The following is a 55,675-nucleotide window of genomic DNA, read 5'->3' as shown; positions in this document are numbered from 1 at the left end:
CGATGCTGAAATACGGCATTCCTGATCTGCGGGCGTTCTTTGATTCCGACCTGCGGTGGCTGAGGCATTACGGGTTCGCAGCGCTGGATATGCCGAACCTGCATGGTGGCTTGTCGCGGTGAACCAAAACTCGTTGAGTTATGCCGCTCAACTGATTTTCGGGCTTGTTCTTGGTACAATCCCAAGTCTGTCCACAGCAGAGCAAGTCAAAAAAGACCACCTATGTTTCGAGCTTTGGCAGGGCCAGGTTGCGAAGATCCGAAGTGCGTTCCCCGGTGGGTTTTCATCGAACCAGATTGTCTATTTTGCTGGGAGCGATGGCCGGACTTTTGACTGCCTAAATGTCAATGCTCCCTCTGGCGTTCTTGAAGAATCAGAGTTTTGGTCGCAGCAAATCGCGCCGCACGCTGATGAAATAGCGAAAGAGTCAGGTGAAATTTCTGTCAACTTCTGCAACCTGAGTCACCAAAATATCGGCGGGTTTCGAGTCGTTGTAGTACATTTGCCTTATGAGAAAGGGGAACTGAGTTCTTCAACATGCCAGAAGAGAATCCGTGACCTCGCGGACCGAACTAAAGACAGCTTCAAGTAAGTAGGACGTGGTGCCCGTCGAAGCTATGGGCTCATTGTTTGCAGGCGCGGAGCAAAGGCCGGTAGACCGCCGCGCTATCGCCAGACCGCCCGCACGGGCTGGCGATTTGTCTCCGCCACCGCAACGCTCGAACCGCGCACGGATTTGGCAGGCATAAACCGCTCAACACTCCCCGAGGATCGCCATCCCGCGGTCTGGCGACAGCGCGGCTTGTACGTCGACCAAACGGTGTGGCCAAAACACAGCTTGTCACACAGTCCCACGGGGTTGTGACGTGACACGGGCCTCTGGCCGGTTAGGGTCGGGCGCATGATTTATCGACTGCTCGCCCTCTTTCTGATGACCGCCTCTGTCGCCTATGCCATGGGACCATGGAAGGACGAATGCCATGGTGATACTGCCTGTCAGGTGGGCGACCGATCCTACCATGTGCTGGAGCCCGAGGGATGGGACGGAAAAACGCCCTTGCCTGTGCTGATGCATTTCCACGGCTGGGCGCGGCAGGGGACGGTTGTGGTCAACCACGAGCGAATTGCCGGTGCCACGAAACTGCGCGGTGTGCTGCTGGTGGCTCCGAACGGGTTGAGAAAGACTTGGGATTTCTGGACCTCGGATACGGGCGACGTACCCTTTGCCGACCGGGTGTTGGAGGATGTGGCCAAGCGGTACCCGATTGACCCCGACCGCATCTATGTCTCGGGCTATTCCTACGGCGGGGCGATGGCGTGGCGCTATGTTTGCCAGTCGGGCAATGATACGGCGGCCTTGCTGGGGATTGCAGGCAGTATCCGCCAGACCGAGGATTGCCCGCAGGCCCCGGCTGAGGTGCGTCATGTCCACGGGACCAGCGATACCGTGATGGATTTCCCTTTCGGCCCGGGTGGGGATACGACCTATCCGGTGGCGCTGTGGCGGCAGAAGTTCGGCTGTGAAACCGCCACGCCGCGTGGCGATTGGAGTGTTGTGCCGATCCTGACGCTCAGCCGGGTCGAGTGGACCGACTGTGCGCAGGGACGGGTCGCGCTGGATACGCATCCGGGCGGGCATTTCATCCCCCATGGCTGGGTCGGGCGGCAACTGGACGAGTTGTTGGGACGCGAACCCACATACCCCTGAACCGGAAAACGACCCGACCTTTTCGCGAACAGGTTTGCCGTCGCTGATGCCACCCGTTTATCCAAGTGAAAACGGGGAAATCATGACCACAATTCTGATCGTCGAAGGCAATACACCAGACATGGTTGCCGTAGGGCATGCGGGGGCCAACGGCTTCATTCGCACCTTTTCGGCCGTGGCGCCTGAAGTGCGAATACATCTGGCCAACCCTTATGCCGCGCCTTTACGCCCCGAAGAGTTGCACGGCATCGACGGCGTCGTTCTGACCGGGTCCGGCGTCCGCTGGTCCGTGGATGCGCCCGAGGCAGCCCCCCAACGTGCGGCCGCCGAGGTCGTGCTGGCCTCGGGCACACCGGTTTGGGGATCGTGCAACGGGCTGCAGCTTGCGATGCTGATGCTGGGCGGATCTGTCGGCGCCTCGCCGATCGGGATGGAGGTGGGCATGGCGCAAAACAACGCCTTGACCCGCGAGGGCGTCGAACATCCGATGATGGCCGGGCGCAGGTCTGGTTTTGGCGTGCCGTGCATCCACCGGGATGAGGTTCAGGTGCTGCCCGAAGGCGCAACGCTGTTGGCGGGCAATGGCCATTCCCCGGTGCAGGCTGCCGTTTACGAAAAGGGCAATCTGCGATTCTGGGGCACTCAGTATCATCCGGAACTGAGCCTTGCTGACATCGGCGTCTATGTTCGTGCCCGAGGTATCTTCGCAGATCACGCCAATCTGGCCGACGATCTTGAGCTAGCCGAAACAGACAGCACTGCGGCCACCCGTTTGGGAACGCATCCCGACGCCCTTGTGTTGCCCCAGCGCAGCCGTGAGCTGTCCAATTGGCTGCAATTCGTCTCTGGCGGCTAAGCGGCCCTTCCACCTGCGGGGAATATCCGCTACATGCGATCCGACCCGAAAATTCTGGCGGATAGCGACCGATGAAATTCACTCTTTCCTGGCTGAAAGACCACCTCGACACCGATGAGTCGGTTGATGAGATTGCTGAGGCGTTGACCGATCTTGGACTGGAAGTCGAAGAGATCGTGAACCCTGCGGACCGGCTGGCGGGCTTTACGCTGGGCTATGTGAAACATGCCGAGAAACATCCGGATGCGGATAAGCTGCGCGTGTGTACGGTTGCCACCGATGAGGGCGATCTGCAAATCATCTGTGGTGCGCCGAACGCGCGTGAGGGTATCACGGTCGTGGTCTGTAAACCCGGCATGTACATCCCCGGTCTGGACCTGACGATCAGCGTCGGCAAGATCCGTGGCGTCGAAAGCTTTGGCATGATGGCATCCGAGCGCGAGCTGGAGCTGTCGGACGAGCATGACGGCATCATCGAGCTGCCCTCGGGCGAGGTCGGTGACCGCTTTGTCGATTGGCTGGCCGAGAACGAACCCTCGAAAGTCGACCCGATGATCGAGATCGCGATCACTCCGAACCGCCCCGATGCGCTGGGCGTCGCGGGCATTGCGCGCGATCTGGCTGCGCGCGGCGTCGGTACGCTGAAAGAGCGTGACTACACGCCGGTTCCGGGTGATTTCGAAAGCCCGATCAAGGTGACGATTGATGAGGATACTCTGGACGGCGCGCCGCATTTCACCGGCCGTCTGATCAAGGGCGTCAAGAACGGCCCCAGCCCGCAATGGCTGCAGGATCAACTGAAGGCCATCGGTCTGCGCCCGATCTCGGCACTGGTGGATATCACCAACTACATGACCTTCGACCAGAACCGCCCGCTGCACGTGTTCGATGCGGACAAGGTACAGGGCAACCTGCGGGTGCACCGTGCCATGGGTGGTGAAACGCTGACCGCGCTGGACGAGAAAGAATACACACTGCAGCCCGGTATGATGGTGATTTCGGATGACAAGGGTCCCGAATCCATCGCTGGCATCATGGGCGGTGAGGAAACCGGCTGTACCGAGGAAACCGTCAACGTGTTCCTTGAAAGTGCATTCTGGGATCACGTGCAGATCGCTCTGACCGGTCGTGCATTGAAGATCAATTCGGATGCGCGTTACCGGTTCGAGCGTGGCGTTGATCCTGAATACACACTGGAAGGCCTGGAACACGCGACGCAGATGATTCTGGACATCTGCGGCGGTGAAGTCTCGAAGGTGGTTGAGGCTGGCAAGGCGCCGGATCATTCACGCGCTTACAAACTGGATGCTGAGCGTGTTCAGTCACTGGTCGGTATGGACATCCCCGAAAGCGAACAACGCCAAACCTTGACGCGTCTGGGCTTCCGACTGGAAGGCGAGATGGCACACGTTCCCAGCTGGCGTCCCGATGTCATGGGTGAAGCTGATCTGGTGGAAGAGGTCGCGCGGATTGCGTCTTTGACCAAGTTGCAGGGCAAGCCGTTGCCTCGTGTGACCGATGGCATCCCCAAGCCGGTGATGACCCCGACACAACGCCGTCAGTCGATGGCGCGCCGCACCTGTGCGGCGCTCGGGTACAACGAGTGCGTTTCCTACACCTTCATTGATCAGGCCTCGGCGGCACTGTTCGGTGGCGGCGATGAGGCCACCCAGCTGGAAAACCCGATCTCGTCCGAGATGAGCCATATGCGTCCCGATCTGCTGCCCGGTCTGCTGCAGGCCGCCGCCCGCAATCAGGCGCGTGGTTATACCGACGTGGCCCTGTTCGAAGTTGGCCCGGTGTTCCATGACGGCGAGCCTGGCGATCAGAAAACCCAGATCACTGGCCTGTTGGTCGGTCGTAATGGTCCCAAGGACGTCCACGGCGCCTCGCGCCCGGTTGACGTGTTCGACGCCAAAGCGGATGCCGAGGCTGTACTGGCCGCAATTGGTGCACCCGCGAAGGTTCAGATCCTGCGCGATGGCGATGCGTGGTGGCACCCGGGGCGTCACGGCAAGATCTGTCTGGGCCCGAAAAAGGTGCTGGGCGTCTTTGGCGAACTGCACCCGCGCATCCTGCAGGCAATGGACATCAAAGGCCCGGCGATGGCATTCACCATCTGGCCGGACGAGGTGCCTCTGCCCCGTAAATCCGGTGCCACTCGCGCCGCTCTGGAGCTGCGTGATCTGCAGGCGGTCGAGCGGGACTTTGCCTTTGTTGTCGACGAAGGCGTCGAGGCGCTGACGCTGGTTAATGCCGCGGCCGGTGCCGACAAGGCGCTGATCGAGGACGTCCGCGTCTTTGACGAATTCATCGGCGGCAGCCTGGGTGAGGGCAAGAAATCGCTGGCCATCACCGTGCGCCTGCAGCCGACGGATGCGACGCTGAAGGAAAAAGATATCGAAGCGGTGGCCGAGAAGATCATCGCCAAGGTCACCAACGCGACTGGCGGCACTCTGCGCGGCTAAGCCGACTGTTCTTGACAAAGCAAGGCGCGCCATCAGGCGCGCTTTTTGCGTTCAGAGGCCGCTGTTGCCTTGCGGCAACATCTGAAATGACCTGAATTCAGGGGCTTGAGTGGAATCACGTTCGGCCCCTAAACCCGGCCCCCTAAAGCAATCAAACCTCGGAGTCTGCCAGATGCCAGATCCCAGCCGCGCCCACGCGCTATCCCAAATCTGATTGCCCGCCAGCGACCCGGCGGGCCTGTTTCCCGTTGGAGAGCTGTCATGAAACGTCAAGACATCTCGATGATCCGGCAGATTCTGCCGAATGAGATGACATTCCACTACTACCCGGACCGGCAAAGCCCGTGGTTGCTGTGCCAGTCCATGGACGAGGAAACCTCGGTTTCCGACCTGAAACAAACGGACCTGTCCCGCTTACTGTCTCGCCCTTTGTTGCAACCCATGGTCGCGCAGTGCGGCGGGGTTCTGCGGCGGCATGATGTGATGGCGGTTGCTCACGCGGACCGTGCGATGCAGTGGGACGGTTTGGGGCCGGCAGCAAAAACCGGGCTGGAAGCGGCATATCAGTCGCAATGGCTGGACTTTTGCCTCAGCTTCGACATCTGGTCGGGCGAGCAGACCACGCGCAAGGCTCATAACCTGGTTGTACAGCTCGGGTTCCCGACCGAACATGCCGAGCTGTTGTGGAAATTTGGTCAACGCAGCTCGGTTGATCAGTTCCAAAGCTGCTGGCACCCGGTTCGCACGGATGGCCGGCCAACCTTGTCGTGGTGTCGTTTGGACATTGATCTGGCAAGCGGCACCTGTCTGATCGAAGAGATTCAATCGGACTGGCTGCGCTTTGTCGGTCGCGCTCGTCGTCGCCTGCAAAACCGGGCGCCCCGATCTCGTCAGCTGCGATTGACGACGGAATACGAACAGGCGCTGCAGCGGCAATACGCAAAAATTTGGGGCGATGTGATGATGCTGGCAGTACTGGTTCTGCTGCGGGATGAATTTGCCGTGCGGACGGTCTGGATGCATCAGCCTGCCTCGGGTGCCAGACTCAAGGGGATCAACTGGGGGCGGCTGCCGCCGCGGTCGGTCTATACGAAACTGCCGCGCAGCTTCGGTTTTGAGCCGACGCGCGATGCTCCTCCGTTCTTGGGGAGCAAGCAGAAAAGTGCGGCCCGCCGGGCAGTTCAGGACGAACAGCCGACCTTCTGGCGTCTGTCGTTCTGAACACCCCCTTGGGTCGGTCGCGCATTCGCATTAGGGTCGCGAACAAAGTCAAAGGAGACACCCATGAGCCTGAATGTTTACCTCTCTGGTGAAATCCACACCGACTGGCGCGAGCAGATCATCGAGGGTGCTCGGGGGTTGGACATTGCGTTCAATAGCCCTGTCACCGATCACGCGGCCAGCGACGATTGCGGCGTCGCCATTCTGGGGGCCGAGCCGAACAAGTATTGGCACGACCATAAGGGCGCGATGGTCAACGCGATCCGTACCCGCAAGGGCATCGCCGATGCCGATGTGGTCGTCGTCCGGTTCGGCGAAAAGTACAAACAATGGAACGCAGCTTTTGATGCGGGTTACGCGGCCGCGCTGGGCAAATCGCTGATCGTACTGCATGGCCCCGATCATCAGCATGCGCTTAAAGAGGTCGACGCCGCCGCGCTGGCTGTGGCCGAACACCCCTCGCAGGTGGTTGAGGTGCTGCGCTACGTTCTGACCGGCAAGCTGCCACAGTAACTCACGTTACGTTCCGCTTGCTCGAATATTGGGTGCTTTCTACCTTTTGTCTTGGGCAGAACGGGAAGGGCATCCATGGAATTCGACTATGTCATCGTTGGCGGTGGTTCCGCTGGCTGCGTGATGGCGGCGCGTCTTAGTGAACATCCCGACACGAAGGTCTGCCTGCTTGAAGCAGGCGGAGCGGGAGAAGATCTTGTGATTCGGGCTCCAGCCCTTGTGGCCGCGATGATCTCCGGGCGGCCCAAGCTGAACAACTGGGCCTTTCACACCGTGCCCCAGCCCGGTTTGAATGGGCGGAAAGGGTACCAGCCACGCGGAAAAACACAGGGTGGATCGTCCGCCATTAACGCAATGCTCTATGTGCGCGGTCATCCCGCCGACTACGACGAATGGGCCGATCTTGGATGTGAAGGTTGGGATTGGAACGGTGTCCTTCCCTTTTTCCGGAAAGCCGAGAGGAACGTGCGCGGGGCAGATGACCTCCATGGGTCAGACGGCCCTTTACAGGTTGCGGATCAGTCTGAACCGCGGGCTATCTCGCATGCATTTGTTGAGGCTTGCGGCCAGCAGCAAATACGAAAAACCGAAGATTTTAACGGACCTGAGCAGGAAGGGGCGGGCCTGTATCAGGTGACGCAGTTCCACGATGGCGCACATAAGGGCGAGCGGTGCTCTGCCTCGGCGGCCTATCTGCGTGGCGTCAAATCGCGACCGAACCTGACGATCATGACCGGCGCCGAGGCGCAGAAAATCCTGTTTGAGGAAAAGCGCGCCACTGGGGTGCGACTGCGCCGAAAGGGCAAGGTTGTTGAGGCGCGCGCGCGCAAGGAAGTTATCGTTTCCAGCGGTGCCTTTGGTTCACCGCAACTGTTGATGTTGTCGGGAATCGGACCCGAGGCGGAATTGACACAGCATGGTATCCCGGTTTTGCATGACCTGCCGGGTGTTGGCCAAAACCTTCAGGACCATCTGGATTATGTCCAGAGCTATCGATCCAAACGTAAGGATGTGATCGGCCTGACTCCGGGCGGATTATGGGATCTGGCGAAGGCTGGCATGGATTGGCGCCGAACCGGAGAGGGCCTGTTCTCGACCCCCTTTGCCGAAGGTGGCGCGTTTTTCAAGTCCGAACCATCGGTATCCAAACCGGATCTTCAACTGCACTTTGTGGTTGGCATCGTCGACGACCACATGCGCAAGTTTCATCTTCGACACGGGTTCTCGTGCCATGTCTGCGTTTTACGCCCGTTCAGCCGGGGCAGCGTAGGGTTGAGCTCGGACCGCGCCGGGGAACCGCCGCGCATTGATCCGGCATATCTCAGCGATGACCGGGATCTAGACCTGCTGAAGCAAGGCGCGCGGATTATGGAGTCGATCCTTGAGGCTCCACCGTTGGAGCCGTGGAGGGCCAAACGATTGTATGCGCATGATGGCAGTGATCAGGCGCTCGAGGCGGATATTCGCAACCGCGCCGACACGATTTACCATCCGGTCGGAACCTGCAAGATGGGCGTCGATGACATGGCCGTCGTTGATCTTGAGGGCCGCGTACATGGAACAGAAGGGCTGCGCGTGGTGGACGCGTCGGTTATGCCGACTCTGATCGGCGGCAACACCAACGCGCCCACCATCATGATTGCTGAAAAGATCGCCGACGCAATCAGTCCCGCGCAGGCGTGACAAGCCCTTTTTGTACGGCGGGCCGTTCAAGGAACCGGTCCAGATAGGCCGTAACATTGGCATGGTCTTCCCAGCCAACGAGATCGCGGGCACCATAATGCTCCAGCCCGCGCAGCCACGGCGCAATGGCGATATCGGCAATCGAATACTCGCCGGCGATCCAGTCCCGACCTTCCAGCTGCTGGTTCAGAACGTTCAAAAGGCGCTTGGCTTCGTTAACGTATCGCTCGCGCGGGCGCGGGTCTTCGATCTCGCTGCCTGCGAATTTGTGGAAATAGCCAAGCTGTCCGAACATCGGGCCGATACCGCCCATCTGGAACATCACCCATTGGATCACGCGATACTTGTCGGCTTTGGTTTGGCCCAGGAGCTTCCCGCTTTTCTCGGCGAGATAGATCAGGATCGCTCCGCTTTCGAACAGGCCAAGCGGCTCGCCGTCCGGGCCATTGGGGTCTATGATCGCGGGGATTTTGTTGTTCGGGTTCAGGGACAGGAATTCGGGGCTTTTGACGTCCGTATCCGACAAGGTGACCAGATGAGGCTCATACGGAAGGCCGGTTTCCTCGAGCATGATCGACGCTTTGACGCCGTTCGGGGTGGGAAAGGAGTAAAGCTGAATCCGGTCCGGATTCTTCGCAGGCCAACGGGTCGTAATCGGGTGAGAGGCGGTGTCCAGCATGAGGAGCTCCTTGTTACCTGACTACAATAGTTAGGCAGGGTTATGCCGTCTTGCCAGTATCCGTGCTGTGCATACCCGGTCAGCGCCTGTGTATTTCGGAACAACGGGGAAAACCCGCTGATCTCACACCTAGACCAAAACACGCGAATAGCTCACTATTCCGCGAATCCTGCGCCGAAAACGCGGGTTTGTCGTGAATCGAAAGGAGATACGCGTGGATGAGGTCGTAACACAGGTGGGTGCCTTTGCCCCGCTTATCATAAGCGCGGTCAAGGCGCTGATTGTTCTGATCCTTGGTTGGATCTTTGCTGGCGCAATCGGCGGCATGGTTCGACGCCGGATTAATGCGACACCGCATATTGACCAGACCCTGGGGAATTTTGTTGCCAGCCTGGTAAAATGGGTAATCCTGGCCATGGTGCTGGTCGCCGTGCTGGGCATCTTTGGAATTCAGGCGACAAGCATCGTTGCCATTCTGGGTGCGGCATCGCTGGCCATTGGTCTGGCATTGCAGGGGACGCTCAGTGATCTTGCGGCTGGTGTCATGCTGGTTGTCTTCCGGCCGTACAAGTTGGGTCAGTATGTGGACATTGGCGGAACCGCAGGCACGGTCAAGGACCTGAACCTGTTCACAACCGAGCTGGTGACCCCGGACAACGTTCAGATCATTGTTCCCAATGGACAGTCCTGGGGCTCAATTATCACCAACTATTCAGCCCATGATACGCGTCGCGTCGATCTGGTGTTCGGCATCGATTATGGGGACAGCGCCGATGAGGCTATGAAGATCATATTGGATGTCGCCAAAGCCGATGAACGTATTCACAGCGATCCAGAACCTTGGGTGCGGGTGACCAATCTGGGCGACAGCTCGGTCGATCTGACCGCGCGCCTGTGGTGTAACGCGGCGGATTACTGGGATCTGAAGTTTGAGATCACCAAAGCGGTGAAAGAGGCGTTCGACGTAAAAGGCGTGTCGATTCCATATCCGCATACGGTGGAAATCCAAAAGCAGGGTTAAACCCTCCCGCCCGTCGATCGGGCATTGAAATGCCCTCCTCTGGTTGGGCCCGGCGCCGCGCTGATCGCGCGGCGCCATTTTTCTTGCGAAACCGTTGCGCCCAAAACAACAGCGCCGCGTCAAAGACGCGGCGCTTGGCCCTACGCTGTAAAGCGCCCTCGTCAGAGGCCGCTTTCAGGGGCGGGAGAGATCAGGACTTGATCACAACGTTGGGAGAGACAACGTCGATGCCCAGAGCTTTGCCGACCGCGTAGTAGGTCAGCTGACCGGCATGTACGTTCAGACCGTTCAGCAGATGCGGGTCGTCCTGGCAGGCTTGCTTCCAGCCTTTGTCGGCCAGCGCCAGCATGAACGGCATCGTTGCGTTGCCCAGTGCGATGGTCGAGGTGCGCGCAACTGCGCCCGGCATGTTGGCGACACAGTAGTGCATCACACCGTCTACTTCGTAGATCGGCTCGGCATGAGTGGTTGCCTTGGACGTTTCAAAGCAGCCGCCCTGGTCGATCGCAACGTCCACCAGAACCGCGCCGGGTTTCATGGTCGACAGCTGATCGCGGCTGATCAGCTTGGGTGCTGCGGCACCGGGGATCAGAACCGCACCGATGACCATGTCGGCATCCTGGATCAGTTCAGCAGTGGCGCCCGCTGTCGAGTACTGGCTCTTGAACGTGCGGCCGAATACGTCATCCAGATAGCGCAGACGCGGCAGCGAGCGGTCCAGTACGGTGACGTCAGCACCCATGCCTGCTGCGATCTTGGCAGCATGCGTACCAACGACGCCGCCACCGATGACGATGACTTTTGCCGGGCCAACACCGGGCACGCCGCCCATCAGAACGCCACGGCCGCCGTTGGCCTTTTGCAGTGTCCAGGAGCCGACCTGGGGTGCCAGACGACCGGCAACCTCGGACATTGGTGCCAGCAGAGGCAGGCCGCCATTGGCGTCGGTCACGGTTTCATACGCGATTGCGGTACAGCCGGATTCGATCAGGTCGTGGGTCTGGTCTGGGTCCGGCGCCAGGTGCAGGTACGTGAACAGCAGCTGGCCTTCGCGCAGCATCTTGCGCTCGACAGCCTGCGGTTCTTTTACCTTTACGATCATATCTGCGGTGGCGAACACCTCTTCCGCAGTATCGACGATACGCGCGCCTGCGGCGATATACGAATCGTTGTCAAAGCCGGAACCCATGCCGGCGTTGGTTTCAATGATGACCTCATGGCCACGCGCAACTGCTTCTTGTGCTGCGTTGGGCGTCATGCCGACGCGGAATTCCTGGGGTTTGATTTCCTTGGGGCAACCGATCTTCATGTTTTGCTCCTCCGTTCATAAACTGCCTAAATTATGTGCATTCTGAGACGCAATTTCTGTGAAACTCTGCCCGTCATTTGGATTTTCTTCGGGAGATTCTTCAGTATAATGGAGAAATCTTGCAAAGGATTTGCGTGAATGAGCCTCGACACGACCGATAGAAAGATTCTGGCGGCCCTGCAGCGCAACGGCAGAATGTCGAATGCAGAGCTGTCAGATCAGGTGAATCTGTCCCCGTCCGCCTGCCATCGACGGGTCCAGAGGCTTGAGGCCGAGGGTTATATTCGCAATTACGTGGCGCTTTTGGATGCGCGCAAGATGAAAGTGCCGACCACCGTGTTTGTCGAGATCACATTGCAGGGGCAGGCCGAAGAGCTTTTGGATGCGTTCGAAAAGGCAGTGGCGCGCATTCCGGACGTGTTGGAATGCCACCTGATGGCGGGGACGGCCGACTATATTCTGAAAGTCGTGGCCGAAAATACCGAGGATTTCGCCCGTATTCACCGTCAGTATCTGTCGCGCTTGCCCGGCGTGGCGCAGATGCAAAGCTCTTTTGCGCTGCGTACCGTGTTCAAGACGACTGCTCTGCCTGTGTGATGTTCAGGCTGGCGAAGGATATGTAAACAGGGCCAGATGCAGGGCGTTAAAACCGAAATGCATCAGAACCGGCACCCAAAGACGACCGGTGGCATAATACCCCAGACCACACGCCGCCCCAAGGATTGCCGCATAGGCAACAAGGGCCGGACCGCCTGCAAAATGAGCCAGACCAAATAACAGACTGGCCAGAGCAATTCCAAGCGCCGTGCCAAGTTTTGACGCGATGATCGACTGCAGATAGCCGCGGAAAAAGGCCTCTTCGGTCAGGCAGGTCAGAAACAGGTTGGATAACGCGAAGATCAGCCACCATGGCGGCAGGCCGATCTCTGGCCGGATTGCTTCTGTGGCCAACCCAAGGACGAGCAAGGCGGGCAGGGCTGCAAGACCAACGATTAAAGGCGTTTTTCTGATGGGCGTAGCGCTATCGATCATTCCGGGCCAGGCCAGTAGAACCGCGAGCAACACCATTGGCTTGTCGAGGTTCAGGTACATGGAAAACGCCGAACTTGCGGGTCCGGCATGCACTTGGTCCAGAACAAGCAAGTTGTGAAAACCGGGTATCAGATGCGCACCCAACGCCAGACACCAGAGTGTCAGAGCAATGTGCCCCACGGTGGCCGGGACACCGGAGAGATTGTGCAGGCCCGCCGCGCCGATGAGGCCGACTATGACTACGCCCACGGCCAGAGGTGTGACCAGCCCCATTGCAAGGGCGACAACACCAAATACCAGCAGCAGTATCAGGCTAAGCTGCCGCCTGCCCGACGCAGCACTGACCATACCGGCGATCAAAATGAACCAGGGCCAAATCAAGGGCGGAAGGGAAACGAAATGTGCCATGGCTTTCTCAGGTGTTGATATGCCCATTGATGCGGCTGCTCAGTGCCCAATGGCAAGGCCAAAGCAGGTTCGCAAACGTCAACCTGTTTGCATTGCGTCAATACTGACGCTTGTATCCCGATGCAGGTAGGTCCAAATATGGATAAAGACCGTATCTTCTGCCTATGTCTTTGCACCCGCTGTGTTGCAGGCGGCCGTATTTTGGCGCAAGACATTCATCAATTCTTCTGATGACATCAGGCAGTTACACTCCCCCGGTACGGTCGGAACCCGTTGACTGATAAGGAGCAGACCTTGGCTTACGAACACAATGATGCCCCCAAAGATTGGCTGGAAGCCGAGTTGGAAGACACGCTGGACGAAGATTTCGAAATCGAATTCAGTGAACCGATGCTCTCGATGGAAGTCCGTAAGATATACAAGGATCAGCATCCCGACATGCTGGACCGCAAGGTCTATTTCCGAAACCTTTTGCGGTTGCAGGCCGAACTGATCCGCGTTCAGGATTGGGTTCAGCATACAGGCGCCAAGGTGTGCATCCTGTTCGAAGGCCGCGACAGTGCCGGTAAAGGGGGGGTGATCAAGCGGATTACCCAGCGTTTGAACCCGCGCGTTGCCCGTGTGGTCGCCTTGCCAGCACCCAGCCGTCGGGAACAAAGCCAGTGGTATTTCCAGCGTTATGTCCCGCATCTGCCAGCCGCCGGTGAGATCGTTCTGTTCGACCGGTCCTGGTACAACCGTGCGGGCGTGGAACGGGTGATGGGTTTCGCCAGCGAAGATCAGGTGGAACAGTTCTTTCAGGACGTTCCCGAATTCGAACGGATGCTGGTGCGGTCGGGGATTATCCTGCTGAAATACTGGTTCTCGATCACCGACGAAGAGCAGCAATTGCGATTCCTGATGCGCATTCACGATCCGATGAAACAGTGGAAGCTGTCTCCGATGGATCTGGAGTCGCGCATTCGTTGGGAATCATACACCAAGGCCAAAGAGGACATGCTTTTTCGCACGAACATCCCCGAAGCACCTTGGTACATCGTCGAAGGGAATGACAAAAAGCGTGAACGCCTGAATTGCATCGAGCATCTGCTGACGAAAATTCCGTATACGGATGTGCCGCAGGAAAAGGTCAATCTGCCAGATCGCAAGTACAACCCGGAATATGAGCGTCGGATTCTGCCCGACGAGCTCTACGTTCCAAAGATCTACTGACGAAGGAAAACGAGGCCGGTCATGACCGGCCTCGCTTCGGTTGGTAAATCAGGCGATTTCGACGTTGCAGTTGAAGTCGAATTCGTCGATCCAGTCAAAATCCCACAACGAGTTGCTTTCCGATGCAGGTTCCGGAGTGGCTGTGTCCCTGTCATTGGATCTGACAGAAACGAAATCGAAGTCTACTGAATTGGAGGAGTCGGCGGTGTCGGCCGAACGCTTCCAATAAAAGTTATCAAACTTCGTCTGCCACTCGTTGAAGATGTTTTCGAGCTGCGCCAGAAGGGCTGCTGCGTCAAAACCACCACCCCAGGAATCGTCAGTGTCAACCGGGGTTGGTTCCGGCATCTCGGGTTCTGGCGTTTCGGTTTCAGCGACCTCTGTGACGGGCGTCTGAATTTCGGGCTCCTCTGGCTGCGTGACGCCTGCGTCCGGCTCTTCGACGGCGGGTGGCGTGGTGTCGGTCACAACCGTCTCAGGTGTTTCAGGTTCCGGCTCGGTCGGCTCGTCCGCAACAACAGGTGTTTCGGGCTCTGGCTCTGCTGGCGCCTCGACAACAACTGGTGGTGTTTCCGGTTCTGGCTCGACGGGTTCCTCGACCACAACGACTGGTGTTTCGGGTTCTGGCTCGGCAGGCTCCTCAACAACAAGTGGCGGGGTGGGTGCCGGAGCAGCGGGTGCATCGCCATTGTCCAGTGCCACTTCGCCGTCGGTGGTTGCGAAATTCTGAGTGACCACAACGGCGTCATAGCCCTGCATGGTGCCCGTTTCGATCCCGATACCGATGTATTTGAAATCGGGATTCAGGATGTTTGCGCGGTGGCCAGGGCTGTCCATCAGGTTCTGATGAAGCTGGGCAACATCATCGCTGATCCCGGGTGCGCCGCGTTCGGATTGCCAGGCGATATTTTCGCCGGAACGCCAGCCGCCTGAAAAATCAAAGCCAGCTTCGCGCATACGCTCTGTCGCCGATGACCCGCCAGCACCGGTGTGGCTGAACGAGTCCGTGTTCAACATCCATTCGCTGTGGTCTTCGGATGACGCGTTCAGGTGGGTTTCAAGTTGTAGCGGCTCCAAACCGCGGGATGTGCGCTCTTGGTTGATGAGCGCCAGCATTTCTCGCTCGAAAGAACTTGCAGTCGACATTTTGCCTCCGTTGGGGGGATTGTCTTTGAGTGGACGCCGACAATTAATGAATCATCTGACGGGTCCGATAGAGCGTCAGCAAATCCAGGCGGGATTCGGCGGGACAGTGCTTTCAGAGGGTGATTCGTACGCTGTATTATGCTGGTTAAAGTCTTTCTGGCACGTAATCGGCGGCTTGTCGCACATACGCCCGCCTGGTCGGCGGATTCGCACGTGCCCAGAAAACGACAAACCCCCGGGCGATGCCTCGGGGGTCGTCAAATAGTGTCATCCAAAGCTGGACAAGTCGGGTCTTAGAGCAGACCTTCGCGCTGGGCTTTCTTGCGCGCCAGTTTACGGGCACGGCGAATCGCTTCAGCTTTCTCGCGCGCTTTTTTCTCGGACGGTTTCTCGAAATGTTGCTTCAGCTTCATTTCACGGAACACGCCTTCGCGCTGCAGCTTTTTCTTCAGGGCACGAAGCGCCTGATCGACGTTATTGTCGCGAACACTAACCTGCATGTGGTTGTCACCACCTTTCTAGATAGAGTTGCAAGGAAATTGCAGGAGTTGGCCGTATAGCAAAGCGCCTCTATCTTGTCTAGTACTGGCCCCGAGAACCGGAGAACCGCCATGACCACCACCTACGAAGACGCCAAGCATCAGTTGCTGGACGCGATGTTGACCCATGTGCCGTTCGACGGCTGGTCAGAGGCCAGCTTTCGCATGGCCATCACGGATTGCGATATGGATGACGCTTTGGCCCGCGCGATCTGTCCGCGCGGCGCGATCGATCTGGCGCTGGCATTTCACGCGCGCGGCGACGCAGTCATGGTGGAGCGCCTTAAATCCACGGACCTGGGCGAGCTGAAATTCCGCGACCGCATCGCTTCCGCAGTTCGCATCCGGCTTGAGGCGGTTCCGGACAAGGAACTGGTCCGCCGTGGCATGACCCTGTTTTCCCTGCCCACGCATGCGGCAGACGGAGCGAAAGCCCTATGGCAGACCTGCGATCTGATCTGGGACACGCTGGGCGATACGTCGGACGACGTGAACTGGTACACCAAGCGGGCGACGCTGTCGGGCGTGTATTCTTCGACGCTGCTTTATTGGCTGGGTGACGATTCGCCCGATCATCAGAAAACGTGGGAGTTTCTGGATCGGCGCATCTCGGACGTGATGCAGATCGAAAAAATCAAGGCGCAGGTCAACGACAATCCATTGTTCAAGCCGTTCCTGGCAGTTCCGAACTGGCTTGCCGGTCAGGTGAAGCCGCCGATGAAAATGCGCGCTGATCTGCCCGGGATGCTGAACCCGCGCAAGTAACCCTCTTGCTGCTGGGCCTTTGGGATTTTGCCTGCTAGGCATTGGGCAAAGGAGATTTGCCCATGACCCAGATGATGCGTGCTGTCGAAATCACCAAACCCGGCGGCCCGGATGTTTTGCAGTTGACCGAACGCCCGGTGCCAGAACCGCAAACCGGTCAGGTGATCCTCAAAGTGGCATATGCGGGCGTGAATCGCCCAGACGCGCTGCAACGCGCGGGGGCCTATGACCCGCCTCCGGGTGCCAGCGATCTGCCGGGACTTGAAGCGTCGGGCGAAGTTGTTGCCGTCGGCGCCGGGGTTGAGGGGCTTTCGATTGGTGATCAGGTCTGTGCTCTGCTGCCCGGTGGCGGGTACGCGGAATTTGTGGCCACACCTGCCGCGCATTGCCTGCCCGTCCCAAAAGGGATGGGCATGAAAGAGGCCGCCTGTCTGCCCGAGACCTTCTTTACGGTCTGGTCCAACGTGTTCACCCGTGGTGGGCTGAAAGCGGGCGAACGGTTTTTGGTGCATGGTGGGTCCAGCGGTATTGGTACGACCGCGATCCAGTTAGCCAACGCGTTTGGAGCTCGGGTGTTTGCGACCGCCGGGTCCGCTGAAAAATGCGAGGCCTGCGAGAAGCTGGGCGCGGAAAGGGCGATCAACTACCGCGATGAGGAATTTGTTGGGGTCATGCGGGCCGAAGGTGGCGCGAACCTGATCCTCGACATGGTTGGCGGCGACTATATTCCGCGCAACGTCAAGGCGCTGGCCGAGGATGGGCGACTGGTTCAGATCGCGTTCCTGCAAGGCCCAAAGGTCGAGCTGAACTTTGCCATGATGATGGTTAAACGCCTGACCCTTACCGGGAGCACCTTGCGCCCGCAAAGTGATCTGGCCAAGGCCAAGATCGCACAGGATCTGCGTGAGGCGGTCTGGCCATTGCTGGAGGCCGGGAAGGTTGCCCCTGTCATGGACAGCGAGTTCGATCTGGCCGATGCCGCAGCGGCGCATGCGCGGATGGAAAGCTCGGGGCATATTGGCAAGATCGTTCTGAACGTCGCAGGCTAAGAGCTCGGCGCGCGGGTCTATCCCGCGCTTTTTTCGTTCAGGCGACCGCGCGGCGATACAGGTGCCAGGTGGCGTGACCCAGAACCGGCATCACAACGATCAGGCCCAACAGCAGCGGGATTGCTCCGATGATCAGCAACGCCGCTACGATGAAGCCCCACGCCAGAATGACACCTGGGTTGTGGCGCAGAACCCGGACCGATGTCACCACGGCCACTGGCAGGCCAACCTTGCGGTCCAGCAGCAGGGGGAAGCTGACAACGCTGACGGCCAATGCGACCAGCGCGAAAAGGAATCCGACGGCGTTTCCGAAGATGATCATGGTCCAGCCTGCGCCTGTGGTGAAAACTTCGGTCACGAACGCACCGAAAGAGGTCGGCAGGTCCGGACCAAGCGTGTGGACATAGATGGCCTGCGCGACCATCAGCCAGACGAGCAACAGCATGACCAGATAGAATCCCAGCGCCAGAATCGCTCCGAATGACGGGGATCGGAACACCCCGAATGCGTCCAGCCAGTGGACTTCTCCGCCCAATTCGCGTTTGCGGCTGATTTCATACAGACCCACCGCTGCGATCGGGCCGATCAGGGCAAACCCCATGACCAGCGGCGCCAACAGCGGCACCATGTTCCTGTTCAGACCAAATCCGAACATCAACAGTCCGGCGATTGGATAGATCAGGATGACAAAAATCGCATCCGCGCGCGTTTCAAGAAAGTCGTGATACCCCGCCGCCAGACACTCGCGCAGGTCCTGCATCGTCAGGGTCTGCACCTTTGGCAGGTGTCGCGTATCGGCGCTGCCAATACGGTTCACGCTTTCTGCAATGTGATCGCCGGTCGCGCCAATGTTCCGGGCCGCCCAGCTAATTGGATTTCCAATCGTTTTAGCCATCATCATCCCCTCCCTTTGCCAACAGCGCAGCAGAGTGAATCCGGCATGAGTTGCCCTTGGCCGGACCAGCCGACAACGCTCGGACCCCAGTATAGCACAATTTTTCTCGTCGTGGTTGCGTCCGGTGCTATCGTGCGGATTGCCCTGTTTCACAGTCGTGTTAGCTTGGCGTCAGGCAACAGGAGGTCAGCATGCAGCAAACGGCAAGAACCGTCGTCATTCACGAACACGGCGGCCCCGAAGTTCTAAAGATCGAGGACCGGCCATTGGGCGACCCAGGGCCCGGAGAAGTTCGCATTAGCCACCGTGCCTGCGGGCTGAATTTCATTGATGTTTATCAACGAACGGGGCTGTACCCGCTGGAATTGCCGCATGCGCTGGGCATGGAAGCCGCGGGCGTGATCGAAGCTGTCGGAGAGGGCATCACCCATCTGGAACCCGGACAGCGCGCCGCTTATGCCGCAGCGCCCGCCGGAGCTTATTGTGAGGCGCGCGTCATGCCCGCGTCGCAAGTGTGCCCATTGCCCGAGGCGATTTCATTTGATGCGGCGGCGGCGATGATGCTCAAGGGAATGACGGTCGAATACTTGTTTCACCGCACAACACCCCTGAAACGGGGCGATACCGTATTGTTTCACGCGGCTGCCGGTGGCGTTGGGCTGATCGCCTGCCAATGGGCCAAATCCGAGGGGATCACCCTGATCGGGACGGCGGGAACGGATGAAAAATGCAGCCTTGCCCAGTTCAATGGCGCCGCGCATTGCATCAACTACCGGACTGAGAACTTTGCCAAGCGCGTGGCCGAGATCACCGACGGCAAGGGCGTGGACGTGGTGATGGATTCCATTGGGGCGGATACATTCAACGGCTCTTTGGATTGTCTGAAGCCCTTGGGAATGATGATTTCCTTTGGCAACGCCTCGGGGCCGGTGCCGTTGATGGATATCGGGATTCTGGGCAAAAAAGGCTCGCTCAAAATCACCCGACCGACCTTGTTCACCCATATTGCCGATCATGCCGTGTGTCAGGCAATGGCGCGCCGTCTGTTTGGCAAGGTCGAAGGCGGAGAGGTCAAGATCCACATAGACCAGCGGTTCCCCCTAGATCAGGTGTCCGAGGCGCACCGGGTGCTTGAGGCCCGTCAAACCACGGGAAGTACCATTCTGGAACCCTAGGACAAAACCGGAAATCGAGAGTTTTAACAAGAAACGGCGGCAGAGTGATCTGCCGCCGCCTTCTTTAATAGTGTCAGCGCGTTACTGCTGCAGTTCTGCCGGTGTCTTGTCGGCAATGGTTTCCCAGTTGGTGCTGGCCTGCTCGATAAAGCCCGGAATATCACCTTCCCAACGTTCCTGAATGTCCTGCGACAGGTTCAGGTACAGCTTGTTGTCAACAATTTTCCAATAGGTCGGGTCACCGTCGAACTTGAAGCCCATCGCCGCACCAAATGCGCAGTAGCCGCCATATGCGGGCAGATACGCTTCGGGGTTTTCTTCAAACGCGGCTTTGTTTTCTTCGTTGGCAAAACGGTACAGCGCGTCGTTGTGCAGGGTGGTGATGCGGTAATCGCCTTTGGTCGGCTCACCTGCGGTGAAGTAGGCAACCGGGTCGTAACCCTGCATCGCCAGACCGGTCGAGCTTGCGTTCAGTTCTACACCTGCGGCCAGAGCCGAGCTTGCGATGGCAACAGACAGCGCGACGCCACCGATGATGGATTTGAACTTGTTCATTGTTTTCACCTTTCGTGAAAGGGGCGGCCACGCGACGCAGAAAATTGCGCCCGGACAACCCAAGTGTTTTTTGTCCATGAGACCTGTAATTGGTCGTCACGGAACCCAAATGGGCAGACCGTCAATCACGTTCAAAGCAATCAATTGTGAATGTGCGGAGGTGAATAGCTTCTGTTCAGAAATGCAGAGGTCATTCAGGGATCAGGTTCGAAACCCAGTACGAAATCGGTGACTTTCTGCACCGACATCTCGCAGGGGCGCAGCAGGGCGCCACTGTTCCTGGTCAGATAAAGGTTCAAGCTGATGTAGTCCCCGCTGCCCAGCTCATGCGCGACCAGTTTGTGGGATTTGCCGCCGGCCAGTTCCGTACGGTTGACGATATAACGCCTGCCGCAGACGCGCCCGGTTGATGACCCCGCCGGGATGGCGAAAAATGCGCTCAGAAAGGGCTCCGTGACGCTCAAGACTGTCCGATTTTTGGTTCGGTCCCGGCGCGAATACGGGCGATGTTGGCACTATGGCGCCAGTAGACCAGCAGTGTCAGAATCGCTCCCAGCACCAAAGACCTCGTGTCCGTCAGCACCATAACCCAGATCGTCGACATGGCTGCCGCCACCAGTGCAGCGAGGGATGAGATGCGCCAGATCGCTGCGACCACCAACCATGTCAGGCAGCAGGCAACGCCGACGCGCCAGTCCAGCGCCAGCCAAAGTCCCAGAAAGGTGGCGACACCCTTGCCACCTTTGAACCCCAACCAAATCGGAAAGCAGTGGCCCAGAAAAGCGGCCAGCGCGGCGATTTGTGCAGCGTCTTCTCCGGCCATCGCTCGTGCCACCAGGACGGCGACTGCGCCTTTTGCGGCGTCGAAAACAAGGGTCAAGGCGGCGGCGGCCTTGTTGCCTGTGCGCAGCACATTAGTCGCGCCGATATTGCCAGATCCGATGTTGCGCAGGTTGCCCAGCCCCATCACCTTGGCGACGACCATGCCAAACGGGATCGAGCCCATAAGATACCCGAGTGCGGCCCAGAGGATTAGCTGGTCCGTGGAACTGTCAATTATGGGCATTAGGGTCTCCGGTAAACTTCTTGTCCTGCAACGAAAGTTGCGGTGACCTTACCCTGCATCCGCTGGCCGTCAAACGGCGTGTTCTGCGATTTCGATTTTAACGAAAACCGGTCAAGCACAAAGGGCACATCCGGGTCGAACAGCACCAGATCAGCGGGCGCGCCTTCGGACAGGCGTCCGCTGTCCAGACCAAGGCGTTTTGCCGGGTTCAGGGCCATGGCGCGGAATAGCGTAGGCAGGTCCAGTTGCCCGGAGTGATATAGGCGCAGCGCTGCAGGCAGCAGCGTTTCCAGCGCCACCGCGCCCGATGCGGCCTCTTCAAACGGCAGGCGTTTGCTTTCCTCGTCCTGCGGGGTGTGCATTGAGCTGATCGTGTCGATCAGGCCAGTCCGCACCGCTTCGATTACCGCTTGCCGGTCGTCTTCGGATCGTAGCGGCGGCTTGACCTTGAAGAAGGTACGATAATCGGCCACGTCCAGCTCGTTCAGCGTCAGATGATGGATCGAGGTGCCGGCAGTGATGTTCAGCCCGTTTCGCTTGGCCCGTTCCAGTGCGGGCAGGGCGCGGGCGGTGGTGATCTGGTCAGCGTGATAGGCGGCCCCGGTCATCTCCAGCAAGGCGATATCGCGGTCCAGCCCCATCCGCTCGGCCATGGGCGAAACGGCAGGTAAGCCCCGCAGCACGGCGAACTTGCCGCTGGTCGCCGCAGCTCCGTTGCTGAGAATGGGTTCCTGCGGGTGTGCTATGACAAGCGCACCGCAGGCCCGGGCATAGGTCAGAGCCCGTGAAAACACCTTCGTATTGGCAATGACGTGGTCGCAATCGGTGAAGGCGACAGCGCCTGCATCCTGCAGAAACCCGATCTCAGTCATCTCGCGCCCGTCGCGGCCTTTGGTCAGCGCAGCCATGGGCAACACGTTGACCGGGGTATCGGCCTGCGCGCGGCGGGTGACGAACTCCAGGCTCTCCGGCGTATCGATGGCAGGGCTGGTATCGGGCCGGGTCACGATGGTGGTCACGCCGCCGGCAGCTGCGGCCAGACCTGCGGATTTATAGCTTTCCTTATGCCGCTCACCCGGTTCGCAGACCTTGACGCCGATATCGACGATACCTGGGGCAAGGCATTGCCCTTTGCAGTCAATGACCAGCGCGTCCGAGGCCGGAGCATCCCCTTCACCGCGCGCGGTAATCCGTCCGTCGTTCACTTGGAGCCAGCCGAGGCTGTCCGCACCGGTTTCCGGGTCGATCAGGCGGGCGTTGGTGAAAATAGTGTTGCTCATGCCATTGCCCTTTCGATGGCGGCTTTGGTGGCGGCGGGATCGGCCTGATACTTGATCAGATGCTTGTCGCCACCCTTGGTGACGATCTGGACGAAACTGCCCATGATGTTGACCGCCTTGATCTGGTTCAGCGGTACAACGCGCGGACCGGGGCCGGTGAGATTGGTTTCGGACATTTGCCAGTTGGCCGCCATCTCCTCCGAGGCCAGATACCACGCGCGCACGCCAACGGCGGCGAGGCCGGCCGGTGCACCGGTCCAGACATAGGGGTTGCCGATCAGCCAGAGTATGACCATTGCAGCGGCCATCGCCCCGGCGGCGAGCCACGTGTTCGTGCGGATATATGCGCGCTTATCCGGGGAAAATGTCACAGGATCAGCCACAGGGCGCCTCCGATGATCAAAAGGATCACGACTGCAAGGACCGCCGAACCGATCCGGCGGGGTTTGTCGTCTTGTGGCGGCGTTTGCGGAGCCGAGAACGGCTTTGCGCTTTCTGTTTCGATTTTTCCGCCGGCCCAGTTTGTCGCCTCTTCGGTGTAAAGGCCGATCAGGCGGACCTTCGGATCTGGCTTTATCGCGGCGGCGCGGCCTTTGAACGCCGCGCTGCGCAGGACCATGACCCAGCCTTCAATGGCGTCCAGCATGTCCCGATCCAGCTGATCCTGGGCGACGCCGCAGCCTTCGTTCAGATAGCCGTAAAGACCCAAATCTTCGAGGTCCGACACCGGGAAAATGTCGATCTGGTCCGGGTCCAAACCTTCGACGCCCAATGCCTGATCGGCGGCACCCGGTTCGCGCAAGAACTTTGCCTCTTCCGGGCGCATGTCGAGTTGAAACAGGCGCAGGACGCCAAGTTCGTGGGGGGCGACGGTCAGATCGCTCATGCGGCCTCGCGCAGGTTGCGGGCCAGCAATTCCATTGCCGCCATGCGGACGGCGACGCCCATTTCGACCTGTTCCTGAATAACCGACCGGTTGATGTCGTCTGCCAGCGTTCCGTCAATCTCGACCCCGCGGTTCATCGGACCGGGGTGCATGACGATGGCGTCCGGCTTGGCTTGCGCCAGCTTGGCGGCGTCCAGGCCATAGCGGTGATAGTATTCACGTTCCGAAGGGATGAACCCGCCGTCCATCCGCTCTTTCTGAAGGCGCAGCATCATGACGACATCGACGTCTTTCAGACCCTCGTTCATGTCGTCGTAAACCCCGGCGCCGAATTCGGCAAACTGGCTGGGGACCAGTGTCGGGGGGCCGATCAGACGGATGCGGTTTTCCATCTTGCCCAGCAGGATCAGGTTCGAACGGGCTACGCGGGAATGCGCAACGTCTCCGCAGATCGCGATGTTCAGCCGGTGTAGACGGCCTTTGGCGCGGCGGATGGTCAGCGCGTCCAGCAGGGCCTGCGTCGGGTGTTCGTGCTTGCCATCGCCCGCGTTCAGCACTGCGCAATTTACTTTCTGCGCCAACAGGTCAACAGCGCCCGAGTGCGGATGCCGCACCACCAGCAGGTCGGGGTGCATCGCATTCAAGGTCATTGCCGTGTCGATCAGGGTCTCGCCCTTTTTGATCGAGCTGGCCTGCATGGCCATGTTCATCACATCCGCGCCCAGTCGCTTGCCGGCCAGTTCGAAACTGGCCTGCGTACGGGTCGAGTTTTCGAAGAACATGTTGATTTGCGTCAGGCCCGACAGCACGTCGGAATGCTTGGTCGACTGACGGTTCATGTCGACATACTTTTCGGCCAGATCAAGGATGGCGGTGATATCGGATTGCGACAGATGCTCGATGCCAAGAAGGTGACGATGGGCGAAACGCATGGGCGGGCTCCTGTCTGACAATCGCGCCGCTTATAGGAAGCTCCGCGCGCAGAGGCAACCTAAGGTTCGGTTCACTCGGGCAATTTCTCGCACCCGCCTTCGGGCAAACACTGCTCGCCTGGCTTGCACCACTTGCCGTATCCGCAGTCGATGGCTTTGACGGGAACACAGCCCTGATTGCGGGAACACTTAAACCCCTGACGGCACTGCGATCCCGTTTTCTCACAGAAATACCAACCCGGACGCGAACACCCGCCGCCCGGCAGGCAGGATGATCCGGAACCGCAGGTCCGGCCGTCGTCGCAGGTTTGTGGGGGAATCTCCAGGTAGTCGGGGGTGTTCTTTTCACACTCGCCACGGGCATTGCAGAAGCTGCCACCCGGACAGTCCAGACGTGATCGGCACTTGTTCTGACCAGCTGGGGCACATCGGGTGCCGCCGGCAACGCACCGTTCGAACGGGCCGCAGGTTCTGCCACCGCCGCAATACGTGCCGCCCAGGGGTATGCAGTGTCCGTCAAAGCTACATCTTTGCCCGCCCGAACAGCAGGTGCTACCGCATTTGAATTGGCCGGCACGGCACTGGCCATTTCTGTCGTGAAAGTGCGCAAAACCCGGACCGCTGAGCATAGTCAGCAGCAAACTGAAGAAAAGGAATCGCAAAATTGACAACATGAACATTCCAATCGTCGGTGCGACGGACCGCCCGATCAAGGCCTATCTGCTTTCCCTCGTTCAAAAGGTGGTTAGATTGAGGGTTATGGAATCGGCCTTGGACTATCATACCGCGCGGGCTCTGCTGGAATGGCAGATCGAATTGGGCGCAACAGATGCAATCGGTGACGCACCGGTGGATCGCTATGCGTTGCCCGACACCGCGCCCAAGGCCAAAAAGCCCGCTCAGGCTCAGGCTGCGCCTGAGAAACCCAAACAGGTTGATCCGGTTGCGGTGGCGAAATCTGCAGCTCAGACCGCCAACTCGCTGGAGCAGTTGCAGGCGGCGATGATTACGTTCGACCCTTGCGAACTGAAACGCGGAGCGCGTCAGTTGGTCTTTGCTGACGGTACACCCGGTGCGCGAGTGATGATCATTGGCGAGGCTCCGGGCCGTGATGAGGACCGTGAAGGCAAACCCTTTGTCGGGCGCGCCGGTCAACTGTTGGACCGGATGTTGGCTGCAATTGACCTGAACCGGTCTGAGAACGTCTATATCACCAACGTTTTGCCGTGGCGTCCGCCGCAGAATCGCGATCCAAAGCCCGAAGAAATCGGTATGATGAAGCCGTTCCTGGAACGGCATGTGGCACTGGCCAAGCCCGAGGTTTTGGTGGTGATGGGCAATATCAGTTGTCAGGCCGTTCTGGGTAAACGTGGTATCACACGTCTGCGCGGTCAGTGGGATCAGGCTATGAACCTGCCGGTCATTCCGATGTTCCACCCCGCCTACCTGTTGCGGCAACCACAGATGAAACGGCAGGCATGGGCTGATTTGCTGGAACTGAAAGCACGGCTGGAGGGTAAGGCATGAAGATCCTCGCATTCTCGGACCTGCATATGGCGCGCAACCGCGCCGCTGAAATAGTAGCCGCAAGCGACGAAGCCGACCTGGTTATCGGCGCCGGAGACTATTGCAACACGCGTCAGGGATTGGATCAGGCGATGGCGATGCTGGCCGGTATCAACACGCCTCTGGTGTTGGTGCCCGGCAACGCGGAAAGTGCCGGTGAACTGACCGATGCCGCGCCAGAAGGTGTCCACGTTCTGCATGGCGCGGGCATGACCGTCGATGGGTTGCGTCTGTTCGGTCTTGGGTACGGCGTACCGGTCACGCCTTTCGGTGACTGGTCGTGCGACCTGAGCGATCCCGAGGCGGCCGAGTTGCTGGACCGTTGCGAAGCGGCTGACATCCTGATTTCGCATTCTCCACCCAAGGGGCATGGCGATACCACGTCAATGGGGGACGCTGTTGGATCGGTTGCTGTTCGTGACGCAATCGAGCGGCTGCAACCGCAATTTGCCCTTTGCGGCCATATCCATGACAGCTGGGGCTACCGAGGTTCCATCGGCGTCACCCGGATCGCCAATCTCGGCCCCACCGTAAACTGGTTCGAGGTAGCCACATGATCGAGACTGTTACTCTTCTGGCGTTTATCCCGGCTGCCATTGCGCTGAACCTTACGCCCGGGGCAGATATGATGTTCTGCTTTGGGCAGGGACTGCGCTCCGGCGCGAAACCGGCAATCGCCGCCAGCGCGGGTATTTCCGCCGGTGCGATGGTTCATGTTCTGGTGGCGGGTCTTGGTTTGGGGGCCGCTGTCGCGACGATGCCATGGCTGTTCGACGTGATCCGATGGATGGGCGTTGCCTATCTGCTGTATCTTGCCTGGGGTGCGTTTCGGAATGGGGCGGTCTCTGCCGATGCGCCGACCAGACCGACCCGGTTTGCGTTCCGGGATGGGCTGATTGTGAACCTGACAAACCCCAAGGTCATCCTGTTCGTACTGGCTTTCATCCCGCAATTCGTGAACCCGGCAGCAGGCTCGATCTTGCTGCAGTTCCTGATTTTCGGTTCGATCATCGCGCTGGGCGGGTTTGTGATAAACGGGCTGGTGGGGATCTTTGCCGGAGGCGCGGGTAAGGTTCTGATCTCGAACCCGCGCGCCTCGCGTATCATGGGCTGGGTGACCGGGGGAATTTTCGCGGCCCTCGCCGTCCGGCTTGCTATTATGGAAAGGGCCTGACGCCACATGTCGCGCATCGACGAAACCATGGAATTCATCCCGGTTCGGATCGCCGTTCTGACTGTCTCGGACACACGCTCGCTGGATGACGACCGTTCAGGTCAGACGCTGGTGGACCGGATCGAAGGGGCCGGGCACGTGGTCGCCGCTCGCATGATAATTAAGGATGAGCGCAACGAGATCGCCGATCAGCTACGGGTTTGGGTCGCTGACCCCGAAATTGACGTAGTTATCTCAACCGGCGGTACGGGCCTGACGGGTCGTGATGTGACAGTCGAGGCGCATCGCGATGTCTATGAGAAGGAAATCGAGGCGTTCGGCACCGTTTTCACGATCATTTCAATGGAAAAGATCGGCACTTCAGCGGTGCAATCCCGTGCCACGGGCGGTGTTGCGGGCGGAACCTACCTGTTTGCCTTGCCCGGCAGTCCGGGCGCCTGCAAAGACGCGTGGGACGGAATTCTGGAAAAACAATTCGATTACCGTCACCGCCCCTGCAATTTCGTGGAAATAATGCCCAGATTGGACGAACATTTGCGACGGAAGTAGACTGGTCGCACGTTAAACCGTTCATAACCGCTTTGTGGCTTGGCATTTTTTGTTGCCCAGCTACCATTTGCGAATGGCAGCCTGAAGCAACCGGGGTGAATTTTGTATGCGATTTCTGAGGCAAAGCCTTGTAGGAGTCTTTCTGGCGTCGCTGACGCTGGCCCTGTTGTTCGTGGCCGCACAGATGATCGCGGGCGCCGTGCAGGACGTCCTGACGCGGGAAGAGACCGCGCCACAAGCCCGTGAGCGTGTGTTTGCAGTGACAGTACGGCCTGCTGAGTTGGAAACGGTCACTCCGTATCTGGAAGCATTTGGCGAGGTTCAAAGCCGCCGTAGGTTGGAACTGCGGGCGGCGCTGGGCGGGCGCGTGATCGCGTTGGCCGAAGATTTCGAAGATGGCGGTGTTGTTACCGCAGGCGAAGTTCTGGTCGAGCTTGACCCCGCAGACACCCAATCCGCGCTGGATCGGGCAAAGTCGGATCTACTGGACGCCCAATTCGAAGAGCGTGACGCGGAACGGTCCCTGTTACTGGCGCAGGACGAGTTGAACTCGGCCGAAGCGCAGGCCGAACTGCGCGGGCGTGCGTTGCAGCGTCAGCAGGATTTGCAGACCCGCGGAGTGGGTGCTGCTGCGGCTGTCGAAGAGGCTGAATTGGCCGAAGCTGCCGCGCAACAGGCGGTTTTGGCCCGCCGGATCGCGCTGGCGCAGGCCGAATCGCGGGTCGATCAGGCGACGACGTTGCTGGCCCGCGCCCGTATCGCCTTGGAAGCGGCCGAACGTGATCTGGATGACATGACGATCCGCGCCCGATTTGCGGGCACGTTGACGGATGTGACGCTGGTCGAAGGGCGACTGGTGTCCGCAAATGAAAAGCTGGCGGAATTGGTCGACCCGAATGCGCTTGAGGTCGCCTTTCGCGTCTCAACCGCGCAATATGTCCGATTGCTGGACGCAGACGGAAAACTGATCGACGCGTCGGTGACGGTATCGCTTGAAGTTACGGGTACCGATCTGACTGCCGAAGGACGTATCAGCCGCGACAGCGGATCGGCGGGTGAAGGGCAGACCGGACGATTGATTTATGCCCGCCTCGATGATGCTTCGGGGTTCAAGCCGGGCGATTTCGTGACGGTCACAGTGCAGGAACAACCGCTGGATAACGTAGTGCGGCTGCCGTCTTCGGTTCTGGATGCCGTCGGGACCGTTCTGGTTCTGGACACAGATGACCGGCTCGAGGCGTTGCAGGTACAGCTGATCCGCCGTCAGGGAGATGAAGTCCTGTTGCGCGGCGAAGGGCTGGTGGGGCGCGAGGTCGTGATCGGTCGCACGCCGCTGTTGGGTTCAGGTGTGCGTGTTCGGCCATTGCGGATAGATGAAAATGCCGGGGCCGCACCGGATATGGTCGAGCTATCCGAGGATCAGCGCGCCCGGCTGGTTGCTCAGGTTGAGGCAAGTACGCGCATGCCACAGGACGTCAAGGAACGGGTTTTGGGACAATTGAGTGAGGCCCGGGTCCCCGCGTCGCTGGTCCAGCGAATTGAAAACCGGGCAGGGGGTTAGGCGCCATGATGCGCGAAATCCCCGGCGCGGCAGGCGGTATCCTTAGCTACTTCACGCGTCACCGGACGGTGGCTAACCTGTTACTTCTGGTCATGCTGGTTCTGGGCGCGGCGGCCATCCCGAACATGCGGGCGCAGTTCTTTCCGGACGTGATCCTTGAACGCGTCGACGTCCGCGTAGATTGGGATGGTGCCGGTCCTGAAGACGTGGACAACGGCATTGTTCAGGTGCTGGAACCCGCCTTGCTGGCTGTCGAGGGAGTCGCGAGTACGGAATCAACCTCACGCGAAGGGCGGGCCAGTATCCAGCTGGAATTCGAGCCCAACTGGGACATGTCCCGCGCTGTTGAAGAGGTCCGAACCGCCGTCGACAGTGTCACAAGCCTGCCTGATGATGCAGAGGAACCGACAATTCGTCGTGGCGCGTGGCGGGATCGGGTCACGGACGTGGTCGTTACGGGACCTGTCGATCCGGATCATCTGGCCAAATTCACGGATGAATTGATCAACCGCCTGTTCGCGGTTGGAGTCACCCGCACCACGATCCGCGGCCTTGCAGCGCCGCGTATTGTGGTCGAAGTGCCCACCGCTCAGCTGATTGCCAACGATATCACCCTGTCCGAGGTCGCCACCGCCGTCGCGGCAGAGGTGAACGCCAACCCTGCAGGTGACGTGACCGGAGCGAATGCGCGCATCCGAACAGGTACGGAAAAGCGCACGCCGGAAGAAATCGAAGGCATTGCCCTGCGCAACTTTGCCGATGGGTCCAAGTTGCTGGTGGGCGATGTGGCGAACATCCGGGTGGAAGGGGTCAACCGCAATCGCAGCTACTTTGTCGGCGATAACCCGGCGATGTCCGTGCGGGTCGACCGCTCGAACCTTGGGGATGCGATTGAAATCCAGCACACGGTCGAAGATGTCGTACGCGAAATGCAGGCCAGCCTGCCCGAAGGCGTTACCGTCGAGCTGATCCGGACCCGCGCTCAGGCAATCACCGACCGTTTGGATATTCTGGTCGACAACGGCCTTGTGGGGTTGGGCCTTGTGGTCTGCCTGCTGTTTCTGTTCCTGAATGCCCGCATCGCCTTTTGGGTTGCCGCCGGGATACCCGTCGCCATGTCCGCAGCGATCGCGTTCATGTATATCGGCGGATTGTCGATCAACATGGTGTCGCTGTTCGGCCTGATCATCACGTTGGGCATTGTTGTGGATGACGCCATCGTCGTGGGCGAACACGCTGATTTCCGCGCGCGCCGATTGGGTGAGGCCCCCATGATCGCCGCCGAACGCGCCGCGCGTCGCATGGCGATGCCTGTATTCGCCGCGACCCTGACGACGGTGATTGCCTTTTTTGGTCTGACACTGGTTGGCGGCCGGTTTGGCGAGTTGATCCGCGACATCCCCTTTACGGTGATCGCGGTGCTGATTGCCTCGTTGATCGAATGCTTCCTGATCTTGCCGAACCACATGGCGCATGCCATCGCGCATTCCACCAAAGAACACTGGTATGATCTGCCGAACCGAGTGGTTAATCGCGGGTTCCGGTGGGTTCGGGACAATTTGTTCCGCCCATTGATCGCCTGGGTGGTCTGGGCGCGCTACGTGGTCGTGGCGATTATGATCGTAATCCTGGCCAGCCAGATCGCCCTTTTCATCAAGGGTGATGTGAACTGGCGGTTCTTCAACGCGCCTGAACGTGGCTCGGTCACTGGCAACTTCATCATGGTCGAGGGGGCCACACGTGCCGATACGCTGACCATGATGCACGAGTTGCAGCGCGCAACCGAGGAACTGGGGCAGATCTACGAAGAACGCCACGGGCGTAATCCGATCGACTATGTTCTGGCCGAGGTTGGCGGATCCGCAGGGTGGGGTCTGTCTGCTGCCGATGGCAAAGACGCCGACTTGCTGGGCGGTATTTCCATCGAGCTGATAGACGCTGACCTGCGCCCCTATTCCAGCTTTGAATTTGTCGGCGAGTTGCAGGAATTCGTCCCGCGTCACCCCAAGGTCGAATTGCTCAGCTTCCGCGGCTGGCGGTCCGGTCCCGGTGGCGATGCTATTGATGTCCAGTTCTATGGCGCGGATGTGAATACGCTCAAGTCCGCATCCGAGGACCTGCAGACTGAACTTTCGAAATACCCCGAGGTTTCGGCGCTGGAAGACAATCTTGCCTATGACAAGGAAGAGTACATTCTGGACCTGACCGCGCAGGGCGAGGCGCTGGGATTCCGCATTGAAACGCTGGGCCGCGTGCTGCGTGACCGATTGAACGGGATCGAGGCCGCGACCTTCCCTGATGGACCGCGCAGCGCCGAGATCCGCGTGGAACTGCCCGAAGGGGAACTTACGGCAGACTTCCTTGAACGTACCCTGATGCGAACCCCTGAGGGGGTGTATGTACCGCTGGCCGATATCGTCTCGGTCGAGCGTAAATCCGGTTTCTCAACTGTCAGGCGTGAAAATGGTCTGCGGGTGATTTCGGTGAACGGTGATGTTTCAGAAGACGATCCAAAACGCGCAGAAGAGATTGTCCGGGCGATGAATGAAGAAATCCTGCCCAAAATCGCCTCGGAACGGCAAGTCGAGTGGCGCATGGCAGGGCTGAGCGAACAAGAGGACGAATTCCTGTCCGAGGCCCGTACAGGTCTGATCCTGTGTCTGACGGGTATCTATCTTGTGCTGGCCTGGGTGTTTGCCAGTTGGACGCGGCCGTTGGTGGTGATGGCAATCATTCCGTTTGGATTGGTGGGCGCGATCTGGGGGCACTACCTGTGGGAAGTTCCACTGAGCATGTTCACCGTTGTGGGCCTGTTGGGGATGACCGGGATCATCATCAACGATTCGATCGTACTGGTGACGACGATCGACGGTTATCAGCAAGACCGGGGGCTTGTGCCTTCGATTGTTGAGGGAACGGCGGACCGTCTGCGTCCGGTGATGCTGACGACACTGACCACGGTTCTGGGGCTGACGCCATTGCTGTATGAGGGATCGCAGCAGGCGCAATTCCTCAAACCCACTGTCATTACGCTGGTTTACGGGCTTGGCTTCGGGATGCTGTTGGTTCTGCTTCTGGTGCCCGCGTTGCTGGCAATCCTGAACGACCTGTCGCGGCCGATGACAGCGATGCGACGGGCCGCCCGTGCCCCGGATCGGGTGGTGCAGGGCGCCGTGGCGTGCACAGGTTTCTTGCTGCTCTTGTGGTTCGGGCTGACAATGGTTTGGCCCGCGATGAACGGCGCGCCCGTCGGCGTGCTGTCTAGCCTCTATGGGGGCGAGGACGGAATTGCGGCTCTTCAGATGGGGTTGGGCGCTTTTGCTGCCGGAGCCGCGCTGATCCTTGTCCTCAGCGTGGCTCTGTCAGGCGTTCTCTTTGCACGTCTCAGAGGGCCTGCTGCCTAAGCCCGGCGCAGGGCGGTCTCCAGAAGGTCGACAACGCGGTCGCTCATCGGCAGTTCGCCCCGGCGGATCTGATCCACGGGGAACCAGCCAGCATCCAGTGCATCATCGCCTGCGACGGGGTCGCCCGCCTGATACTGGCAGGCCACGCCCACCAGCAGGTAATGCGACAGGGTTTCGCCACTGTCGCCCCGGCGCAGAAGGTCCAGGTTGTCGAGATAATGTAGCGGTTCGGCGATCACCGAGGTTTCCTCGCGCAGTTCGCGTTGTGCAGCTTGCAGGACGGTTTCTCCCCATTCGACATGGCCGCCGGGGAACCCCCAAAGACCTGCATCGGGTTGCTTGCTGCGTTTCACCAACAGCACGCGGTCCTCATGCAGAACTACTGCCAACGCGCCAATTTTCGGGGTTTGTGTCATGGGGTCACCGGGTTCAGCCTGCGCTGCACCCCTGAATATCGACCGCGTGATTTGCACCCAGCACTGTGATGCGAATCTCTGAGCGATCCAGCGCAAATGGTCCGCCGGCGGCATTGATCACCTCGGAGGTCGCGACCAAGGTGTTGCCTTGCCGCTTGGTATCCGTCTGCGAGGCCCAGAGTGCGGGATTTCCCGACTCGATCACGGCAACTTCCCGGCCACCGGCCGAAGGCATTGTCACGCGCGCCTCGATCCGCATTCCGTCGGATGTTGGCGTCAAATGGCAGCTGGTGTGGGCCACGCTGGCTTCTTGCGCCGAAAAAGGTCGCTGGGCGAGTGCTGCGGCGATGGCCGGGTTACGTCCAGCCTCCGCGTCCAGGGTGTGATCGAAATCCAGTTGTTCAGGGATACAAACGTCCTTGCAAACACCCAAATCCATCGTCCCCTTTAGCCGGACCGGTTTTGCGGGGTTTCTGGGCGTGATTTCTACCGGCAGAACCAGTTCGTTTTCATACCCGATGGACTGCAATCCATTTTGGTCAAAGACATCCGGTGCAGGCCATGTAATCGATACATCACCAACGTTGTCTGAGCGGTTCCAATCGAATTCCGGTGGAATCCCGGCATCGCCGGGCGCGCGCCAATAGGTTTTCCAACCATCCTGCAACGTTACCCGCACGGCACCAAGGTAAGTGCCCTGAGCCGTTCGCCCTCCGTCCAGAATCTGCAACTCAGCAACGGATCCCTCCACCTGTGCAGTCACAGGCACCGCGAAGCCCACGCCGAGGGCCATGGCAATCGCCGGAAATGTCATTTTCACGCTCATTCCCTATAAATGCGCGGTTGGGGCCGGGATTCCAAGTCACGTTCCGGTCACCCGGATGAAATCTGCGGAAAAATGCGCTGATCCCTTGCCATTACCGGTGACCAAGGGTCATTGTTGAATAAGACCCAGCAAGAGATGTCGGCCTATGGATCTTACCGGTAAACTGTTGATTGCGATGCCCGGCATGGGCGATCCGCGCTTTGACCATTCGGTGGTGTATCTGTGCAGCTATGGCGATGATGGCGCTATGGGGCTGATTATCAACAAACCGTCGGACCTGCGGATCAAGACGCTTTTGGGCCAGCTCAACATCCCATGCCGGATTCCGGTCGTAGGTGAGCGCCTTGTCCATTTCGGCGGCCCGGTCGAGATGTCGCGGGGTTTTGTCCTGCACAGCTCGGACTATGAGGCAAACTTGCATTCCATGCACATCACCGACGAGTTCAGCATGACCGCTACACTGGACATCCTCGAAGATATGGCCTCAGGGCGGGGACCTTTGAACTCGACACTGGTGTTGGGCTATTCAGGCTGGGGTCCGGGGCAGCTTGAGGATGAGATCGCCATGAACGGCTGGCTGACGACCGAGGCATCGTCCAAGCTGGTTTTCGATGTCCCAGACGATGAGAAATGGGAGGCCGCGCTGGCGACTCTGGGTGTAGACCCATTGATCCTGTCGGCCGATTCAGGGCGCGCCTGATCAGGTGTGTCGCGGGGCCGCAGCGCGGCGCAGGCGGTCATTGATGGCCGCGCCCAATCCATGATCCGGAATTGGTGTGACTGCGATGGGTCGACCTGTTGCATTCAATGTGTGCAGGGCGGCAAACAGATTTGCAGCCGCCTCGGCAAGGTCACCGGTTGCTGACAGGTTCAGATCGCAATCTACCGGCCCAAATCCCAGCAATACCTCGTCTCCCCGCGCAGTGCTTGCGTTCAGGCGGACAGGTGCGTCCGGAGCGTAATGCGATTCCAATTGCCCGGGCGCGTTCAGCGCATCGCCGACTTGGTGGACATGCAGTTGGGTGTTCAACACCGTTTCGACCTGTTCCAGCGCGACACCGCCGGGGCGCAGAAGTGCGGGCTCACCGGACAGCCCAACGATTGTACTCTCCAGGCCAACGCCGCATGGGCCGTCATCCAGAACCGCCGCAATACGCCCGTTCAGGCCGGACAGCACATGTTCGGCGGTTGTCGGGCTGATTTGCCCTGACGGATTGGCCGACGGTGCGGCGACCGGTCCGTCGAACTCGGTCAGCAGGGCGCGTGCCGTCGGGTGGGCCGGAACACGGACCGCCAGAGTCTCCAAACCGGCAGTCACCAAAGACGAAATTCCGTGGCCCGGCCGCAGCGGCAGAACCAATGTCAGGGGGCCGGGCCAGAACGCATCGGCCAGCGCTTCGGCCTGATCGGACCAGTTTACGAAACGCTTGGCGGCTTCGACCGAGGCGACATGTGCGATCAGCGGATTGAAACTGGGTCGCCCTTTGGCGGCGTAGATGCTGGCCACGGCCTCGCCATTTCGTGCATCGCCGCCAAGACCGTAAACCGTCTCGGTCGGGATGGCGACCAGAAGCCCCTGACGCAGCAGGTCCGCAGCCTGTGCGATTCCGGCCGGATCGGCGGATAAACTCATTGTGCCGTTAGGGATCATGGGTGGTGACGCCGCGTTTTGATTGCGTGTAGCATATGGACCGATACGTAATCGACTGAACCCAGATGCATAAACGCGGGCGCTGGAAATTCCAAGCCCGCCGGCGTAAACGCCACTGAGACAGCCCCGAGGGAAGACATGCCATATCGCGCGCCAATTTCTGATTATGAGTTCCTGTTCCGCCACGCGATCGGCTTTGACCAGATCGCCGCAACCGAGAAGTTCTCGGAAGCCAGCGAGGACGTGGTCAGCGCCATTCTGACCGAAGCTGGGAAAATGTGCGAAGAGGTGATGGCCCCTCTGCAACGCCCCGGCGATCTTGAGCCCGCACGATTGGAAAACGGCGTGCTGCGCACCTCAACCGGGTATGCAGATGGCTGGAAGGCGATTGCCGAAGGCGGGTGGATCGGGATGAGCGGTGATCCTGAATATGGTGGTATGGGCCTGCCGATGACCGTGACCACCGCCGTGAATGAGATGATGTCGGCGGCCTGCCTGTCGCTGCAACTGGCACCGCTGATGACTCAGGGCCAGATCGAGGCGCTGGAACATCACGCCAGCGACGAGCTCAAGGCGCTGTACTTGCCCAAGATGATGGCGGGTGAATGGTCGGGCACCATGAACCTGACCGAACCGCAGGCCGGATCGGATGTGGGCGCGCTGACGTCGAAAGCCGAATCCAATGGCGATGGAACCTACGCCGTCACGGGGCAGAAGATCTTTATCTCGTGGGGTGACAACGATTTTTCCGAAAATGTCTGCCATCTGGTTCTCGCGCGCCTGCCTGATGGAGTTCCCGGAACCAAGGGGATTTCGCTGTTTTTGGTGCCCAAGTTTTTACCAGATGAGAATGGCAATCCCGGCGTGGCCAACGATCTGAAAGTCGTGTCGGTCGAACACAAGATGGGCCTGCACGGCTCGCCAACCTGCGTGATGCAGTTTGATGGCGCCAAAGGCTGGCTTGTGGGCAAGGAACATGGCGGCATGGCCGCGATGTTTACCATGATGAACAACGCGCGTCTGGGTGTTGGCGGTCAGGGTGTGGGTGCGGCCGAGGGTGCCTATCAACACGCGCTGGCTTACGCGCTGGAGCGCAAGCAGGGCAAAACGCCTTCGGGCACTATCATTGACCACGCGGATGTGCGCCGGATGCTGATGAGCATGCGTGCCGACACGTTCGCCGCGCGTTCGATCATGCTGGCCAATGCCGCTGCCATCGACATGGCCAGCGCAACCGGCGACGCCGACTGGGCGGCTCGTGCCGCCCTGCTGACACCAATTGGCAAGGCTTTTGGCACCGAGACCGGGATGCGTGTGTCCGAGACCGGTGTGCAGGTGCATGGCGGCATGGGCTTTATTGAGGAATCCGGCGCCGCGCAGTATTACCGCGACGTGCGCGTGACGGCGATTTATGAAGGCACCAACGGCATTCAGGCCATGGACCTTGTCGCGCGCAAGATGATGGATGGAGGTGAGGCGGCCTCGCGTCTGTTGGACGAGATCGAGGATCACGCCGAAGAGGCGCGGGCGACCATGCCTGAATTGGCTGGCCCGGTCTGGGAAGCCACGGAAAGCCTGCGTGAAACGACCGAGTGGATGGTCGCACAATCCGAAATGAACAACCGTTTTGCTGGCGCGGTGCCGTATCTGCATGCGTTTGCTCGGGTGTTGGGGGCGCATTACCACCTCAAAGCGGCTTTGGCAGAACCGAACGGTCCACGTTTCCGGCTGGCGCGCTTTTACATCAATGCGTTGTTGCCCGAATATGCCGGTCTGCTCGCGCAGGCGCAGAACGGGGCTGACGATGTCTATGGGCTCAGCGCAGAGGAGCTTGCAGTCTGATGGACGGCGATACACCACTGGCGATCCGATACCCGTGGCCCGAACCTCCGGCCGAGGGTGAGGCGATTGAGGTCGCCGAGGGTGTGCTTTGGATGCGGTTGCCGCTGCCCATGGCGCTGGATCACGTCAATGTCTATGCGCTGGACGATGGTGACGGCTGGACCGTGATCGACACGGGTATGTCGTCGAACAAGACCCGGCGCATCTGGGAAACGCTGATGGCGGGTCCGTTGGCGGGAAAGTCGATCAAGCGCGTGGTGGTAACGCACCACCATCCGGATCATGTGGGAAATGCAGGTTGGTTTCAGTCCGAACACGGTGCGGAATTGGTCGCGTCGCGGACCTCGTGGCTGTTTTCCCGGATGCTGCAATTGGATGTACAGGAAAGCTGGCCGCAGGAAACGCTGGATTATTACCGCAGCGCAGGCATGGCACCTGAAGTTCTGGCCAAGCGGATGGCCGAGCGTCCGTTCAACTATTGCGACACGGTCTACCCCATGCCGCTGGGCTTTACCCGTATCAAACAGGGCAGTGTGATCCGTATGGGCGGGCGTGACTGGGACGTCCATATGGGCAACGGCCACGCCCCCGAACACGCCACGTTCTGGAGCCGTGACGACAACCTTGTGATCACCGGCGATCAGATCCTCAGCTCGATCAGTCCGAATCTGGGCGTCTATGTCACTGAGCCTCTGGCCGATCCTGTCGCGGAATGGCTTGAAGCCTGTGAGCGGCTACAGGGTTTGGCGCGACCCGATCATCTGGCGCTGGGCGGGCACAAGCTGCCGTTTACCGGATTGCCTACGCGGATGAAGCAACTGATCGCCAACCATCACGGTGCGCTTGATCGTTTGCAGGACTATCTGGATCAGCCCAAAACCGCTGCTGACTGCTTTATTCCTCTGTTCAAACGCCAGATCGGTGAGGGCGAGTATGGGCTGGCCCTGGTCGAAGCGGTTGCACATCTGAACCATCTTTACCACATTGGAACTGTCACCCGGACGCGTCGCGCGGACGGGGCGTGGGAGTTTCAGCGCGAAGGGTAAAGCCATGCAGGATCAGATCGAAACATCGGCCGAAGCCGCCGAAGCCGCGGCCTTACCGCGCTGCTACGAAGTGCATGCGAATCCTGAATCACCATCTGGTGCCAAGGACTTACCTGGTCCGCTGCAAAAGCCGGTTGAGACCAAGAGCCCGGCCCAGTGGGCCTATGAACGTCTGATCCTCTATATCCAGAATTTCGAAAAGACCCTGACCGGTGATCAGGAGGTTGCCATGGGATTTACCGGCGGCGACGCCGGCGTCATGCGGATCGAAGGGATGGGGTATTTCGACCCTGATATCATCACCTTTTATGGATCCGACGCGACAGGCGCGCGGACGCAGCTGGTGCAGCACGTTAGTCAGTTGAACGTGATGCTGCGGGCCTTGCCCAAATCGGTCGAGGACAAGCCTGCAAACCGCATCGGCTTCCGCTTAGCCAAAGATCTCGAAGAAAGCTGACCACCCGACTTGCAATTCACGTCTGCGCAGCCTTGAATGAGCGCACCATTCGAGGGGGCACAGCGTGACTCATTTCTCAGCCGTTTCAACTGCCTACAGACGGGCATGGGCGCGCCGTCGCGTTTTTGTTCCGATCTATTTCGTCGTGCGGCTGCTGCTGGTCGCCCTGATCGCGCCGGGCGTGGCCATCGTCGTGAATCTGGCGGTTAGGCTGTCCAATCAAACCGCACTGACGGATCAGGCCATCGCGGCGTTCATCCTGTCGCCTGCCGGATTCATCGCGGCCATTGCCGTCCTCAGCCTGTTCCTGCTGGCCGAGGTCTTTGTGTTCTCGGTCATGGCGGGCTCATTGCGTATGGGCGAATCCGATCCATGGCGGGCAGGCAGTTCCGCCATCGGCCTGATCCTGTCGCGCCTGCCTGCGCTGTTCGGGTTCGCTGTACGCTTTGTACTGCGCGTATTGCTGTTGATCCTGCCTTTCGCGGTCGTTTCTGCGATCATCGCCTGGTGGACGCTGACCGAATACGACATCAACTATTACCTGACCTTCCATCCACCCTCGTTCTGGGTGGCGATTATCCTGATCGGGGTGGTTGTTCTGGTCATGGCCTGGGTGCTGATCCGCAGACTGTCGGCCTGGGCTCTGTCCCTGCATCTGGTTTTGTTCGAAAGCGTCCATCCTGGGCATGCGTTTAACATCAGCGCCAACCGGATGGAGGGCAAGCGCGGACGCCTCAAGATAGAGCTGGCCATGTGGCTGGGGATGCGCCTTGTCATCGCTGCATTAATCGCCTGGGTGGCGGGGCTTTTGTTCGCGCTGGTGCCGCTGCAGGGAGCAGCAAACCTGCGGCTGGCACTGATCTACAGCCTGGGCGTTGCCGGGATCTGGTCACTGGCCGGGTTGGTCTTGGCGGCCACGGCACTTGGCGCGCTGGCCGTGCTGCTGGACGGGTTCTTTGAGATCGAGACGTCGGAACCACCCCATCCCGAACCGGGCAGTCTGCGCATCCCCCTGTTCGCGGCCGCTGGCGCTGCGGTTGTCGCGGTCTTGATCGGGTTGTGGTTCGGTCAGCACCTCTTGGAACGGGTGCAGGCCCCCGACCGTGCCGAGGTCATCGGCCATCGCGGCGCAGCGGCGCTGCGGCCGGAAAACACCATGGCCTCGGTTCTCAAGGCGATTGAGGATGGGGCGGATTGGGTCGAGATTGATGTTCAGGAAACGGCGGATGATGTGGTGATCGTCGCCCATGACAGCGATTTCATGAAACTGGCAGGGGTGAACCTCAAGGTCTGGGACGCGACTATGGAGGACGTGGCGGAGATTGATATCGGCAGTTGGTTCGGCCCCGAATATGCGGATGAACGAACGCCAACCCTGCGCGATGTTTTGGAGGCCGCCAAAGGCAAGGCAAAAGTCATCATTGAACTCAAGTACTATGGTCACGACGTCGATTTGGAGAACCGCGTGGTCGCCATCGTTGAAGAGCTGGGAATGCAGGACGACATCGCCACAATGTCGCTGAAATACCCCGCGGTACAAAAGATGAAGTCCATTCGTCCCGACTGGCGGGCCGGGGTTCTGGCCGCGACCGCCGTGGGTGATCTGTCTGGGCTCGAGGGTGATTTTGTCGCCGTGAACGCGGCGATGGCAACGCCGGGGTTGGTGAATTCTGTTCACGCGGCGGGCAAGGATATCTATGTCTGGACTGTGAACGATCCGCTCCAAATGTCCGCCATGGCCTCGATGGGGGTGGATGGATTGATCACCGACCGCCCCGCAATGGCAAATGAAGTTCTGCGCGTGCGTGCAGAAATGGGACCGGCAGAGCGGTTGCTGCTGTGGATGGCGACGACCTTCGGCATGTCCGTTGATACTGAGGCTATGCGCGATGAAAGCCCTTAATCTGGCGGCCATCCTCTTGCTGATGGCTGGCCCGGCCGTTGCGCAGGACTTTATGCGCAGTTTCGAATTGCCGGCGCATCGGGCCTTGTTGGCGCAGCGCGGTGATGCTGAACTGACCCAGTTCGAAACAGATGGCTGTTCGGGCGGGTTGTCGGCCAGTTGGCGTTTTGTTGCGGACACATTTCCCAGCTTTCAGGCGCTCTACGAGGCGCACCCGCCGTGGGAATACTGCTGCGTGACCCATGATCGCGCCTATCACCACGCCGGCGGAGGGTTGCGGGCGGAAGACAGCTATGACGCGCGCCTTTCCGCGGATGAGACGTTGCGCGCCTGCGTCAAACAGCACGGGGAAGACTATGCCGGGGAGTATGCGGAGCGCTATGACATGACAGCCGAACAGATTCGCACTGCCCATTCCGTTACGGCCGAGGCGATGTATGCGGCTGTCCGATTCGGGGGTGCTCCCTGCTCGGGCCTGCCCTGGCGTTGGGGTTTCGGCTATCCGGGATGTTCGGTGTTGCAAGCTTTGTCCCCTGCGCGCGAATGACGTGGTGACAGGCCTGGGATTTTCCATTATCCAACATCTAAAATACGCGAATTGGGAATCTGAGACTCATGGCTGAATACAAGCACGGCGAAATGGACATCACCGTTCAAACGAAGACCTTTGAAGGGTTCATCAAGGCCACCACATGGTGCGTGGTCGCTATCGTCTTCCTTTGCCTGTTCCTGGCGGTCTTCGCCGCTTAATCCAAAACGGGGTTCACCGTGATCCGGATTCTGATTGCCTGCCTGCTGGCAGCAACTGTCACTGGCTGCACAGGCTCGCAGCGTCCACAAGCCGACAAGGCAGAGATTGCTGCCCGATCCTATCGTGATCCGGGGCCCTCGACCCTGACGCTCTACACGATGGTCAACACGCGTAGTGGGTCAGGTGCGCATACGTCGCTGATGATCAGCGGCAGCGAGCGCGTGATCTTTGACCCTGCGGGGTCATTCCGCGCGGATATCGTGCCCGTCAAGGACGACGTGCTGTACGGTATTACGCCGGCTGTCGAGAGCGCCTATCGCAGCTCGCACGCGCGCGAAACGCATTACGCACGTATTCAGACGATTGAAGTGAGCCCTCAGCAGGCTGAGATTGCGTTGCAGCTGGCCAAGCAATCCGGCCCGGTTGCAGGTTCATTCTGTGCGAATTCTACCGCCAGTTTGCTGCAACAGGTTCCGGGGCTTGAACAGATCGACGTGACTTTTTTCCCGAACAAACTGTCAGAACAGTTCGGTCAGTTGCCGGGTGTTGTTACAACCGAGTATCGTGAAAATGACGACGCCGACCTGCAAAAAGGCTTGGCCTTCAACAACGCGCGCCTCAATCAGTTGGATACGGCCCTAACCCAATAGGTACAGCAACCCGTACAGGGTTGCGGCCCCGCTAAAAATCGCCGCCAGGACATTTTTCGAGATCAGTCCGATGGTCAGTGCCACGGCTGCTGCAGCCATGCGGGGAATGTCGGGTTGGCCTTCGGTCGCTGTCGGCCATACAACCAACGGCGCAATCAAAGCGGGCAGGATTGCCACGGCGGTATAGCGCAGATGGCGCAGCAGCCATGGTGGCATCGGGCGGTCTCCGACCAGGCCGATGAAGACAAAGCGCAGGCCATAGCTGCCGATGGCAAGCCCGACGATGATGGTCCAGATTGTGACAGGGTCGACCGGGGTCATACTGTGGCCTTTCTGCGCTCGGCGAACAATTCGGCCTGTGCACCGGCCATCATGCCCACGCACCCAGCGATCAGCAGGCCCAGATTGTACGGAATGGCGACGGTCAGAAGCGACACAACAATGGCGACCAGTGCGGCCACGACATGGGGAAAGGTCCGCATCATCGGGCCGATCATGGCCAAAAACGTGATCGGCAGTGCAAAATCCAGCGCCCAGCTTTCCGGGATTCGAGTCCCCAGCACCGCGCCCAGATACGTGGCCAGTATCCAAAGCGGTGTGATGGGCGTGACGGAGCCCACGAAATAAGCCACGCGCTGAGGCACGGACATCTTGGGCTCTTTTTCAAACTGTACGATCGAACAGGCATAGGATTGATCGACGGTCAGGTAGGCAGCGAACGCCCGTTGCCACATCGGGGCTGCGCCTAGATAGGGCGTCAGCGAAGCCGAATACATTGCCATCCGCAGGTTCACGGCGAGGGCGGATACCAGAATGATCGTCGTCGGCGTCTGATCCTGCAGCAGTTGCAGGGCGGCGAACTGGGCAGCACCTGCAAAAACAGTCGACGTGAACGCCATGGTTTGTACGATGTTCAGCCCGGCTTCGGTCGCGAAGACGCCAAACAGAGTGCCGAAAGGAATAGCCACAAAGATGAACGGGGTCCCGTCGCGAAATCCCCTCCAGAAGTATGACTTGGATGTGGTGTCTGCCATGGCTAAATCCTATGGTGATCCCCGCAGCAGTAGCGGTCTTGGGAAAGGGTTGCAATTGGCCACGGAACTGAACCTGTCAGACTACATCATCGCCCCCGATCCCGGTGCCGCTCGCCTGACCCGCGCGGTCAAAGGTGTCGATCAGAATGGCGAGGTCAGCCAGATCTCGGTGGTCGAGGAACGCCCGCTGACGATCTTTCTGAATTCGCAGGAAATCGTGACGGCGATGACCATTGGGGACTATCCCGAATACCTGGCGCTGGGGTTTCTGCGCAATCAGGGCATGCTGCTGGCCGATGATAAGATCACACGGGTAGAATACGATGACGATCTGGAAACAGTGATCGTTCGCACCGCACGCGAAACCTCGTATGAGGACAAGCTGAAGAAAAAGACCCGCACCAGCGGCTGCGCGGTTGGCACGGTATTCGGTGATATGATGGAGGGCCTTGAGGACGTGCGCCTGCCGCAGGTTCAGGTGCGCACCTCATGGCTGTATGATCTGGCAGCCAAGATCAACCGCACCCCTTCGTTGTATCTTGAGGCGGGTGCGATCCACGGCACGGTCTTGTGCCGTGAAAACCGCCCTCTGGTCTATATGGAGGATGTTGGCCGTCACAACGCAGTCGACAAAATAGCAGGTTGGATGCTGTCTGAGGGCGAGAAGGCCGAGGACAAAATTCTCTACACAACCGGCCGTCTGACGTCGGAAATGGTGATCAAGACGGCGATGATGGGTATTCCGGTTCTGGCTTCTCGGTCGGGTTTCACCGCCTGGGGTGTCGAGATCGCGCGCGAGGTCGGCCTGACCCTGATCGGCCGCATGCGGGGGCAGCGGTTCGTATGTCTGTCGGGCGAAGATCGTCTGGTGCGCGATGTGGACCCGTCTACCGTTGCGGTCGAAGATAAGAAGCACAAACGGAAAAGTTCTCTGCCCTGAATTTCGTTCGGCGAGCAGTCAATCTGAAAAAACTCTGCGAATTCCGAAAGATATGCCCTAAGGTGGGGCATATCGATGTGAAACATTGGGTGTCAGCAACCTAAGGACGCTATGGAGTTAATCAGCCTAATAGCACCGGTCTTCGCGGTGATCCTGACAGGGTATGTGTTTTCGTGGACGAATCTTCTGAGCGAGGACACGTCGGATGCGCTGGTGCAATTCGCGGTTTACGTCCTGATCCCAGCCATCATGTTTTACCTGATTGGTCAGGAGGAATTTGAAAACCTTCTGAACTACGGGTTCTACTTGTCCTACGGCGGTACGATACTGGCACTCTTCGTTGTCTTGTTCATCGGCCTGAAAGCACTGACAAGTTTTCAGGTCGGATCGGCCACCGTGATGGCATTCGCTGGTGTTGCCTCGAATACCGCATTGGTCGCGCTGCCTATCCTCCACGCGATTTTCGGGTCAAAGGGCGCGCTGCCGGCGGTATTGGCGAACCTTGTTGTCGCCATTCTGCTGCTCATCATGACCACCGTTCTCGAAACCTCAGCGGGGCATAAGGCAAGCGCCAAGACGCCCATCTACAAGATTGTTCTGAATGTCCTGAAGAACCCGATTATCGCAGCGACCTTGTTAGGCGTTGCATATTCCTTCACGGGTATCGGGTTTTCTGAGGCTGTCTCGGACTATTTGGAACTGATGAGTCAGGCGCTGGCAGCCGTTGCGCTGTTTGCAATCGGGTTCACGACAAGTGTGCGCACGATCGTTCAGACGGGTCCGATGATCCTTTTTCTGACGGTAATGAAACTTCTCGTTGTTCCCGGGCTTGTGCTGCTTGCAGCGCATCTGATCGGGCTGGATCCGCTTTGGACCATTGCCGCGACGGTTTCTGCGGCGGCGCCGACAGCGAAGAGTATATTCCTTTTGGCCAAGCACTACGACCAAGAGCCACAGCTCGCCGCTCACATAGTTTCAGCGACGTCGTTTCTGGCGGTAGGAACATTGATCCTGTGGCTGTTTGTCCTGCATCATCTGCATCCAACCGCGTTCCAATTGAATTGAGTTCGATCTACAAAGTTACGATCAAATGATCACTTGGATGCAAGCAACAAGGTGCAGCAATGAATACCCCTCTCGGTGTAATCCTCGCTGGTGGTCTTGCCACCCGAATGGGCGGAGGAGACAAGGGCCTGCTGAAAATCGGCGGGCGAAGCCTGCTGTCGCATGTGATCGATCGCCTGAGCCAGCAGGTAGGCAGGCTGGCCCTGAATGCCAATGGCGACCCGGAGCGGTTCGCAGACCTGAACCTGCCTGTCCTGCCCGACACAATAGAAGGGTTTGCAGGGCCACTGGCCGGAGTTCTGGCCGGACTGGATTGGGCTGCGGAGCAGGGCGCTGACAGTATCGTCACAGCCGCCGCCGACACGCCGTTCTTTCCGCGTGATCTGGTGGCGCGGCTGACTGACGCTGCCGAAGGGCAAACCTATCCACTGGTTCTGGCAACCACACCTCGTACCGGTGATGAGGCGCTTAAATCGGGTGGCGGCAAACGTGTGAACCGGCACCCGACCTTTGGCCTGTGGCCCGTCGCGCTGCGAGATGATTTGCGGGATGCCTTGAACGACGGGCTGCGCAAGGTCGTGTTGTGGACCGACAAACATGACGGGCGTGAGGCGTTGTTCCCAGCCGACCCCTTCGATCCGTTCTTCAACGTGAACACGCCCGACGATCTTGCGCGGGCACAAGAACTTCTGGAGAAGGCATGAAGGTTTACGGCGTCACCGGCTGGAAAAACGCTGGCAAGACCGGGCTGATGGAACGGCTGGTGGCTGAAATCACCGGGCGCGGTTACACTGTTTCAACCGTCAAACATGCCCACCACGCCGTCGATGTTGATCAGCCCGGCACCGACAGCTATCGCCATCGGGCGGCGGGTGCGTCCGAGGTGCTATTGGCCTCGGGCCAGCGCGTTGCCCTGATGCAAGAGCTGCGCGGTGCCCCTGAACCGTCTCTGACTGATCTTCTGGCCCGTCTTTCTCCGGTCGATCTGGTGCTGATCGAAGGGTTCAAACGAGGACCTCACCCCAAGGTCGAAGCATTTCGGGCTGTCGCAAACAACCCGCTGATCGCCAGCGAAAACGACTCCGTTCGTGCGGTCGCCAGCGATACGCCGCTAGAGTTGGATATCCCTGTGTTTGACCTGAACGATACTTCGGCAGTCGCGGATTTCATCCTGAAAGAGGTCGGATTATGAGCAAACCGGAAATCACTCCTCCGCCCCTGCGCAATGATTGCTTTGCCTTGCCCGCAGGGGTGAACTGGACACCGGTGGATGACGCCCTGGCCTTGTTGCGGGGTCGGCTGACGGTGGTGGCACCCGTTGAAACCGCGCCTCTGGCGCAGGCCACAGGGCGGATTCTGGCGGAAGATGTTATTGCGAAACGGTCGAACCCTCCGCAGCCGAACACCGCAGTTGACGGCTATGGCTTTGCCGGGGCTGCTCCGAGTGGTCCGCAGGTAATGCCCTTGCAGGAGGGGCGTGCGGCGGCAGGGATCCCCTTTGATGGCGCAGTGCAGCAAGGAATGGCTCTGCGGGTACTGACCGGCGCGGCGCTGCCTTCTGGGGTGGATACTGTGATACTGGAAGAGGATGTGACGGTACAGGACGGTCACATCGCCTTTCACGGCCCATTGAAGCAAGGCGCCAATACCCGAAAGGCAGGCGAGGATGTCGCGAGGGGCGATATGGTTCTGCCCGCCGGGCGCAGACTGACCCCAGCCGATCTGGCGTTGCTTTCGGCGACGGGGATTTCGGAGATCTCTCTGCGTAAGACGCTGCGGGTCGCGGTGGTTTCGACCGGCGATGAGCTGGTCGAGCCCGGTGACCCCGCCGCGCCCGGCCAGATCTTCGACGCCAATCGCCCTATGCTGTTGTCTTTGGTGGAACGGATGGGGTTCCAGCCCGTGGATATGGGGCGGGTCTCAGACGACCGGGAAGATCTGCGTCACAGATTGAACAGAGCGGCGGAACTGGCAGATGTGATCCTGACCAGCGGCGGGGCATCTGCGGGGGATGAAGATCACGTCTCGGCCCTGCTGCGCGAAGCGGGCGCGATGCACGAATGGCGGATTGCGTTGAAACCCGGTCGACCTCTGGCCCTTGGAATGTGGGATGGTACGCCCGTTTTCGGCCTGCCGGGAAACCCGGTAGCCGCGAAGGTTTGCACGTTAATCTTTGCCCGTCCGGCATTGGGCCTGATGGCCGGGGAAGGGTGGTCCGAGCCGATGGGCTTCGACCTGCCGGCCAATTTCGAAAAGCGCAAAAAACCGGGTCGGCGTGAATACCTGCGTGCTCGTGTCCGCGATGGGCGGGTCGAGGTTTTTGCTTCGGAAGGGTCAGGCCGGATCAGCGGCCTCAGCTGGGCCGAGGGGCTGGTCGAGATTGAGGATGGCGCGCGTCACATACAGCCGGGTGATCCGGTGCGGTTCATTCCGTACGGCAGCTTTGGGCTTTAATTAGTCGAAGGTCCCCGCGACACGCCCCAACAGCATGAAAGCCCGTGCGGTTCTTGTGTCACCCAAGGCCGTCAGGTCAGCATCGCTGGCATCCGGTTCGAACTCGACGATCATGTGATCGAAGCGGCGCAGGAAGTGATGCGCGGCGTCCCGAAAAATCGGGTCCTGCTTCATTCGCGCTGCCGTCAGTGCCAGTGAGGACCGATCTCTGATCCCACCGAGCGCTGCAACCGCGCGACCCCGCGCACCTTGCGCGAACTGCCGCCAGATTTCCGGCCGGGCCATGTCCGGGCGCAGATCGTCCATATAGATGCCTTCCTGGCTCAGCAGGGTCAGAACATCCTGAGAGGCCTGCACCAGTTGCGCGACCTTGCGGTCCTGAAGCGCGAGCCGCAATGCGTCGAATCCTTCGGCATCATCCTGCGTTTCCGGGAAATTCAGCGCGCGGATGAAGATGTCGGTCGTCAGGGGCGGAGCGATGTCTTCAGCCGGGGTGCCCAATTCCAGAGAAGTCTGGTCGCCAGCCTCAATAGGAGCGTCATCGCGTACAGGCTCGGTGCGTTTGGAAGAAAACGTCGCCAGTGCGCTTTCGGTCTTTTTGGCGGCTTCGGCGATTTCGTCCAGTTTTTTGCTGACGCCTGGTTCCTGAAAACTGGCCGAGCGCTGTTGCTGGATGACATAAGCCTGACGGATCGCATCTATCGCAGTCTGCAGGCGGGCGCTTTCTTCGCGCATGACGCGGCTGGCGCGCATGGCAGTGGCGGCGACCCAGATCATTGCCACTGGCATGAATACGGCCAGCAGGGTCACGACGAATCCTCCGCCATCGACGTTGTCCGGCAGTACCAGAAACACGACTGACACGATCAGCCACACCACACTGAGTGCGATGGCGACGATCTCGATCGCGGTCACCGAAGGCTGCGAGGGCTTGTCGTAGATGCCCAGCGGGGTTGGCCGTTCGGGGTCCTGTTCTGGCTTGGGCTCTGACATGGTCAACGCTCCGGTCAGGCGTACTCGATACTCAACACTTCATAAGAACGCACACCGCCGGGCGTGCGTACTTCGACACTGTCGCCTTCTTCCTTGCCGATCAATGCCCGCGCGATGGGCGATTTGATGTTCAGTAACCCGTTTTCAATGTTGGCCTCGTACTCGCCAACAATCTGCCAGGTCTTTTCTTCGTCCGTGTCCTCGTCGACCAGAGTCACCTTGGCGCCGAATTTGATCGCGCCGTTCAGCTTGGCCGGGTCGATCACATCGGCCAGCGACAGAATGCCTTCCAGCTCTTTGATGCGGCCTTCGATGAATCCCTGCTTTTCACGCGCCGAGTGATATTCGGCGTTTTCTTTCAGATCGCCCAGCTCGCGCGCTGTGGCAATGGCTTCGATGATTGCGGGGCGCTCGACGGATTTGAGGTTCTTCAGCTCCGCCGCGAGCGCGGCATTGCCCGTAGGCGTCATTGGAATCTTTTCCATATTCTTGTCGTCCACGCATAAATTGATGCGCCCCGCCGCATGGAACCAGCGTCGGGGCGATTTGATGGGTTGGCATTTACCTGACCCAAATGAGGCGTGAAATGCAAGAGGGCTATGCCCTGTGACGCGGATTACGGCCTAGTCGTAGCTAATCACCTCGAATTCGATTCCATTGTCATCATCGAAGTAGAAACGCCTGCCGGGTTCGTAGTCGCCGTGGGATTTCGGCGTGAACCCGGCCTTGATCACCTTGTCCTCGGTCGCGTCGATATCCTCGACCAGAACGCCCACGTGGTTCAGGCCGCCGACGATGTCATAGCTGCTTTCACCCGATGGCTGAGGATCGCTGGGCGCGTAGAGCGCCAGATAGGTATGTTGACTGCCCACATGGACTGTGTAGCCCCCCGCGATGGCCGGGCCCTCCCAACGTGTTTTCCAACCAAACACCCGCTGCATCCAGGCCGCCGAAGCCTTGGGGTCGCGGACGGTGAAATTGGTATGTTCAAGTGTCGCCATCATGGGATCTCCTTTTCGGTCTTGAGGCTTGTCCCGACTCACCGTAATTCTTAAACCTAACTTTAGGTCAAGGTATTTCTTGTGAGGTTGAAATGGCGGGTTCCGAAGGTTTGGCAATCGGCGCATTGGCGAAACGCACGGGATTGGCCGTTTCGGCGATCCGGTACTACGAGGCGCAGGGGCTGATCGCGCCCTGGCGCAATGCAGGCGGGCAAAGGCGCTATCAGCGCGCCGATATCCGACGGCTGAGTTTTGTCATGATCGCCCAGCAATTCGGCCTGACCCTGCCCGAGATTCGCGAGGTGCTTTCAGGTCTGCCCGGGAACCGCACGCCAACGCCGCAGGACTGGAAGGACATCAGCAAGGGGCTGAGGGCGCATCTGGATCAGCGAATCGATACCCTGACGCGGTTGCGCGACAATCTGGACGGCTGCATCGGCTGTGGATGCCTCAGCCTGCCGAAATGTGCTCTTTACAACCCTGATGACCGCGCCAAGTCGCATGGTAGCGGTCCCAGATACCTGATGGGTGACGCTCCGGATACATAACTGCCGCAATGCAGCAATGTTACGCCGTGTTTTGATTGACCAAGGTCTTTGTGACCATGTAATCAGCCGTGAAACAATATTGCGCAGACCACGCAGTGAAAGCGCCAATTCGGAAAGTTAGCTAAGGAGCCCACGATGGCCGAGATTGAACGCGAAGCGATGGAATACGATGTGGTGATCGTGGGTGCAGGCCCCGCGGGCCTGTCGGCGGCCATCCGTCTGAAACAGCTGGATGCCGACCTGAATGTTGTCGTTCTTGAGAAGGGCTCGGAAGTAGGCGCGCATATTCTGTCGGGCGCGGTTCTGGACCCGTGCGGGCTGGACGCTCTGATCCCGGACTGGAAGGAAAAGGGCGCGCCGTTGAACGTGCCGGTGCACGAAGACAATTTCTACATGCTCGGTGAGGCCGGAAAAATCCGCATCCCCAACTTTCCGATGCCGCCGCTGATGAACAACCACGGCAACTACATCGTCTCAATGGGCAATGTCTGCCGCTGGATGGCCGAGCAGGCCGAAGAGCTGGGCGTTGAAATCTTCCCGGGCATGGCCTGTTCCGAGCTGGTTTACGGCGACAATGGCGAAGTCAAAGGCGTCGTCGCGGGTGTCTTTGGTCTTGAGCCCGACGGGTCCTACGGTCCGCAGACGGAACCGGGCATGGAGCTGCATGGCAAGTACGTCTTCCTGTCAGAAGGTGTCCGTGGCTCGCTGTCCAAGGAAGTTATCGCCAAATACGACCTGTCTGCAGGCAAAGAGCCGCAGAAATACGGCGTCGGCATGAAAGAGATCTGGGAGATCGACCCGGCCAAGCACAAGGAAGGCTCGGTCACGCACACGATGGGCTGGCCTCTGGGCAGCAACGCAGGTGGCGGATCGTTCATCTATCACCTTGAAAACAATCAGGTCTATGTCGGTTTCGTGGTTCACCTGAACTACAAGAACCCGTACCTGTACCCCTACATGGAATTCCAGCGCTTCAAGCATCACCCGATGGTGGCTGAGCTGCTGAAAGGCGGCAAGCGCGTCGCGTACGGCGCCCGTGCGATCACCGAGGGTGGCTGGCAGTCGATGCCGAAACTGGTTGCGCCAGGCGTGGCACTGCTGGGCTGCTCGGCTGGGATGGTCAACGTGCCGCGCATCAAGGGCAACCACAACGCGATGCTGTCGGGCAAGGCCGCCGCTGAGGCCGCTTTCGACGCGATCAAGGCTGAGCGTTCGGGTGACGAACTGACCGCCTATGAGGTCGACGTGCGCGAAGGCGCAATCGGCGACGACCTGAAGAAGGTGCGCAACGTCAAACCACTGTGGTCGAAATACGGCCTGACCGCCTCGCTGATGTTGGGCGGCATGGACATGTGGACCAACACACTGGGCTTCTCGCTGCTGGGCACGCTGGGTCACGGCAAGAACGATGCCGAGGCGACCGAAGAGGCCAGCAAGCACCAGCCTATCGACTATCCCAAGCCTGATGGCACGCTGTCCTTTGACCGTCTGACCAACGTTTCCTTTGCGATGACCAACCACGAGGAAAGCCAGCCCTGTCACCTGAAGCTGGCCGATCCCGAGATTCCGGTCAAAGTGAACTTGCCCAAGTTCGACGAACCGGCGCAGCGTTACTGCCCGGCGGGCGTGTACGAGATGGTCGAGGATGAAGATGGCGCGCGATTCGTCATCAACTTCCAGAACTGCGTCCACTGCAAAACCTGCGACATCAAGGATCCCAGCCAGAACATCACCTGGACCACGCCGCAAGGCGGGGATGGACCGAACTATCCCAACATGTAAGCGAATTCATGGGCAATGGCAGGGTCGTGAAGGCTCTGCCATTGCCTCTTTCTGGCCAAAGCCCTAGCTTGTTGTTCAGTCAACGATAGCAAGGCAGGATTTTGGTGGCTTCCCTCGTTCGTCGCGCAGCATTGGCTGTGCTGTTAACCTCGTCATTTGTACTCCCGGCCCTGTCGGACACTGGCTCAGGGGCTTATCTGGCCGGACGTCAGGCGATCTACCAGAGCGATTACACATCCGCCGAGAAGTACTACGCGCAGGCTCTGCGCGCAGACCCCGAAAATGGCAAGTTGCTTGAAAACGTCGTCGTCGCTCGCCTCGCATTGGGCGAGATCGAACGAGCACTGCCGATCGCCCAATCAATCGAAGCGCTCGAACTGCCAAGTCAGGCGGCGAAAATGGTCATCATGGCCAATCTGATCGCCGAAGATAAGCTGGATGAATTACTGGCGCGCGACCCGGAAACCCAAGGCGTCGGGCCGCTGGTCGATGGGTTGGTTTTGGGTTGGGCCTATGTGGCGCAGGGTGCCATGACCAAAGCGATGGAAAAATTCGACGAGGTCAGCACGCAAGAGGGGCTGCGTGAATTCGCCATGTTCCACAAGGCGTTGGCCTTGGCCTCGATTGGTGATTTCGAAGGCGCTGAAGAAATTTTTGCGGCCAACAACGGTGCCGTTGCGCGATTCTCGCGTCGCGCCGCTTTGGCCCGGACCGAGGTTCTTTCCCAACTGGACCGCAACGAAGATGCGCTGCAATACCTCGATAACGTGTTCGCCGCGGGCAGTGACCCATCGATCGAAGGCTATGTGGCCCGTTTGCAGGCGGGCGAAACGCTGCCCTTTACGCATATTCAGTCGGCCCAGGATGGCATGGCCGAGGTTTTCTTTTCCGTCGGTGCCGCGCTCAGCAGCGAGGCGTCACAGGATTATGTCCTTCTCTATGCAAGAATTGCCGCGTTCCTGCGACCGGGCCATGTGGACGCAATCCTTCTGAGCGCCGAGCTTCTGGATGCGCTGGAGCAGTATGATCTGGCCGTCGAAGCCTATCGGATGGTGCCCGCGACCAGCAGCGATTACCACGCGGCCGAACTGGGCCGGGCCGAGGTTCTTGGCCGGTCGGGCAAAACGGATGCAGCGGCAGAAGTACTGCAGAACCTTGCTGCGCAAAGCCCCAACTTGCCCAGTGTTCACGTTGCGTTGGCTGATCTGCAAAGGCGTGAGGAAAACTACACCGCTGCGGTGGCGACCTATGACACAGCCATCGAATTGACCGAACAAGGGGTCAGCGGCAATTGGTTCCTGTATTACGCCCGCGGAATCTCGCATGAGCGCCTTAAGAATTGGGATTTGGCCGAGGCCGATTTCCGCCGCGCGCTGGAGTTGAACCCCGATCAGCCGCAGGTGCTGAATTATCTGGGCTATTCTCTGGTTGAACGGCAGGAAAAGCTGGATGAAGCCCTGAACATGATCGAACGGGCCGTCGCGGCGCGTCCCGACAGTGGTTATATCGTCGACAGTCTTGGCTGGGTTCTGTTCCGTCTGGGCCGCTATGACGAGGCCGTGGGGCATATGGAACGCGCGGTCGAACTGATGCCTGTCGACCCAGTTGTTAACGACCATCTGGGCGATGTGTACTGGGCTGTGGGGCGCGCGCGTGAGGCCGAATTCCAGTGGAAACGTGCGCTTTCCTTCATCGATCCCACGGATACCGACGGCGAGGCCGACCCGGACCGCATCCGCCGCAAGCTTGAGATCGGGCTGGACGCCGTGTTGGCTGAAGAGGGCGCAGCCCCTCTGCAGGTGGCCAATGGCAACTAGGGCTTTCGCGCCCGCCAAGATCAATCTGACCCTGCATGTGACCGGTCGACGCGATGACGGTTACCATCTGTTGGATTCCCTGGTGGTTTTTGCGGATGTCGGCGACACGCTGGACTTCGCGCCAGGGTCAGAGCTATCGATGGCCATCACGGGCGAGCACGCGGGCGGTGTACCGGCGGATGAGCGAAATCTTGTCTGGAAGGCGGCAGAGATGGCCGGCTGGGCAGGGCATATCAAACTGAACAAAGTTCTGCCGCATGGCGGCGGGATAGGCGGCGGTTCTTCTGATGCCGCCGCCACGCTGCGTATGATTGCGGATCAGGGTATTTCGATTTCTGATGGGAGCGCTCTGTCTCTGGGCGCGGATATCCCGGTTTGTGTCGCTGCCCGTGCTACGCGGATGCGCGGGATTGGCGACCAGCTAGAGCCGGTTGGTTTGCCGCAATTGCCAGCGTTGCTGGTTAACCCCGGTGTAGAAGTTCCGACAGGATCGGTTTTTTCGGCTTTGAAGAGCCGTGATAACCCGCCGATGCCCGCCGATGTTCCGCCCTTTGAGACGCCTGAAGCCTGCGCGGATTGGCTTCTGGAACAGCGCAATGATCTGGAGCCCCCGACAAAGGGCCTCGCCCCAGAGGTAGCCCGTGTGCTGGATGAATTGGCGGATACAAAGGACGCTTTGCTGGCCCGCATGTCCGGTTCAGGCTCAACCTGTTTTGCACTCTACCCGACGATGAAAGCGGCGCATTTCGCTGCTTATGAGATTGGCGCGGCCCATCCAGATTGGTGGTGCCGCGCGACGCAGCTTAATTGAGGCGCGACACCACATAGTCGGCCAGATCGCGTAGCAGAGTGCGGATTTCGTGATCCGGCAGGGCGTCCAATGCGGCCTTGGCTTTGGCGGCCCAGCCGAATGCATCCGACCGTGTGGCCTCCAGAGTGCCATACTTGTTCATCAAGCTCAGCGCATGATCCAGATCGCCGTCTTCCTGACGGCCGCGACCAATCGTACGCTCCCAAAAGGCGTGCTCTTCGGGGGTGGCCTGTGCGATGGCTTTGATAACCGGCAGGGTCAGCTTACGCTCACGGAAGTCGTCGCCGACGTTCTTGCCAGTAGCCTTGCTATCGCCCTGATAGTCCAGCAGATCATCGGCAATCTGGAACGCAATCCCCAGCGCATCGCCATATTCGAAAAGCGCTTTGACCTGATCCTCCGAGGCCCCTGCAATAACGCCGCCCACTTCGGTTGCGGCGGAAAACAGAGCGGCGGTCTTGCCGCGCACGACCTGCAGATAGATCGCCTCGGTTGTGCCCAGATCGGTGGCCGCGGTCATTTGCAATACTTCGCCTTCGGCGATCGTCGCCGACGCATTGGCCAGGATGTCCAGAACGCGCAAAGATCCGGTTTCAACCATCAGTTGGAAGCTGCGGGAAAACAGGTAGTCGCCCACCAGAACACTGGATTTGTTGTCCCACAACAGATTGGCCGTGGGTCGACCGCGCCGCTGGGCGCTTTCGTCGACCACGTCATCGTGCAACAGGGTCGCCGTATGGATGAATTCGACGGTCGCCGCCAAGCGCACGTGATGATCGCCTGCGTAGTCAAACAGACGTGCCGCGGCCAGAGTCAGCATGGGGCGCAGGCGCTTGCCCCCCGCCTCGACCAGATGTGCAGTCACTTCAGGAATGCGCGGCGCATGCTCCGAGGCCATCCGCGTGCGGATCAGTTCATTAACTGCATCCATTTCGCCAGCCAGAATTTCAGCCAGTCGTTCATGCGGTTTTGAGATCGTGTCGATATTCATCACACTCCTGATACAAGGCTCGACTTCCGGCGTACCTTGCCCTTA

Annotated in this window: 59 protein-coding genes (1 of these 59 running past the window's edge); 37 read left to right on the top strand and 22 right to left on the bottom strand. The window is 59.4% G+C overall.

The window, feature by feature from the left end; all coding sequences use genetic code 11:
- The 8 genes from pheS to MHN28_RS11425 form a co-directional block, all read left to right on the top strand.
- Nucleotides 1–122: the 3' end of a phenylalanine--tRNA ligase subunit alpha gene (pheS, locus tag MHN28_RS11460; RefSeq protein WP_239339170.1), read on the top strand. The gene continues 952 nt to the left of window position 1, outside the view; the window shows 122 of its 1,074 coding nt (coding positions 953–1,074); its start codon lies off the left edge, out of view; its stop codon occupies nt 120–122.
- Between the two features lie 11 nt (nt 123–133).
- Complete coding sequence (locus MHN28_RS11455) at nt 134–592, top strand: hypothetical protein (RefSeq protein ID WP_239339168.1); 459 nt, start codon at nt 134–136, stop codon at nt 590–592.
- A 309-nt stretch (nt 593–901) separates the two neighbouring features.
- Nucleotides 902–1,708, top strand: a complete 807-nt coding sequence (locus MHN28_RS11450; RefSeq protein WP_239339165.1) for a PHB depolymerase family esterase — start codon at nt 902–904, stop codon at nt 1,706–1,708.
- Between the two features lie 82 nt (nt 1,709–1,790).
- Nucleotides 1,791–2,564, top strand: coding sequence for a type 1 glutamine amidotransferase (locus tag MHN28_RS11445; RefSeq protein ID WP_239339162.1), 774 nt, complete (start codon nt 1,791–1,793; stop codon nt 2,562–2,564).
- Nucleotides 2,565–2,635: 71 nt separating this feature from the next.
- Nucleotides 2,636–5,032, top strand: a complete 2,397-nt coding sequence (gene pheT, locus MHN28_RS11440; protein ID WP_239339159.1) for a phenylalanine--tRNA ligase subunit beta — start codon at nt 2,636–2,638, stop codon at nt 5,030–5,032.
- 261 nt (nt 5,033–5,293) lie between these two features.
- Nucleotides 5,294–6,253: a hypothetical protein gene (locus MHN28_RS11435; RefSeq protein WP_239339156.1), complete on the top strand. Its 960-nt coding sequence runs from the start codon at nt 5,294–5,296 to the stop codon at nt 6,251–6,253.
- 63 nt (nt 6,254–6,316) lie between these two features.
- Entirely contained in the window at nt 6,317–6,766 is a 450-nt protein-coding gene (locus tag MHN28_RS11430; protein ID WP_239339153.1) for a YtoQ family protein, read from the top strand.
- A gap of 75 nt (nt 6,767–6,841) precedes the next feature.
- The gene (locus tag MHN28_RS11425; protein WP_239339151.1) at nt 6,842–8,449 is read left to right on the top strand and encodes a GMC family oxidoreductase; all 1,608 of its coding nucleotides are present in this window, start codon (nt 6,842–6,844) and stop codon (nt 8,447–8,449) included.
- Here the strand turns inward: MHN28_RS11425 and MHN28_RS11420 are convergent.
- Nucleotides 8,430–9,128: a glutathione S-transferase family protein gene (locus MHN28_RS11420; RefSeq protein ID WP_239339149.1), complete on the bottom strand. Its 699-nt coding sequence runs from the start codon at nt 9,126–9,128 to the stop codon at nt 8,430–8,432. The genes MHN28_RS11425 and MHN28_RS11420 overlap by 20 nt on opposite strands.
- Nucleotides 9,129–9,342: 214 nt before the next feature.
- On the opposite strand from MHN28_RS11420, the gene MHN28_RS11415 reads away from it, so the two are divergent.
- Nucleotides 9,343–10,149 carry a mechanosensitive ion channel domain-containing protein gene (locus tag MHN28_RS11415; RefSeq protein ID WP_239339147.1) on the top strand — a complete coding sequence of 269 codons (807 nt, stop codon included), beginning with the start codon at nt 9,343–9,345 and terminating at the stop codon, nt 10,147–10,149.
- Nucleotides 10,150–10,339: 190 nt separating this feature from the next.
- On the opposite strand, the gene ald is transcribed toward MHN28_RS11415, so the two are convergent.
- Nucleotides 10,340–11,458, bottom strand: a complete 1,119-nt coding sequence (gene ald, locus MHN28_RS11410; RefSeq protein WP_239339145.1) for an alanine dehydrogenase — start codon at nt 11,456–11,458, stop codon at nt 10,340–10,342.
- Nucleotides 11,459–11,596: 138 nt separating this feature from the next.
- Here ald and MHN28_RS11405 point away from each other — a divergent pair, with 138 nt between their 5' ends.
- Nucleotides 11,597–12,055, top strand: coding sequence for an Lrp/AsnC family transcriptional regulator (locus tag MHN28_RS11405; protein WP_239339143.1), 459 nt, complete (start codon nt 11,597–11,599; stop codon nt 12,053–12,055).
- A gap of 3 nt (nt 12,056–12,058) precedes the next feature.
- On the opposite strand, the gene MHN28_RS11400 is transcribed toward MHN28_RS11405, so the two are convergent.
- Nucleotides 12,059–12,898 (bottom strand): CPBP family intramembrane glutamic endopeptidase, encoded by an 840-nt coding sequence (locus MHN28_RS11400; RefSeq protein ID WP_239339141.1) that lies wholly within the window; start codon nt 12,896–12,898, stop codon nt 12,059–12,061.
- Between the two features lie 294 nt (nt 12,899–13,192).
- Here MHN28_RS11400 and ppk2 point away from each other — a divergent pair, with 294 nt between their 5' ends.
- Nucleotides 13,193–14,110, top strand: coding sequence for a polyphosphate kinase 2 (gene ppk2 / locus MHN28_RS11395; protein WP_239339139.1), 918 nt, complete (start codon nt 13,193–13,195; stop codon nt 14,108–14,110).
- A gap of 48 nt (nt 14,111–14,158) precedes the next feature.
- On the opposite strand, the gene MHN28_RS11390 is transcribed toward ppk2, so the two are convergent.
- Together MHN28_RS11390 and rpsU are read right to left on the bottom strand one after the other, a co-directional pair.
- Nucleotides 14,159–15,256, bottom strand: a complete 1,098-nt coding sequence (locus MHN28_RS11390; protein WP_239339137.1) for a CAP domain-containing protein — start codon at nt 15,254–15,256, stop codon at nt 14,159–14,161.
- A gap of 293 nt (nt 15,257–15,549) precedes the next feature.
- Nucleotides 15,550–15,756: a 30S ribosomal protein S21 gene (gene rpsU, locus MHN28_RS11385; RefSeq protein ID WP_005614280.1), complete on the bottom strand. Its 207-nt coding sequence runs from the start codon at nt 15,754–15,756 to the stop codon at nt 15,550–15,552.
- 111 nt (nt 15,757–15,867) lie between these two features.
- Between rpsU and MHN28_RS11380 the strand changes: the two genes are divergently transcribed.
- Nucleotides 15,868–16,560, top strand: coding sequence for a COQ9 family protein (locus MHN28_RS11380; protein ID WP_239339135.1), 693 nt, complete (start codon nt 15,868–15,870; stop codon nt 16,558–16,560).
- 62 nt (nt 16,561–16,622) lie between these two features.
- Complete coding sequence (locus tag MHN28_RS11375) at nt 16,623–17,609, top strand: NAD(P)H-quinone oxidoreductase (RefSeq protein ID WP_239339132.1); 987 nt, start codon at nt 16,623–16,625, stop codon at nt 17,607–17,609.
- 37 nt (nt 17,610–17,646) lie between these two features.
- Here MHN28_RS11375 and MHN28_RS11370 read toward each other — a convergent pair whose 3' ends face one another.
- Nucleotides 17,647–18,504: a DUF2189 domain-containing protein gene (locus MHN28_RS11370; protein WP_239339129.1), complete on the bottom strand. Its 858-nt coding sequence runs from the start codon at nt 18,502–18,504 to the stop codon at nt 17,647–17,649.
- Between the two features lie 191 nt (nt 18,505–18,695).
- Here MHN28_RS11370 and MHN28_RS11365 point away from each other — a divergent pair, with 191 nt between their 5' ends.
- On the top strand, nt 18,696–19,679 hold the full coding sequence (locus MHN28_RS11365; protein ID WP_239339126.1) for a quinone oxidoreductase: 984 nt from the start codon (nt 18,696–18,698) through the stop codon (nt 19,677–19,679).
- A gap of 81 nt (nt 19,680–19,760) precedes the next feature.
- Here the strand turns inward: MHN28_RS11365 and MHN28_RS11360 are convergent, their stop codons facing one another.
- The 7 genes from MHN28_RS11360 to MHN28_RS11330 form a co-directional block, all read right to left on the bottom strand.
- A complete protein-coding gene (locus MHN28_RS11360) occupies nt 19,761–20,234 on the bottom strand; it encodes a YHS domain-containing (seleno)protein (protein ID WP_239339124.1) in 474 nt (157 codons plus the stop codon).
- Nucleotides 20,235–20,428: 194 nt separating this feature from the next.
- Complete coding sequence (locus MHN28_RS11355; RefSeq protein WP_239339122.1) at nt 20,429–20,698, bottom strand: hypothetical protein; 270 nt, start codon at nt 20,696–20,698, stop codon at nt 20,429–20,431.
- Entirely contained in the window at nt 20,695–21,300 is a 606-nt protein-coding gene (gene plsY, locus MHN28_RS11350) for a glycerol-3-phosphate 1-O-acyltransferase PlsY (protein WP_239339120.1), read from the bottom strand. Before plsY ends, MHN28_RS11355 begins: the two co-directional genes overlap by 4 nt.
- Nucleotides 21,300–22,580 carry a dihydroorotase gene (gene pyrC / locus MHN28_RS11345; RefSeq protein ID WP_239339118.1) on the bottom strand — a complete coding sequence of 427 codons (1,281 nt, stop codon included), beginning with the start codon at nt 22,578–22,580 and terminating at the stop codon, nt 21,300–21,302. Before pyrC ends, plsY begins: the two co-directional genes overlap by 1 nt.
- Nucleotides 22,577–22,963 carry a hypothetical protein gene (locus MHN28_RS11340; RefSeq protein WP_239339116.1) on the bottom strand — a complete coding sequence of 129 codons (387 nt, stop codon included), beginning with the start codon at nt 22,961–22,963 and terminating at the stop codon, nt 22,577–22,579. Before MHN28_RS11340 ends, pyrC begins: the two co-directional genes overlap by 4 nt.
- Nucleotides 22,948–23,466, bottom strand: a complete 519-nt coding sequence (locus tag MHN28_RS11335) for a hypothetical protein (RefSeq protein ID WP_239339114.1) — start codon at nt 23,464–23,466, stop codon at nt 22,948–22,950. The genes MHN28_RS11340 and MHN28_RS11335 overlap by 16 nt, the downstream gene beginning before the upstream one ends.
- Nucleotides 23,463–24,398, bottom strand: a complete 936-nt coding sequence (locus MHN28_RS11330; RefSeq protein ID WP_239339112.1) for an aspartate carbamoyltransferase catalytic subunit — start codon at nt 24,396–24,398, stop codon at nt 23,463–23,465. Before MHN28_RS11330 ends, MHN28_RS11335 begins: the two co-directional genes overlap by 4 nt.
- Before the next feature lie 759 nt (nt 24,399–25,157).
- Between MHN28_RS11330 and MHN28_RS11325 the strand changes: the two genes are divergently transcribed.
- The 6 genes from MHN28_RS11325 to MHN28_RS11300 all read left to right on the top strand — a co-directional run bounded on the left by MHN28_RS11325 (nt 25,158) and on the right by MHN28_RS11300 (nt 32,652).
- Nucleotides 25,158–25,925, top strand: a complete 768-nt coding sequence (locus MHN28_RS11325; protein WP_239339273.1) for a uracil-DNA glycosylase family protein — start codon at nt 25,158–25,160, stop codon at nt 25,923–25,925.
- Entirely contained in the window at nt 25,922–26,521 is a 600-nt protein-coding gene (locus MHN28_RS11320) for a metallophosphoesterase (RefSeq protein ID WP_239339110.1), read from the top strand. The genes MHN28_RS11325 and MHN28_RS11320 overlap by 4 nt, the downstream gene beginning before the upstream one ends.
- Nucleotides 26,518–27,138: a LysE family translocator gene (locus MHN28_RS11315; RefSeq protein WP_239339107.1), complete on the top strand. Its 621-nt coding sequence runs from the start codon at nt 26,518–26,520 to the stop codon at nt 27,136–27,138. Before MHN28_RS11320 ends, MHN28_RS11315 begins: the two co-directional genes overlap by 4 nt.
- A gap of 6 nt (nt 27,139–27,144) precedes the next feature.
- Nucleotides 27,145–27,687, top strand: coding sequence for a molybdenum cofactor biosynthesis protein B (gene moaB, locus MHN28_RS11310; RefSeq protein WP_239339104.1), 543 nt, complete (start codon nt 27,145–27,147; stop codon nt 27,685–27,687).
- A 106-nt stretch (nt 27,688–27,793) separates the two neighbouring features.
- Nucleotides 27,794–29,248, top strand: coding sequence for an efflux RND transporter periplasmic adaptor subunit (locus tag MHN28_RS11305; protein WP_239339101.1), 1,455 nt, complete (start codon nt 27,794–27,796; stop codon nt 29,246–29,248).
- A gap of 5 nt (nt 29,249–29,253) precedes the next feature.
- Nucleotides 29,254–32,652 carry an efflux RND transporter permease subunit gene (locus tag MHN28_RS11300; RefSeq protein WP_239339099.1) on the top strand — a complete coding sequence of 1,133 codons (3,399 nt, stop codon included), beginning with the start codon at nt 29,254–29,256 and terminating at the stop codon, nt 32,650–32,652.
- Here MHN28_RS11300 and MHN28_RS11295 read toward each other — a convergent pair.
- Nucleotides 32,649–33,068, bottom strand: a complete 420-nt coding sequence (locus MHN28_RS11295) for an NUDIX hydrolase (RefSeq protein ID WP_239339097.1) — start codon at nt 33,066–33,068, stop codon at nt 32,649–32,651. The genes MHN28_RS11300 and MHN28_RS11295 overlap by 4 nt on opposite strands.
- Before the next feature lie 13 nt (nt 33,069–33,081).
- Entirely contained in the window at nt 33,082–33,882 is an 801-nt protein-coding gene (locus MHN28_RS11290) for a protein-disulfide reductase DsbD domain-containing protein (protein ID WP_370645694.1), read from the bottom strand.
- Nucleotides 33,883–34,039: 157 nt separating this feature from the next.
- Between MHN28_RS11290 and MHN28_RS11285 the strand changes: the two genes are divergently transcribed.
- On the top strand, nt 34,040–34,594 hold the full coding sequence (locus MHN28_RS11285; protein ID WP_239339095.1) for a YqgE/AlgH family protein: 555 nt from the start codon (nt 34,040–34,042) through the stop codon (nt 34,592–34,594).
- On the opposite strand, the gene MHN28_RS11280 is transcribed toward MHN28_RS11285, so the two are convergent.
- A complete protein-coding gene (locus tag MHN28_RS11280; RefSeq protein ID WP_239339093.1) occupies nt 34,595–35,527 on the bottom strand; it encodes an L-threonylcarbamoyladenylate synthase in 933 nt (310 codons plus the stop codon).
- Between the two features lie 156 nt (nt 35,528–35,683).
- Between MHN28_RS11280 and MHN28_RS11275 the strand changes: the two genes are divergently transcribed.
- From MHN28_RS11275 to MHN28_RS11245, 7 genes are all read left to right on the top strand, one after another.
- Entirely contained in the window at nt 35,684–37,387 is a 1,704-nt protein-coding gene (locus MHN28_RS11275; protein WP_239339091.1) for an acyl-CoA dehydrogenase, read from the top strand.
- Entirely contained in the window at nt 37,387–38,433 is a 1,047-nt protein-coding gene (locus MHN28_RS11270) for an MBL fold metallo-hydrolase (RefSeq protein WP_239339089.1), read from the top strand. Before MHN28_RS11275 ends, MHN28_RS11270 begins: the two co-directional genes overlap by 1 nt.
- 4 nt (nt 38,434–38,437) lie before the next feature.
- Nucleotides 38,438–38,890 (top strand): DUF6173 family protein, encoded by a 453-nt coding sequence (locus tag MHN28_RS11265; protein ID WP_239339087.1) that lies wholly within the window; start codon nt 38,438–38,440, stop codon nt 38,888–38,890.
- A 64-nt stretch (nt 38,891–38,954) separates the two neighbouring features.
- The gene (locus MHN28_RS24995; RefSeq protein WP_239339085.1) at nt 38,955–40,793 is read left to right on the top strand and encodes a glycerophosphodiester phosphodiesterase; all 1,839 of its coding nucleotides are present in this window, start codon (nt 38,955–38,957) and stop codon (nt 40,791–40,793) included.
- Nucleotides 40,780–41,340 carry a hypothetical protein gene (locus tag MHN28_RS11255; protein ID WP_239339083.1) on the top strand — a complete coding sequence of 187 codons (561 nt, stop codon included), beginning with the start codon at nt 40,780–40,782 and terminating at the stop codon, nt 41,338–41,340. The genes MHN28_RS24995 and MHN28_RS11255 overlap by 14 nt, the downstream gene beginning before the upstream one ends.
- 68 nt (nt 41,341–41,408) lie before the next feature.
- Complete coding sequence (locus MHN28_RS11250) at nt 41,409–41,543, top strand: aa3-type cytochrome c oxidase subunit IV (protein ID WP_239339081.1); 135 nt, start codon at nt 41,409–41,411, stop codon at nt 41,541–41,543.
- An 18-nt stretch (nt 41,544–41,561) separates the two neighbouring features.
- Nucleotides 41,562–42,194, top strand: coding sequence for a hypothetical protein (locus tag MHN28_RS11245; protein ID WP_239339079.1), 633 nt, complete (start codon nt 41,562–41,564; stop codon nt 42,192–42,194).
- Here MHN28_RS11245 and MHN28_RS11240 read toward each other — a convergent pair.
- Both MHN28_RS11240 and MHN28_RS11235 read right to left on the bottom strand, forming a co-directional pair.
- Nucleotides 42,183–42,515 (bottom strand): AzlD domain-containing protein, encoded by a 333-nt coding sequence (locus tag MHN28_RS11240; protein WP_239339077.1) that lies wholly within the window; start codon nt 42,513–42,515, stop codon nt 42,183–42,185. The two genes, MHN28_RS11245 and MHN28_RS11240, sit on opposite strands and share 12 nt — an antisense overlap.
- The gene (locus MHN28_RS11235) at nt 42,512–43,228 is read right to left on the bottom strand and encodes an AzlC family ABC transporter permease (protein WP_239339075.1); all 717 of its coding nucleotides are present in this window, start codon (nt 43,226–43,228) and stop codon (nt 42,512–42,514) included. The genes MHN28_RS11240 and MHN28_RS11235 overlap by 4 nt, the downstream gene beginning before the upstream one ends.
- Between MHN28_RS11235 and MHN28_RS11230 the strand changes: the two genes are divergently transcribed.
- The 5 genes from MHN28_RS11230 to glp all read left to right on the top strand — a co-directional run bounded on the left by MHN28_RS11230 (nt 43,227) and on the right by glp (nt 47,687).
- A complete protein-coding gene (locus MHN28_RS11230) occupies nt 43,227–44,168 on the top strand; it encodes a formate dehydrogenase accessory sulfurtransferase FdhD (RefSeq protein ID WP_239339073.1) in 942 nt (313 codons plus the stop codon). The genes MHN28_RS11235 and MHN28_RS11230 overlap by 2 nt on opposite strands.
- A gap of 111 nt (nt 44,169–44,279) precedes the next feature.
- The gene (locus MHN28_RS11225; RefSeq protein ID WP_239339071.1) at nt 44,280–45,233 is read left to right on the top strand and encodes an AEC family transporter; all 954 of its coding nucleotides are present in this window, start codon (nt 44,280–44,282) and stop codon (nt 45,231–45,233) included.
- 59 nt (nt 45,234–45,292) lie between these two features.
- Nucleotides 45,293–45,937 carry a molybdenum cofactor guanylyltransferase MobA gene (gene mobA, locus MHN28_RS11220; RefSeq protein WP_239339069.1) on the top strand — a complete coding sequence of 215 codons (645 nt, stop codon included), beginning with the start codon at nt 45,293–45,295 and terminating at the stop codon, nt 45,935–45,937.
- Nucleotides 45,934–46,425, top strand: coding sequence for a molybdopterin-guanine dinucleotide biosynthesis protein B (gene mobB, locus MHN28_RS11215; protein WP_239339066.1), 492 nt, complete (start codon nt 45,934–45,936; stop codon nt 46,423–46,425). Before mobA ends, mobB begins: the two co-directional genes overlap by 4 nt.
- Nucleotides 46,422–47,687, top strand: a complete 1,266-nt coding sequence (gene glp / locus MHN28_RS11210) for a gephyrin-like molybdotransferase Glp (RefSeq protein WP_239339064.1) — start codon at nt 46,422–46,424, stop codon at nt 47,685–47,687. The genes mobB and glp overlap by 4 nt, the downstream gene beginning before the upstream one ends.
- Here glp and MHN28_RS11205 read toward each other — a convergent pair whose 3' ends face one another.
- The 3 genes from MHN28_RS11205 to MHN28_RS11195 form a co-directional block, all read right to left on the bottom strand.
- Entirely contained in the window at nt 47,688–48,680 is a 993-nt protein-coding gene (locus tag MHN28_RS11205) for a hypothetical protein (RefSeq protein WP_239339062.1), read from the bottom strand.
- 14 nt (nt 48,681–48,694) lie between these two features.
- Nucleotides 48,695–49,165: a transcription elongation factor GreA gene (gene greA, locus MHN28_RS11200; protein ID WP_170562645.1), complete on the bottom strand. Its 471-nt coding sequence runs from the start codon at nt 49,163–49,165 to the stop codon at nt 48,695–48,697.
- 138 nt (nt 49,166–49,303) lie between these two features.
- The gene (locus MHN28_RS11195) at nt 49,304–49,684 is read right to left on the bottom strand and encodes a VOC family protein (protein WP_239339061.1); all 381 of its coding nucleotides are present in this window, start codon (nt 49,682–49,684) and stop codon (nt 49,304–49,306) included.
- Between the two features lie 89 nt (nt 49,685–49,773).
- Here MHN28_RS11195 and soxR point away from each other — a divergent pair, with 89 nt between their 5' ends.
- The 4 genes from soxR (at nt 49,774) to MHN28_RS11175 (ending at nt 54,639) form a co-directional block, all read left to right on the top strand.
- The gene (gene soxR / locus MHN28_RS11190) at nt 49,774–50,229 is read left to right on the top strand and encodes a redox-sensitive transcriptional activator SoxR (RefSeq protein ID WP_239339059.1); all 456 of its coding nucleotides are present in this window, start codon (nt 49,774–49,776) and stop codon (nt 50,227–50,229) included.
- A 135-nt stretch (nt 50,230–50,364) separates the two neighbouring features.
- Nucleotides 50,365–52,011, top strand: coding sequence for an electron transfer flavoprotein-ubiquinone oxidoreductase (locus tag MHN28_RS11185; RefSeq protein WP_239339057.1), 1,647 nt, complete (start codon nt 50,365–50,367; stop codon nt 52,009–52,011).
- A gap of 104 nt (nt 52,012–52,115) precedes the next feature.
- Complete coding sequence (locus MHN28_RS11180; RefSeq protein WP_239339055.1) at nt 52,116–53,828, top strand: tetratricopeptide repeat protein; 1,713 nt, start codon at nt 52,116–52,118, stop codon at nt 53,826–53,828.
- Nucleotides 53,818–54,639, top strand: a complete 822-nt coding sequence (locus MHN28_RS11175; RefSeq protein ID WP_239339053.1) for a 4-(cytidine 5'-diphospho)-2-C-methyl-D-erythritol kinase — start codon at nt 53,818–53,820, stop codon at nt 54,637–54,639. Before MHN28_RS11180 ends, MHN28_RS11175 begins: the two co-directional genes overlap by 11 nt.
- Here the strand turns inward: MHN28_RS11175 and MHN28_RS11170 are convergent.
- Nucleotides 54,632–55,630 (bottom strand): polyprenyl synthetase family protein, encoded by a 999-nt coding sequence (locus MHN28_RS11170; protein WP_239339051.1) that lies wholly within the window; start codon nt 55,628–55,630, stop codon nt 54,632–54,634. The genes MHN28_RS11175 and MHN28_RS11170 overlap by 8 nt on opposite strands.
- Nucleotides 55,631–55,675: the final 45 nt, after the last annotated feature.

It is taken from the genome of Ruegeria sp. Ofav3-42 (assembly GCF_022347725.1).
Taxonomy (GTDB): domain Bacteria; phylum Pseudomonadota; class Alphaproteobacteria; order Rhodobacterales; family Rhodobacteraceae; genus Ruegeria.
The sequence above is the reverse complement of the archived record's forward strand: the minus strand, read 5'-3'. Positions and strand labels throughout refer to the sequence as shown.

Excerpts from the sequence above, each read along its gene's own strand:
- MHN28_RS11435 (WP_239339156.1), top strand. The coding sequence starts at position 5,294 with ATGAAACGTCAAGACATCTCGATGATCCGGCAGATTCTGCCGAATGAG.
- MHN28_RS11250 (WP_239339081.1), top strand. The coding sequence starts at position 41,409 with ATGGCTGAATACAAGCACGGCGAAATGGACATCACCGTTCAAACGAAG.
- MHN28_RS11365 (WP_239339126.1), top strand. The coding sequence starts at position 18,696 with ATGCAGCAAACGGCAAGAACCGTCGTCATTCACGAACACGGCGGCCCC.
- MHN28_RS11290 (WP_370645694.1), bottom strand. The coding sequence starts at position 33,882 with ATGACATTTCCGGCGATTGCCATGGCCCTCGGCGTGGGCTTCGCGGTG.
- ald (WP_239339145.1), bottom strand. The coding sequence starts at position 11,458 with ATGAAGATCGGTTGCCCCAAGGAAATCAAACCCCAGGAATTCCGCGTC.
- glp (WP_239339064.1), top strand. The coding sequence starts at position 46,422 with ATGAGCAAACCGGAAATCACTCCTCCGCCCCTGCGCAATGATTGCTTT.
- MHN28_RS11195 (WP_239339061.1), bottom strand. The coding sequence starts at position 49,684 with ATGATGGCGACACTTGAACATACCAATTTCACCGTCCGCGACCCCAAG.
- MHN28_RS11320 (WP_239339110.1), top strand. The coding sequence starts at position 25,922 with ATGAAGATCCTCGCATTCTCGGACCTGCATATGGCGCGCAACCGCGCC.
- MHN28_RS11225 (WP_239339071.1), top strand. The coding sequence starts at position 44,280 with ATGGAGTTAATCAGCCTAATAGCACCGGTCTTCGCGGTGATCCTGACA.
- MHN28_RS11405 (WP_239339143.1), top strand. The coding sequence starts at position 11,597 with ATGAGCCTCGACACGACCGATAGAAAGATTCTGGCGGCCCTGCAGCGC.
- MHN28_RS11325 (WP_239339273.1), top strand. The coding sequence starts at position 25,158 with ATGGAATCGGCCTTGGACTATCATACCGCGCGGGCTCTGCTGGAATGG.
- MHN28_RS11420 (WP_239339149.1), bottom strand. The coding sequence starts at position 9,128 with ATGCTGGACACCGCCTCTCACCCGATTACGACCCGTTGGCCTGCGAAG.
- pyrC (WP_239339118.1), bottom strand. The coding sequence starts at position 22,580 with ATGAGCAACACTATTTTCACCAACGCCCGCCTGATCGACCCGGAAACC.
- mobA (WP_239339069.1), top strand. The coding sequence starts at position 45,293 with ATGAATACCCCTCTCGGTGTAATCCTCGCTGGTGGTCTTGCCACCCGA.
- MHN28_RS11445 (WP_239339162.1), top strand. The coding sequence starts at position 1,791 with ATGACCACAATTCTGATCGTCGAAGGCAATACACCAGACATGGTTGCC.
- MHN28_RS11205 (WP_239339062.1), bottom strand. The coding sequence starts at position 48,680 with ATGTCAGAGCCCAAGCCAGAACAGGACCCCGAACGGCCAACCCCGCTG.
- MHN28_RS11175 (WP_239339053.1), top strand. The coding sequence starts at position 53,818 with ATGGCAACTAGGGCTTTCGCGCCCGCCAAGATCAATCTGACCCTGCAT.
- moaB (WP_239339104.1), top strand. The coding sequence starts at position 27,145 with ATGTCGCGCATCGACGAAACCATGGAATTCATCCCGGTTCGGATCGCC.
- MHN28_RS11425 (WP_239339151.1), top strand. The coding sequence starts at position 6,842 with ATGGAATTCGACTATGTCATCGTTGGCGGTGGTTCCGCTGGCTGCGTG.
- soxR (WP_239339059.1), top strand. The coding sequence starts at position 49,774 with ATGGCGGGTTCCGAAGGTTTGGCAATCGGCGCATTGGCGAAACGCACG.
- MHN28_RS11240 (WP_239339077.1), bottom strand. The coding sequence starts at position 42,515 with ATGACCCCGGTCGACCCTGTCACAATCTGGACCATCATCGTCGGGCTT.
- MHN28_RS11430 (WP_239339153.1), top strand. The coding sequence starts at position 6,317 with ATGAGCCTGAATGTTTACCTCTCTGGTGAAATCCACACCGACTGGCGC.
- MHN28_RS11185 (WP_239339057.1), top strand. The coding sequence starts at position 50,365 with ATGGCCGAGATTGAACGCGAAGCGATGGAATACGATGTGGTGATCGTG.
- MHN28_RS11230 (WP_239339073.1), top strand. The coding sequence starts at position 43,227 with ATGGCTAAATCCTATGGTGATCCCCGCAGCAGTAGCGGTCTTGGGAAA.
- MHN28_RS11305 (WP_239339101.1), top strand. The coding sequence starts at position 27,794 with ATGCGATTTCTGAGGCAAAGCCTTGTAGGAGTCTTTCTGGCGTCGCTG.
- MHN28_RS11370 (WP_239339129.1), bottom strand. The coding sequence starts at position 18,504 with ATGGCTAAAACGATTGGAAATCCAATTAGCTGGGCGGCCCGGAACATT.
- MHN28_RS11275 (WP_239339091.1), top strand. The coding sequence starts at position 35,684 with ATGCCATATCGCGCGCCAATTTCTGATTATGAGTTCCTGTTCCGCCAC.
- MHN28_RS11335 (WP_239339114.1), bottom strand. The coding sequence starts at position 23,466 with ATGAGCGATCTGACCGTCGCCCCCCACGAACTTGGCGTCCTGCGCCTG.
- MHN28_RS11300 (WP_239339099.1), top strand. The coding sequence starts at position 29,254 with ATGATGCGCGAAATCCCCGGCGCGGCAGGCGGTATCCTTAGCTACTTC.
- mobB (WP_239339066.1), top strand. The coding sequence starts at position 45,934 with ATGAAGGTTTACGGCGTCACCGGCTGGAAAAACGCTGGCAAGACCGGG.
- MHN28_RS11315 (WP_239339107.1), top strand. The coding sequence starts at position 26,518 with ATGATCGAGACTGTTACTCTTCTGGCGTTTATCCCGGCTGCCATTGCG.
- MHN28_RS11270 (WP_239339089.1), top strand. The coding sequence starts at position 37,387 with ATGGACGGCGATACACCACTGGCGATCCGATACCCGTGGCCCGAACCT.
- MHN28_RS11450 (WP_239339165.1), top strand. The coding sequence starts at position 902 with ATGATTTATCGACTGCTCGCCCTCTTTCTGATGACCGCCTCTGTCGCC.
- MHN28_RS11285 (WP_239339095.1), top strand. The coding sequence starts at position 34,040 with ATGGATCTTACCGGTAAACTGTTGATTGCGATGCCCGGCATGGGCGAT.
- pheT (WP_239339159.1), top strand. The coding sequence starts at position 2,636 with ATGAAATTCACTCTTTCCTGGCTGAAAGACCACCTCGACACCGATGAG.
- MHN28_RS11235 (WP_239339075.1), bottom strand. The coding sequence starts at position 43,228 with ATGGCAGACACCACATCCAAGTCATACTTCTGGAGGGGATTTCGCGAC.
- MHN28_RS11360 (WP_239339124.1), bottom strand. The coding sequence starts at position 20,234 with ATGAACAAGTTCAAATCCATCATCGGTGGCGTCGCGCTGTCTGTTGCC.
- MHN28_RS11295 (WP_239339097.1), bottom strand. The coding sequence starts at position 33,068 with ATGACACAAACCCCGAAAATTGGCGCGTTGGCAGTAGTTCTGCATGAG.
- MHN28_RS11380 (WP_239339135.1), top strand. The coding sequence starts at position 15,868 with ATGACCACCACCTACGAAGACGCCAAGCATCAGTTGCTGGACGCGATG.
- MHN28_RS11265 (WP_239339087.1), top strand. The coding sequence starts at position 38,438 with ATGCAGGATCAGATCGAAACATCGGCCGAAGCCGCCGAAGCCGCGGCC.
- MHN28_RS11280 (WP_239339093.1), bottom strand. The coding sequence starts at position 35,527 with ATGAGTTTATCCGCCGATCCGGCCGGAATCGCACAGGCTGCGGACCTG.
- MHN28_RS11375 (WP_239339132.1), top strand. The coding sequence starts at position 16,623 with ATGACCCAGATGATGCGTGCTGTCGAAATCACCAAACCCGGCGGCCCG.
- greA (WP_170562645.1), bottom strand. The coding sequence starts at position 49,165 with ATGGAAAAGATTCCAATGACGCCTACGGGCAATGCCGCGCTCGCGGCG.
- MHN28_RS11170 (WP_239339051.1), bottom strand. The coding sequence starts at position 55,630 with ATGAATATCGACACGATCTCAAAACCGCATGAACGACTGGCTGAAATT.
- MHN28_RS11400 (WP_239339141.1), bottom strand. The coding sequence starts at position 12,898 with ATGGCACATTTCGTTTCCCTTCCGCCCTTGATTTGGCCCTGGTTCATT.
- MHN28_RS11330 (WP_239339112.1), bottom strand. The coding sequence starts at position 24,398 with ATGCGTTTCGCCCATCGTCACCTTCTTGGCATCGAGCATCTGTCGCAA.
- rpsU (WP_005614280.1), bottom strand. The coding sequence starts at position 15,756 with ATGCAGGTTAGTGTTCGCGACAATAACGTCGATCAGGCGCTTCGTGCC.
- MHN28_RS11255 (WP_239339083.1), top strand. The coding sequence starts at position 40,780 with ATGAAAGCCCTTAATCTGGCGGCCATCCTCTTGCTGATGGCTGGCCCG.
- MHN28_RS11390 (WP_239339137.1), bottom strand. The coding sequence starts at position 15,256 with ATGTCGACTGCAAGTTCTTTCGAGCGAGAAATGCTGGCGCTCATCAAC.
- plsY (WP_239339120.1), bottom strand. The coding sequence starts at position 21,300 with ATGCCCATAATTGACAGTTCCACGGACCAGCTAATCCTCTGGGCCGCA.